This is a genomic window from Pseudokineococcus sp. 5B2Z-1, assembly GCF_037482305.1.
Lineage (GTDB): Bacteria > Actinomycetota > Actinomycetes > Actinomycetales > Quadrisphaeraceae > Pseudokineococcus.
Window position 1 is genome coordinate 260003 of sequence record NZ_JBBHZG010000001.1, and the last position, 56796, is coordinate 316798.

A 56796-nucleotide genomic window follows, 5' to 3' on the forward strand; every position below is an offset into this window, starting at 1 on the left:
CCCGGGCCCGCGTCGTCCGCAGGCCCGCGCCGTCGGGTGGGGTGCCGCCGGGGGCTCTCGGGCCTAGAGGGCGTCGACCCCGCGCTCGCCCGTGCGGACGCGGACCACGTCCTCGACCGGGACGACCCAGACCTTGCCGTCGCCGATGCGGCCGGTGGAGGCCGCGCTGACGACGGCGCCCACGACGTCGGCCCCGTCGACGTCGTCGACGACGACCTCGACGCGCACCTTCGGCACGAGGTCCACGGTGTACTCGGCCCCGCGGTAGACCTCGGTGTGGCCGCGCTGTCGGCCGTAGCCGCTGGCCTCGCTGACGGTCAGCCCCTGGACGCCGAAGGCCTCGAGGGCCGACTTCACGTCGTCCAGCTTGTGGGGCTTGATGACCGCGGTGATGAGCTTCACGCGGAGACCTCCTCGTCGGTGGTGCGGCGGTGGCTGACGGCCGAGCGGGGGCCGGCCCCGGAGCCGAAGGTGCCGAAGTCGTAGCCCGACTCGGCGTGCTCGGCCTGGTCGATGCCGCCCTCCTCGGCGGCCTCGTCGACGCGGAAGCCCATGGTGGCCTTCAGCGCCGACGCGATGACGTAGGTCACCACGAAGGAGAAGGCGAGCACGGCGAACGCGCCGACGACCTGGCGCCAGAGCTGGTCGACGCCGCCGCCGAAGAGGAGGCCGTCGACGCCGGCCGGCGAGGTGGCCGTGCCGAAGACGCCGATGAGGACCGTGCCGACGACGCCGCCGACGAGGTGGACGCCGACGACGTCGAGCGAGTCGTCGTAGCCGAGCTTGTACTTGAGGCCGACCGCGAGGGCGCACAGCGCGCCGGCGATCGCGCCGATGAGCATGCCGCCGACCGGCGAGACGGCGTTGCAGGCGGGGGTGATGGCCACGAGGCCCGCGACGATGCCGGAGGCCGCGCCCAGCGACGTCGGGTGCCCGTCGCGCAGGCGCTCCACGAGGAGCCACGCGAGCGCGGCGGCGCCGGTGGCGCAGAGCGTGTTGACGAAGGCGACGGCCGCGGTGTTGCCGGCCGACAGCGCCGAGCCGGCGTTGAAGCCGAACCAGCCGAACCACAGCAGCCCGGCGCCGAGCATGACGAGCGGGAGGTTGTGCGGGCGCATGGGCTCGCGGCCGAAGCCGCGGCGCTTGCCGATGACGAGCACGAGGGCGAGGGCCGCCGCGCCGGCGTTGATGTGGACGGCCGTGCCGCCCGCGAAGTCCAGCGCCGCCAGCTGGTTGGCGATCCAGCCGCCCGTGACGCCCTCGCCGTCGAAGGCGAAGACCCAGTGGGCGACGGGGAAGTACACGATCGTCACCCAGATCGCCACGAAGACCATCCACGTGGAGAACTTCGTGCGGTCGGCGACGGCGCCGGAGATGAGGGCCACGGTGATGATGGCGAAGACCATCTGGAAGGCCACGAAGGCCATCACCGGGTAGGCGGCCTCCGGGTCCTCGGTCATCATCCCGGCCAGTCCGAAGAACTCCGCCGGGTTCCCGAGCAGGCCCAGGCCCACGTCGTTCCCGAAGGCGATGGAGTAGCCGTAGAGCACCCAGAGGACGCTCACGAGCGCCATGGCGCCGAAGCTCATCATCATCATGTTGAGGACGCTCTTCATGCGGACCATGCCGCCGTAGAAGAGCGCGAGGCCCGGGGTCATCAGCAGCACCAGCGCGGCGCTGGTGAGGATCCAGGCGGTGTCGCCGGTGTTCACTCGTCCTCCTGAGGTCGGGTGCCGGACCCGCGGGGCGCGGGGCCGGGGGGGGCGGCGCCGGGCGGGCGCTGCGGGGACGAACATCCCGGTGGGCCGTTACGGGCCCCGCCGCGCCGTGTTACGGGCGCGTGTCGTCGCAGCGGCTCAGGTAAGACGTGCGTGAACGGCGTGCGGCCGCCCACCGCCCGGTGGCGGTCGGTGAGGGCCCGTCGCCCTCCGCACCCGAACCGGTTCCGGCGACGACGCCGGTGCCGCGGTCCTGCCGTCGGCCTGGGCACGCACCCACGTCGTCGAGCACTCGGGCGACCTCCACGGGCGCGTCGACGCCGACCTGCCCCCCGGCTCGAGGTGGCCGGCGGGGACGTCCTGGTCGCCCCGTGGGCTGCCCCCGTGAGTGCGGACTTCGCGGGACGACGCGCCGTACCGCCACCGCGGGCGCGGACTTCGCGGGACGGCGCGCCGGACTCGAGCCCGAGAAGTCCGCGCTCACGGCCGCGCCGCGCCATGACCCCCTGCAGCGAGCCTCGACAGCCACCTCGTCGGAGCGCGGTGGACCTCGTGGGCTCGGCGGACGGCTGGTCGACCTCGTGGGACGACACGCCGAGCCCCGGCCCACGTCGTCCACCACCGAGGCCGCTCCCGCCCGGCCGCCTCCTCGCGGTGGACGGCCGACGGGTGGCCTCCGTCCGACGGCGAGCGCCGGCGTCAGCCCCGCTCGCGCAGCAGCTCGCGCACCGAGGAGCGCCGGTCGGTCCGCAGCAGCGACCGCTCGTAGAGCCGGGCGCCGACGCGCACGAGGACGACGGCGGCGAGGAGCACGAGGCCCGCCGAGACGAGGGGCTCCCACCAGGCCGCCTCGCCCGCGACGAGGCGCGTCGGCATGGCCACCGTCGAGGCCACGGGCACGTAGGACGCGAGCACGAGCACCCACCCGCTGCCGAAGATGCCGGCGTAGAAGGCGGCCAGCAGCGCCACGAGCAGCGGCGTCGTCGTCCCCTGCAGGTCCTCGGTGCGGGTGGCGACCGACCCGGCCACGGCCCACACGCAGGCCAGGGCGACGAAGCCGAGCACGAAGAAGACGACGAACCACAGGACGGGCGCGCCCACGGCGCCGAGCAGCTCGCCCTCCCCGGTGGCCGCGAGGCCGACCAGGACGACGCCGGCGAGGACGGCGACCTGCGCCAGCGCCAGGGCGCCGTTGGCGACGACCTTGCCCAGCAGGAGCGAGCGCAGCGGCACCACGGCCGCGAGGATCTCGACGACGCGGCTCTGCTTCTCCTCCACGACGCTCTGGGCGATGGCCATGCCGAACTGGATGGCGACGAGGTAGAAGAGGAAGCCGAAGACGAGCGGCGCGAGCGTCGTCGCGACGGGGTCCGCCTCGGAGGGGTCGAGGAGCCGCTCCTCGACCGCCGCGCCGGACAGGAGCTCCTCCGGCGTCGTCCCCGCCGCGGCGGCGCTGCGCTCGAGGGCGTCGCCCTCGGCGGCGACCGGCACGAGCGTGGACAGCGACCCGGCCACCTCCTGGTCGCCGACGAGCTCGAGGCCGTCGCCGCCCGGCGCCGCCAGGAGCGCCGCGTCGGCGTCCCCCGCCGCGACGAGGGCCTCCGCCGCGCCCGCGTCGGGCGCCTCGACGACCTCGAGCTCGTCGTCCGGGCCGAGGAGCGCCCCCGTGGCGGCGGCGACGGCGGCGACCCGCTCGTCCCCCGCGACGACGGCGAGCTGCGTCGTGGACGTGCGGCCGCCGAGGACGGCCCCGAGGACGACGCCCGCCACGGCCAGGACGAGCAGCACGAGGAAGGAGCCGACGAAGACCTTGTCCCGCAGCTTGACGGCGACCTCGCGCTCGGCGACGACGCGCCACGCGGCGCGGCCGCCGGTGGCCCCCCTCCGAGGGCCGGGGGCGGGGACGGACGTGGTGGTGGGCGCGCTCATCGGACGACCTCCCGGAAGACCTCGGACAGGGACGGCTCGTCGGGGGCGAAGGCGCGGACGGGGCCGCGGCGCAGCGCCTCGGCGAGGACGCGCTGGTCGGCGCCCGGCTCGGTGGCGGTGAAGAGGGCGCGCGGGCCGTCGACGTCGAGCACGTCGACCCCGACGACGTCGCGCAGCCACCCGAGGTCGCCGACGTCGCCGCCCGGAGCGGGGCCCACCTCGAGGCGGGTGCGCGCGCCACCGCGGGCGCGCAGCTCGGGGACCGTGCCCGCCGCCACGCGCCGGCCCTGCGCGAGGACGACGACGTCGTCGCAGAGCCGCTCCACGAGGTCGAGCTGGTGGGAGGAGAAGAGGACGGGCACCCCGCGCGCGACCTCCTCGCGCAGCAGGGCCGCCATGGCGTCGACCGCGAGCGGGTCGAGGCCGCTGAAGGGCTCGTCGAGGACGAGGGCGGACGGGCCGTGGACCAGGGCCGCGGCGACCTGCACGCGCTGCTGGTTGCCCAGCGAGAGGCTGTCGAGGCGGTCGTCGGCGCGCCCGGCGAGGTCGAGGCGCTCCAGCAGCGAGCCGACCGACGCCCGGGCCTCCTGCGTCCCCAGGCCGTGGAGACGGCCGAGGTGCACGAGCTGCTCGGCCACGCGCTGCTTGGGGTAGAGGCCGCGCTCCTCGGGCATGTAGCCCATGTCGCGCCGGTCGGCCGCCGTGACCGGGCGCCCGTCCCAGCGGACCTCCCCGGCCGAGGGCGCCAGCACGCCCAGCAGGATCCGCATCGTCGTCGTCTTGCCCGCGCCGTTGGCCCCCACGAAGCCCGTCATGCGCCCGGGGAGGACGTCGAGGTCCACCCCGTCGAGCACGACCGCGTCGCCGAACCGCCGCACCAGGCCCCGTGCCGAGAGCACCGCCGCGCCTCCTCCTCGTCGTCGTCCACGGGCCGCTCCCGGCCCGCGCCGCGACGCTAGGGCGCTCGGGCGCAGCGGCGCGTCCGCCGCGGGGACGACGCGGCCCTCCCCCGCGCGGCGGACGGCGCGCCCCGGGCCTCCGCCGGGCGTCCTGCCCGTGCGGCGGCCTGCCCCTGCTGCATCCTGCCTCTGCTGCGTCCTGCTCCCGCCCGCGCGTGCCGGGACCCGCGCCCCCGCGCCGGCGACCCGCCTGCTCAGCCGCCGTCGCCGGGGCGCACGAGGCCGCTCTCGTAGGCCAGCACGACGGCGCGGACCCGGTCGCGCACCCCCAGCTTGAGGAGCACCCGCGAGACGTGGGTCTTGACCGTCGCCTCCCCGAGGACGAGCTCGGCGGCGATCTCGCCGTTGGACAGGCCGCGCGCGAGGAGGACGAGCACGCCGCGCTCGCGCTCGGTGAGGCCCGCCACGAGCTCGGGCCGGAAAGACGCCCCCGAGGGCGCCGCGAAGCGCTCGACGACGCGCCGGGTCACCGCGGGCGCCAGGAGCGCGTCGCCCCGCGCGACCGCGCGGACGGCGGCGACGAGCTCGTCCGGGTCGGCGTTCTTCAGCAGGAAGCCGGAGGCGCCCGCCCGCAGGGCCGCGAAGAGGTGGTCGTCGGTGTCGAAGGTCGTGAGGACGACGACGCGCCCCGTGCCGGCCGCGACCACCCGCTCCGTCGCGGCGACGCCGTCGAGGCCGGGCATCCGCACGTCCATGAGGACGACGTCGGGGCGCAGCTCGGCGGCCGCGGCGACGCCCGCGGCGCCGTCGGCGGCCTCGCCCACCACCTCGAGGTCCGGCTCGACCTCGAGGATCATGCGGAAGCCGCTGCGGACGAGCGCCTGGTCGTCCACGAGCAGGACGCGCACCGGCGGGCTCACCGCGGCGGCCGCGGAGGGGCGGCCAGCGGGTAGCGGGCGCGCACGCGGTAGCCGCCGCCGGGGCGGGCGCCCACCTCGACCCAGCCGCCGGCGAGCGCGGCGCGCTCGCGCATGCCGACGTGCCCGAGTCCCGTGCCCGTCGGGCGCTGCGCCGCCGAGCGGGCGGGACCGTCGTCGACGACCTCCACCTCGACGTGGCCCCTCTCGACGTGGCCCTCCTCGACATGACCCTTCGCGACGTCACCGGGCGGGCGGCCGTGGCCACCGTCGCGCCCGTGGTCCGGCACGCCGTCCGGCACCCACCGGACGACGACGCGCGCCGCCCCGGCCGCGGAGTGGCGGGCGACGTTGGCCAGGGCCTCCTGCACGAGCCGGTGGAGGCTCGTGCCCGTCGTGCCCGGCAGCGGGGCGGGCTCCCCGACGACGACGAGGCTGACGTCGAGCCCGCAGGCGCGGACCTCCTCGACGAGCCGCGGCAGGTCCGCCGGCGACGGCTGCGGCAGCTCGCGCGGGGCCGCGCCCGGCGGCACGGCCGCGGGCCCGGTGCCGGCGTCGCTGTCGGGGTCCGCACCGGGGTCGCGCAGCACGCCCAGGAGGTCGCGCATCTCGGTGACGGCGGAGCGGCTGCCCTCCTCGACCTCGCGCAGCGCCGCGGCGGCGCGGGCGACGCCCGTCCCGTCGTCGGCGCCCCGCTCGAGGACCCGGCGGGCCGCCGCGGCGCGCACGCCGGTGGTGCTCACGTGGTGGGCGACGACGTCGTGGAGCTCGCGGGCGATGCGCAGGCGCTCGGCGACGACGGCGGCCCGGGCGGCACGCTCCTGCTCGCGGCGCAGCTGCGCGGCCGTGCGGTGCAGGGCGGCGCGGTCGCGCGCGCCCCGCCACAGCGCCCGCCCGCCGAGGAGGGCACCCGCGAAGTACACGACGTTGATGAGCGCCGTGAGGCCCAGAAGGGCGGCCGACGTGGGCCCGACGCCGACCGGCAGCAGCACGACGCGCAGCAGGTACCAGCCCGCCATCGCCGTGAGGACGACGACCCAGACGACCGCGAGCCTCCGGCGGTCGCGCGCCCACGCCGTCCCGGACAGGAGCACGAGGAAGAGGACGAGGTTGAGCGTGAAGGTCGCCGCCGAGGCGAGGTGCCGCTCGCCGAGGGCGACGAAGGCCCCGGTCGAGACGACCATCGCCGTCAGCGGCAGCAGGCGCCGGACGGCCAGCGGCGCGGCGACGAGGACGGTCCACGCGACGTCCTCGACCCGGGCGGGCGCCGCCTGCGGCAGGGCGTCGGAGACGGCCCGCGTCAGCTCCAGCCCGAGGACGCACGTCGTCGTCGCGACCGCGCCCCAGCCCACGTCGGCCAGGAGCGCGCGCCGCCCGGGCCGGGGCCGCACCCAGCCCTCGTCGACCGCCGTCCCCGGACCACCCGCCGTCCCCTGACCACCTGCCGTCCCCGTGCCCTCGGCGAGCGGCGGGGCCACCGCGTCGGCTCGGTCGGCCACGGCCCGGACGCTCCTCGGCGCCGTCAGGCGAGGAGGGCGTCGACGAAGGCCCGCGGCTCGAACGGCGCGAGGTCGTCCGCGCCCTCGCCGAGCCCGACGAGCTTGACCGGGACGCCCAGCTGGCGCTGGACGGAGACGACGATCCCGCCCTTGGCGGTGCCGTCGAGCTTGGTGAGGACGATGCCGGTGACGTCGACGGCCTCGGAGAAGACCTTGGCCTGCTGCAGCCCGTTCTGGCCGGTCGTCGCGTCGAGGACGAGGAGCACCTCGTCGATGGTCCCGGCGCCGTCGAGGGCCTTCTCGGCCACGCGCTTGACCTTGCCCAGCTCGTCCATGAGCCCGACCTTGTTCTGCAGCCGGCCGGCGGTGTCGAGCAGGACGACGTCGACCTCGCCCTCGCGGCCGGCGCGCACGGCGTCGAAGGCGACCGAGGCGGGGTCGGCGCCGTCGGTGAAGGAGCGGACCGTCGGCACGCCGACGCGCTCGCCCCAGGTCTGCAGCTGGTCGGCGGCGGCGGCGCGGAAGGTGTCGGCGGCGCCGAGGACGACGTCCTTGTCCTCGGCCACGAGGACGCGCGCCAGCTTGCCGACGGTCGTCGTCTTGCCCGTGCCGTTGACGCCGACGACGAGGACGACGGCGGGGCGGCCGTCGTGCGGCGTCGTCGCGAGGGAGCGGTCGACGTCCGGGCCGACGAGCTCGAGGAGCTCCTCCGCGAGGAGGGAGCGCAGCGCGTCGGCGTCCCGGGTGCCGAGCACCCGGACCCGCTCGCGGAGCCGCTCGACGAGCTCCTCGGTCGGGCCGGCCCCCAGGTCGGCCAGCAGGAGGGTCTCCTCGACCTCCTCCCACGTCGCCTCGTCCACGCGCTCGCGCGAGAGGAGGGCGAGCAGGCCCTGGCCGAGGGCGGTGTTCGAGCGGGCGAGGCGCTCGCGGAGGCGGACGAGGCGCCCGGCCGCCGGCTCGGGGCGCTCGAGCTGGGGGCCCGCCTCCGCCTCGACCGGCGCCTCGGAGGCGTCGACCTCGTCGAGCGCGGGCAGCTCCTCGACCGTGCGCGTCGGCGTGTCCCGGGGCTGCTGGTCGTCGTCGCCGACGCCGGGGGCGTAGTCGAGGCCGGGGCGCGGGCGCGAGGGCGGCAGCTCCTCGACGTCACGACCGCGCGCGCGGCGCACCAGCGCGGCGGCCGCGCCGCCGAGGACGAGCACCGCCGCGACGGCGATGCCGATGATGAGCTCGAGGTACTCCACGGCTCCGATCCTCGCAGACGCCGGGCGAGCCGACCCCGCCCTCAGCCCGCCCCGACGAGCCCCGACCGGCCCGACGCTGCCGACGGCGGGGTCCGGTACGGCGCGCTACCCGGCCAGGCGGTCGCGCAGCTCGTCCGGCAGGCGGTCGCGCCGCGGGTCGGCGGCCTCGGTGCCCGCCGTCGTCCGGTCGCGGTCCTCGGCCGGCCGCACGGCGGGCTCCGCGCCGCCCTCGGGTGCGGCGGGAGCGGGCCGGGACCAGGGCCGGTCCGGTCGGCGGCGCTCGACCCGGGCGCCTCCCCCGCGGGCGGCGTCCCCGCGCACGGCCTCCTCGGCCGGGGCCTCCTCGACCACGGCCTCCGCGGCCGGCACCTCCTCGGCCGGCACTTCCGCGGCCGGCACCTCCGCGGCCGACATCTCCTCGGCCGGGACCTCCTCGGCGGCGGGCCCGCCCTCGGCCGGGCGACGGGCGTCCGCAGGGCTCTCGGGCGAGCGGGCCGCGGCCTGCGCCGCGAGGCGGCCCGAGAGGGCGCCGGCCCCCCGCGCCACGGCGTCGAGGGCACCGGCGGCCGCGGACCGGGCGCGCGCCGCGACCCGGGGGCGGCGCTCGGGGCGCTCGTCCACCTCGGCCGCGCCGACCGGTGCGTCGTCGGCCGGGGTCGCCCCGCTCCCGGCGGACGCGGGAGGCCGGGGCTCGAGCAGGGAGCGCCCCGCTGCCGCGGCGCGGGCGCCGCCGGCCTCGAGGCCGCGCATGAGGGGCGCGAGGGCGCGGCCGAGCCGGTCGCCCCGCGCGCGGCGGCCCTCGAGCTGGGTCCAGCAGGCGACCGCGACGACCACGAGGGCGAGCAGGACGGCGAAGAGCGTGTAGGCGACCACCACGGTCGCGCCCCCCAGAGTCATGAGCACAGCGTCACCCACGAACGACGCAGGGTCACGGCGCCACGCGCGACCGAGCCCGGATCGCAACGTCCGCGCCGTCCGCCGGACGCGGAGGGCGGAGGGGACGGCGACCGCCCTCAGGCGGGGGCGACCTCGCGGAGCCGCTGGCTGACGACCGTCGTCACGCCGTCGCCGCGCATGGTGACGCCGTAGAGGGCGTCGGCGACCTCCATGGTGCGCTTCTGGTGCGTGATGACGACGAGCTGGCTGGAGGCGCGCAGCTCCTCCATGACGTCGATGAGACGGCCGAGGTTCGTGTCGTCGAGCGCCGCCTCGACCTCGTCGAGGACGTAGAAGGGGCTCGGCCGAGCCGTGAAGATCGCCACGAGGAACGCGACGGCGGCCAGCGAGCGCTCACCGCCGGACAGCAGCGACAGGCGCTTGACCCGCTTGCCCGCGGGTCGCGCCTCGACCTCGATGCCGGTGGTGAGCATGTCGCCGGGGTCGGTGAGCACGAGGCGCCCCTCGCCGCCGGGGAAGAGGCGGGCGAAGACGCGCTCGAAGGCGGCCGCGACGTCCTCGTAGGCCTCGGCGAAGACCCGCTGCACGCGGGCGTCGACGTCGGCGACGATCCCGAGCAGGTCCTGGCGCGAGCGCGTGAGGTCGTCGAGCTGCTCGACGAGGAAGGCGTGCCGCTCCTCGAGCGCGGCGAACTCCTCGAGCGCCAGCGGGTTGACCTTCCCCAGCTGCGCGAGGGCGCGCTCGGCCCGGCGCAGGCGCTGCTCCTGCTCGGCGCGCACGTACGGCGTCGTGGGCGGCTCGTCAGCGTCGGAGTCCCCACCCGCGTCGTCGCCGTCGTCGCGGGCGACCGGCCGCGGCGCGGCGCCCTCGCCCCCGTCCGCCTCGTCGGCCCTCGGCGGGTCGACGGCGGCCGTCGCCTCGGAGAGCACCGGCACCGGGCGGTGGGGGCCGTGCTCCTCGACGAGGACGTCCGGGTCGGTCCCGAGCTCGGAGGTGCTGCGCTCCTCGAGCTGCTCGAGCCGCAGCCGCTGCTGGGCGCGCGCCACCTCGTCGCGGTGCACGGCGTCGGTCAGCTCGGCCAGCTCGGCGGCCAGCGCCTCCTGGCGGCGCCGGGCGCCGGCGGCCGCCTCGGCCCGCTCCCGACGCCCCTCCTGGGCCCGCTCGCGCTCGTCCTCGGCGCGGGCGAGCGCGCTCGCGCACCGCTCGAGGGCGGTGCGGGCGGCTGCGGCGACGGCGGACGCGGTGGCGGCGTCGCGGCGCCGCGCGGCGGCGCGCTCGGCCGCGCGGGCCCGCGCCTCCTCCTCGCGCCGGCGGGCGCGCTCGGCGCCCTCCACGCGGCTCGCCACGGCGCGGGCGCGCTCCTCCCCCGTGCGCAGCGCCAGGCGCGCCTCGGTCTCGGCGGCCCGGGCCGCCCGGGCCGCCGCGGCGAGCTCCTCGCGCCGGGCCCGCTGCGCGTCGGCGTCCTCCCCCGCCGCGGGGGCGGGCTGCTCGGCGGCGCGCGCGTGGCGCTCCTCGAGGTCGGCCAGGGCGCGCTCGTCCTCCGCGACGCCCTCCTGCGCGGCGCCGAGCGTCCGCTCGAGACGCTCGGCCTCGGCGCCGGCGGAGCGGGCCGCGGCACCGAGGGCCCCCAGCCGCTCGGCGACGGCCGACAGCCGGGCGTCCGACTCGTGGAGCCGCTCCAGCGCGGCCTCGACCGCCTCGGAGGCCTCCGCCCGGGCCGCGGTCGCCGCCGCCACGGCGAAGCGCGCGCGCTCGCCGCGAGCCGTCGCGTCCGCCTCCGCGGCGCGGGCCTCATCGGCCGCGGCCTGCACCCCGAGGAGGCTCGCCTCGGCGGAGCTGCCCCCGCGGGCGCGGTCGCGGTCGAGCACGTCGCCGTCGCGGGTGACGACGAGGAGGTCGACGCCGGCGCCCCCGGCCCGCTCGAGCAGCGCCCGGGCCTGCGCGAGGCCGGGCACGACGACGGCCCGCTCCAGCAGCCGCGCGACCGCCGCGGCCGCCTCCGGTCGCGCCCGCACTACCTGCAGGGCGGGCACGGCCTCGTCCTCGGGCCGGGCCACCTCCGTCAGCAGGGCGGCGGTCCCGCCCGGGTCCGCCGCCGGGCCCGCCCCTGCGGGACCCGCCGCCACGAGCAGCGAGGCGGTGCCCGCGTCGTCCTCGTGGAGGAGCCGCAGGGCGTCGACGGCGACGCCCAGGCTCTCGACCGCGACGCCGTCGGCGGCGCCGCGGAGCGCCGCCGCGACGGCGTCCTCCCACCCGGGCTCGACGGCGAGCAGGCCCGTCACGGGCCCGAGGACGCCGGGCAGCCGGTCACCGGCGTCCAGCAGCGCGCCGGAGCCGTCGCGACGGGCGAGGCCGAGCTCGAGCGCCTCGGCGCGGGCGGCGGCGCTGCCGCGGTCCCGCTCGGCGGCGCGCTCCTCCTCCCGGGCGCGCTCGAGGTCGGCGCCGGCCGTCTCGAGGGCGTCCGCGGCGCGCTCGTGCTCCTCGTCGAGGCCCTCCTCCCCCTCCTCGACGTCGGCCACCTGCGTCTCGAGCAGGGCGTGCTCGCGCTCGGCGTCCCCGCCGCGGGCGCGGGCGCCGGCCAGCGCCTCGCGCAGGCGGCCGACCTCGGCGCGTCCCGCCTCGAGCCGGCTGCGGCGAGCGCTCACCTGCCCCGACAGGCGGGCCAGCCCCTCGCGGCGGTCGGCGGCGGCGCGCTCCAGCGCCGCGACGCGTCGCTCGGCGTCGGCGAGCTCGTCCTCCACGGCGGCCCGCGCCCGCTCGGCCCGGCCCAGCGCGTCGCGCGAGGCGCCGACCTCCTCCTCCAGGGCGGCCGCCTGGGCGCGCAGCCGCTCGGCCTGGGCCCCGAGCTCCGCGGGGTCGGGCCCGGACGGCGGGGCCTCCTCGGCGCCCAGCAGACGCCGGCGCTCCTCGGCCAGCTCGGCCGTGCCGCGCAGGCGCTCGCGCACGCGGCCCAGCCGGTGGGGCGCCTCCTCCGCCGCGGCGAGGGCGGGCGCCGCGGCGGCCGCGGCGGCCTCGACGTCCGCGAGCTCGCGGCGCACGTCCGCCAGCTGCTCCTCCACCTCCGCCCGGCGCGCGCGGGCCGCGGAGTCGTCGGCCGCGTCCTGCTCCAGCAGCGCGCGCATCTGCGCGATGTCGTCGGCGAGGAGCCGGGCGCGGGCGTCGCGCGCCTCCAGCTGCACGAGCTGCGCCCGCCGGGCCGCCTTCGCCTGGCGCCCGAGCGGCCCGAGCTGGCGGCGCACCTCGCCGGTGAGGTCCTGCAGCCGGGCCAGGTTGGCCTGCATCGCGTCGAGCTTGCGCACGGCCCGCTCGCGCCGGCGGCGGTGCTTGAGGACCCCGGCGGCCTCCTCGACGAACCCCCGGCGGTCCTCCGGCGTGGCGTGGAGCACCGCGTCGAGCTGCCCCTGCCCGACGATGACGTGCATCTCGCGGCCGATGCCGCTGTCCGAGAGCAGCTCCTGCACGTCGAGCAGGCGCGCGGGCGCCCCGTTCACGGCGTACTCGGAGCCGCCGCTGCGGAACATGGTCCGCGAGATGGTGACCTCGGTGTAGTCGATCGGCAGGGCGCCGTCGGTGTTGTCGATCGTCAGCGAGACCTCGGCGCGGCCCAGCGGCGGCCGGCCCGGCGCGCCGTCACGGCCCGCGGTGCCCGCGAAGATGACGTCCTGCATGGACCCGCCGCGCAGGCTCTTGGCGCCCTGCTCGCCCATGACCCAGGCGAGGGCGTCGACGACGTTGGACTTGCCCGACCCGTTGGGGCCGACGACGCACGTGATGCCCGGCTCGAGGCGCAGGGTCGTCGTCGAGGCGAAGGACTTGAAGCCCTTCATCACGAGGGTCTTGAGGTGCACGGGCGCCCCTCCCCGGTGGTCCGTCGCGCTGCTGCGGCCGCCCTGGCGGGCCGCGCAGGACTGTAGCCGTGGTGGGCGGCCGGTCCGGCGGGTGACGGGCGCAGGAGGCGCGACGCGCGGCGGGGCGCCGCGGGTGACGGAGGCGGGCGACCGGCGGACGGGTGACCCGCGGACGGTCGTGCGACGCCGGAGCGCGCACGATGGGCCCGTGCAGGAGGACGGGTGAGCCGCGACGCGCTGGGCGGGCCGGGCGCCGGCCCCCACCCCTGGGCCGACGCCGGCCCGGGCGCCGGCCCAGGCGCTGGCCCGGGCGTCGGCGGAGACGCCGGGCAGCGGCCGCCCGGTCCCGGGGCGCCCGAGGACCTCGACGCGCCCGCCGCAGCCGGCGGCGCCGGGAGGGGCGGGGCCGACGGGCGCACGAGCGGGGTGCGACGGCGCAGGGCCGGCGCCGCGGCGGTCGTCGTGGCGCTGGTGGCGGGCGGCTTCGCCCTCGGGCGGGCCACCGCCCCCGCTCCTGTCGCGGGGCCCAGCGCGGCGACGGCGTCCCTCGCGACGGCGCCGCCCCCGACCGGGGAGGACGCGCTGGTCGCCGGCGCCCGACCGGCCGGCGAGGCCGGGGGGACGCCCGCCGCCTACGCCGAGCTGTTCCCCGACGCCGGCGACCGCCGCTCGTCGACGGTCGTCGTCAGCTGGGCCGGCGTCCCCGCGCTGCGGCAGGACGAGCGGGTCGCCGTGGCCGTGGTCGTCGACGAGCGCACCCGCGTCGTCGGCGCCCGTCTCGGCGACGACGCCCCCGGCAGCGCGGGCGTGGGCCTGGACCGCGGGGACCTGGCCCGCCACGTCCTCGAGGCCGCCGGGGAGCGCACCACCACGGGCTCCCCGGTCGTCCACGTGAGCCGCAGCAGCGGCACGGTCGCCGTCGAGCTCGTGGACGAGGGCTACGACCTCACCGTGGCGACCACCCCGCGCGTGCACCTCGCCGTCGTCCGCGGCACGGTCGTCCAGCAGCTCCTCGCCGTCCCGCTCGCCGGGCCCCGACCGCGGGGCTGACGACCAGGGGGCTGACCGGTGCAGGGCTGACGAACCGCACGGATGACCGGTGCGGGCTGGCGGGGCCGGGCCGACGGCGGGGCCGGGGACCTCAGAGCTCGACGAAGCCGCCCGGCAGGTCGCGCGGGCCCAGCCACTGCGCGGCCACGCCCCGCACCGCGCCGGGCCGCCGGCGCGCGGCCTCCGCGTCGTCGGGGGCCCGCAGCAGCCCCAGCAGCTCCTCGCACGCCGCGCGCGGGCCCTGCGCCGTCACCTCGACGCGCCCGTCGGGCAGGTTGCGGGCGGCGCCGTCCAGGCCGAGCTCGAGCGCCCGGGCGCGGGTCCACCAGCGGAAGCCGACGCCCTGGACGTCGCCGCGCACGTGCGCGAGGAGCCGCGCCGGGTCGGCGCCCCGCTCCCCCGACCCCCCGCCCGGACCACGGCCCGGGCTCACCACCGGGCCCTCCGGGGCACCGGCTGGCAGCGCGGGCAGCGGTAGGAGCTGCGGTTCATGAAGGCCTCCCTCGTGACGGGCGCGCCGCACCGCGGGCACGGCTCGCCCTCCTGGCCGTAGGCCGCCAGCGAGCGGTCGAAGTAGCCGCTGGCGCCGTTGACGTTGACGTAGAGCCGGTCGAAGCTCGTGCCCCCCTGGGCGAGCGCCTCCTCCATGACGGCGGCCACGTCGACGACGAGACGGCGCACCACGGGGCGGGTCAGGCCGTCCGTGGGGCGGGCGTAGTGCAGGCGCGAGCGCCACAGGGCCTCGTCGGCGTAGATGTTGCCCACGCCCGAGACGAGGGTCTGGTCGAGCAGGGCCCGCTTCACGCCGGTGCGGCGGGCGCGCACGCGCTCGACGAGCCGTTCGAGGTCCAGGTGGGGGTCGAGGGGGTCGCGCGCCACGTGGGCGACCTCGGGCGGCAGCAGCGGGTCCGAGGGACCGCCGGCCGCGGCCCCGGCCGGCAGCCCGTCGGGCGTCGGCACGAGCGGGGCGACGAGCAGCCCCCCGAACATGCGCTGGTCGACGAAGCGCAGCTGCGCGCCGTCGTCGAGGTCGAGCCGCACGCGCAGGTGCCGCTCGTCCGGGGCCTCGGGACGCTGCACGAGCATCTGCCCGCTCATGCCGAGGTGGGCCGACAGCGCGTCACCGGTGTCGAGCTGCAGCCACAGGTACTTGCCGCGGCGGACGGCGGCGTCCACGCGGGCCCCCGCCAGGCGACCGGCGAAGTCGAGCGGGCCGGCGAGGTGGCGTCGCACGGGCCGGGGGTGCAGCACCGCCACGTCGGTGACCGTGCGGCCGACGACGTGCGCGTCGAGGCCGCGCCGGACCACCTCGACCTCGGGCAGCTCGGGCACGCGTCAGGCGCCGCGGGAGGGGGCGCCCTCGGCGGGGGCGCCGTCGGTCAGGACGCCGGCGGCGCGGGCGAGCTCGTCCTCGCCGGTGCCGCCCAGGGCCCGCCACGCGGCCTCGGCGGCGCGCTGCTCCGCCTCCTTCTTGCTGCGGCCCTCGCCCTGGCCCTGCGGAACCCCGGCCACGAGGACGAGGGCGGTGAAGGTGCGGGCGTGGTCCGGGCCCTCGCCGGTGACCTCGTAGACGGGCGGGCCGTCCTCGCGCGCCGCCGCCAGCTCCTGCAGGCTCGTCTTCCAGTCGAGGCCGGCGCCGAGGGCGGCCGACGACGCCAGCAGCGGGTCGACGAGGCGGTGCACCAGGGCGCGGGCCTCGTCGAGCCCGGCGGACAGGTAGGCCGCGCCGATGACCGCTTCGACCGTGTCGGCGAGGATCGACGTCTTGTCGCGCCCGCCCGTCGAGCGCTCCCCGCGCCCGAGGAGCACGTGCTCCCCGAGGTCGAGGCCGCGGCCCACGCCCGCGAGCGCGCGCGAGCTGACGACCGAGGCGCGCAGCTTCGCGAGCTGCCCCTCGGGCAGGTCGGGGTGGCGCCGGTACAGGGCGTCGGTGACGACGAGCCCCAGCACGGCGTCGCCGAGGAACTCCAGGCGCTCGTTCGTGGGCTCCGCGTCGTGCTCGTAGGACCACGACCGGTGCACGAGGGCGCGCAGCAGCAGGCCCGGCTCGACCTCGAGGCCGAGCCGGGCCTGGAGCTCCGCGGCGCGCGGGACCAGCTCGAGCAGGCGCGCCCCGGCGGGGGCGCCGCCCTGCCCGGCGGCGGTGGTGCTCAGAGGTCCTTGACCTTGCGGCCCTTGTACTCGAGGTACAGGGGCGTGCCCTGGGAGTCGGTGACGACGCGCGCGTGGTGGCTGCGCGCGTACGTCGTGCGCCCGTTCTCGACGGTCGCGACGAGCGGCGTGGCCTCGGCCTTCCACTGCGAACGGCGGTGGCGGGTGTTGCTGCGGGACATCTTCCGCTTCGGGACGGCCATGGTCAGTCCTCCTCGGTGCGCTGGCCCCGGTCGGAGGCCATGCTCTGGAGCGCCGCCCACCGCGGGTCGACGCTGTCGTGCTGGTGGCCCGGCTCCGCGTCCGCGAGGCGGACCCCGCAGTCGGCGCACAGGCCCGGGCAGTCCGGCGAGCACACCGGCTGGAACGGCAGCGCGAGCACCACCGCGTCCCGGAGCACGGGCTCGACGTCGACGAGGTCGCCGTCCAGCTCGTGCAGGTCGTCCTGGGTGCCGTCGGGGTCGTCCTCCGGCGCCCGGCCCGGGTAGGTGTACAGCTCCTGGAGGTCCACGACGAGCTCGCGCTCGACCGGGTCCAGGCACCGCACGCACTCACCGGTGGAGGTCGCCCGCGCCGTCCCCGACACGAGCACGCCCTCCATCACCGCCTCGAGCCGCAGGTCGAGCTCGACGGGGCTGCCCTCGGCCACGCCCACCACCGCGGTGCCGAGGTCGGCCGGTGCCTCCACGGTCCGGCGCACCGCCCGCATCGAACCGGGACGACGACCGAGCTCCCGCGTGTCGAGCACGAGCGGCGAGCGGTGGTCCAGCGTGGTCACGGCGTTCCTCCTCCACCGGCGCGCGCGGGGCGGCGCCGGGTGGTGGTGCGGGGTGCCCCCGCCCGGCGGACCGGTGCGGCGGCGGTGCGGTCGGGCGTGAGGGGCCCTGGTCGTCCTCGGCCTGCCGCGGTGGGCGGCGGACCGACCGGCAAGGCTACCGCAGGGGCCGACCCGCGCCGTCCGCGCTCGCGCCGCCGCGGCGATGGCGGGACCGGCGCTGCTGGCGGCGGCGCACGGACCGCCCCGCGAGGAGCACCACCGCGGTCAGCGCGACCCAGCCGACGAGCCCCGCCGCGAGCGCGGCGAGCGGCGGGCCGGGCGCGTCACCGGCGTCGGCACCCTCGACGGGCGGGCGGGCGCCCTCGGGGCGGGCCGCGGCGACCTGCGCCGTGGTCGCCACGGCCGCGACCGGACGCCCGTCCCCGACGACGAGGACCGAGCACACGGACGCGTGGTCGCCCCGCAGCGCCAGGAGGTAGGTGTCGCCCTCCACCAGCTCGACGTCGCCGGACCCCTCGGCACCGCGCCGGGTCTCGCCCGTCGTGATGCGCACCCGCGGTGCCCGGTCCTCGCCCGACCAGACCTCCTCGACGGCGAGGACCACGCGGTGGCCGTCGACGTCCGCGGCGCGCGCCAGGACGACGCCGCCGTCCTGCGCGAGCAGCGAGGAGGGCGTCGCCGGCCCGGCGCACGAGGCGGCCGCGGGGCCGGGGAGCAGCAGCGGAGCCGCCAGGGCGACGGACACCGCGGCCGTGCGGGCGCCGGCCGACGTCACGTCCCCGCCAGCGCCTCGTGCACCGCCGCGGCGACGGCGGGCGGCACGAGGTCGTCGACGTCGCCGCCCAGGCGGGCGATCTCCCGGACGAGCGAGGACGCCACGTGCTGCCAGCGGGGGTCGCCCGGCAGGAGCAGCGTCTCGAGGCCGGAGAGGTGGCGGTTCATCAGCGCCTGCGGCACCTCGGCGTCGACGTCGGCCCCGCCGCGCACGCCCTTGACGACGCACGCCGCTCCCACCCGGCGGCAGGCGTCGACGAGCAATCCTCCCGGTACGAGCTCGACCCGCACGCGCCCCGCGGCCGCGCCCAGCGCCCCCGGCAGCACCTCCTCCAGCAGGGCCGCCCGCCGCTCGGGCGCCAGCAGCCCGCGCTTGGAGGGGTTGGGGACGACGAGCACGACCACCTCGTCGAAGAGGGCGGCGGCCCGGGCGACGACGTCGAGGTGCCCGTGCGTCACGGGGTCGAAGGAGCCGGGGCAGGCCGCGGTGGTCACGGGCGCGAGTCTGCCCGTCGGGGACGCCGGCACGCTGCGCCCGGTCGCCCGGGGGCGTTGCCCGCCCCGCGGGGAGGGAGGACGGTGGCCCCGTGCCGACCCCTGCGCCCGACGGGCCCCTCCCCTCCGCACCCCTGCCCCCGGACCCCTCCTACCTCGCGGCCGTGCAGGCGCAGGTGGACGCCGCCGCGCGCGCCGCGGAGCCGATCTCCTCGTCGGCGCAGGGCGCCCCGGAGGACCTCGTCCGCGCCGTGGTCGACGCCGTCGAGGCGCTCGGCCCCCGGCTCGTGGCGCTGAGCCACGACCTCGCGGAGCACCCCGAGACGGCCTTCGAGGAGCACCGGAGCGCCGGCGTGCTGGCCGACCTGGCCTCCGAGCACGGCCTCGACGTCGAGCGGGGCGCCCACGGCCTGCCGACGGCGCTGCGGGCTGACGTCACGGGCGGCACGGGAGACGGCGGGGCGCCCGTCGTCGCCGTCATGAGCGAGTACGACGCCCTGCCCGGCATCGGCCACGCCTGCGGGCACAACGTCATCGCCGCCGCGGGCCTCGGGGCCGTCCTCGGCCTCGCCGCGCTGGGCGACCGGCTGCCGGGCGGCGTCCGGTGGCTCGGCACGCCCGCCGAGGAGGGCGGCGGCGGCAAGGAGACGATGGCGCAGCACGGCGCCCTCGACGGCGTCGACGCGGCCGTCATGGTCCACCCCTTCGGCTACGACGTCGCCGACCACCTCTTCCTCGGGCGCCGCCAGCTGCGGGCGACCTTCACGGGCGTCACCGCCCACGCGTCCGCCCAGCCGTTCATGGGCCGCAACGCCCTCGACGCCGTCGCGCTCGCCTACCAGGGCGTCGGGCTCCACCGCCAGCAGATGCCGCCGTCGGACCGGCTGCACTGCGTCGTCACCGAGGGCGGGGACCGCCCCAACGTCGTCCCGGGACGGGCGCAGGTGCTCTTCTACCTGCGCTCCGAGCGCCCGGAGACCCTGCGGGTCCTCTCCGAGCGGCTCGACGCGATCTGCCGCGGGGCCGCGCTCATGACCGGCTGCGGCGTCGACCTCGCCTGGGACGAGAACCCCGCCACCCTGCCGGTGCGGGCCAACGCCGCGCTGGCCGGCCGCTGGGGCGCCCGCATGGCCGAGCGGGGGCGTCCCGTCCTGCCGTCCGGCGTCGTCCCGGCGCTGCTCGCGGCGTCGACGGACTTCGGCAACGTCAGCTACCGCGTGCCGTCGCTCCACCCGATGGTCGCCGTCTCCGACCCGGGCACGTCCCTGCACACCCGCGAGTTCGCCGCCGCCGCGGCCGGGCCCGACGGCGACCGCGCCGTGGTCGACGGCGCCGTCGGCCTCGCGCTCGTCGTCCTCGACCACCTCGCCGACCCCGACCTGCGGGCCGCCGTCCACGCCGACTTCGCGGCCGCCGGCGGAGCCGTCGACGTCGCCCGCTACTTCGACGGCCCGCCGCCGGCGCCGGGGGGCGCCGCGTGAGCGCCACGGGCGCGGCCTCCGGCACGCGCGCCGACCGGGTCCTCGGGTGGGTCGAGCGCACCGGCAACCGGCTGCCCGAGCCCTTCGTCCTCTTCCTGGGGCTCTTCGTCCTCGTCGCGCTGGTCTCGACCCTCGGCGCCGTGCTCGGCGTCAGCGTCACCGTCCCGGGCTCGGACGACGCCGTGCCCGTCCGCGGGCTCTTCACGGCCGAGGGACTGACGTGGCTGACGACGAACCTGGGCGCCAACTTCATCGGCTTCCCGCCGCTGCTCACCGTCCTCACCATCCTGCTGGCGATCGGGGTCGCCGAGCGCTCCGGCCTGCTGTCGGCCGTCATCCGCCTGCTCTTCCACTCCGCCCCCCGGTGGGCGCTCCCCTACGTCGTCGGGGTGGTCGGCGTGACGGCCTCGGTGATGTCCGACACGGCCTTCGTCGTCGTGCCCCCGCTGGCCGCCATGGTCTTCCGCGCGGCGGGGCGCCACCCGGTCGCCGGCCTCCTGGGCGGCTTCGCGGCGGTCGGCGCGGGCTACTCGACCTCCTTCGTCGTGACGAGCCTCGACGCCCTCTTCGCCGGCATCACGACCGCCGTCGCGCAGGTGCTCCCCGACCCGGGCACACCCGTGACACCCGTCTCCAACTACTTCTTCAACCTCGTCTCCGCGGCCGTGCTCACCGTCATCACCGGGCTCGTCATCACGCGCGTCCTCGAGCCGCGCCTGGAGCGCACGGGCGTGCCGCGCGAGCAGGTCGTGCACGAGGACGACGCCGCACCGGCCGAGGACGGCGGGACGGGCGGCGGCGGGGCCGACGGGACGGCCGACGTGTCGCCCCGCGAGCGACGGGCCGTGGGAGCCGCCGCGCTCGCCGGCGTCCTCGTGGCCGTCGTCATGCTCGTCGCGGTGCTCCTGCCCGGGTCGCCGTGGCGCGGCGAGGGCGGCGGCTACCTGCCGGAGTCCCCGCTGCTCGACAGCATCGTCTTCATCGTCTTCGTGCTCTTCCTCGTGCCCGGGCTCGTCTACGGGCGGGTGTCGGGCTCGTTGACGAGCAGCGCCGACGTCCCCCGCTTCATGCAGGGGGCCATCCGCGACCTCGCGCCGTTCATCGCGCTGGCCTTCGTGCTCGGCAACTTCGTCGCGCTCTTCACCTGGTCGGGCGTGGGCACCTGGCTCGCGGTCGAGGGGGCGGCCGGGCTCGAGGCCATCGGCCTCACCGGCTTCCCGGCCGTGCTCGCCTTCGTGCTGCTGGCCTCCCTGCTCAACCTCGTCATCATCTCGGGGTCGTCCCTGTGGACGCTCATGGCGGCCGTCTTCGTGCCGCTCTTCGCCCTGCTCGGCTTCGAGCCCGCCTTCACGCAGGGCGCGTTCCGCGTCGGCGACTCCGCGACGCAGATCCTCACCCCGCTCAACCCCTACATGGTCGTGCTGCTGACGATGCTGCGCCGCTACGAGCCCGGGGCCGGCCTCGGCAGCGTCATCTCGCGGATGCTGCCCTTCACGCTGGCCTTCTGGCCGGCGTGGGTGGCCGTGCTGACCCTCTTCTACGTCACCGGCACGCCCATGGGGCCCGGTGCGGGCGTGCGCCTCGGGTAGTCCCCCCTCGCCCGCCCGAGCGGTGCGCCGACGTCGCGGTGCACCGCGACGTGGGCGCACGGCTCGACCCGCACCGGCCCTCTAGCCTCGGTCGGCGTGACCGCCGCAGCTCGCACGACCGTGATCTTCGACCTCGGCAACGTGCTCGTGCGGTGGGAGCCCGCACGGGTCTGGGAGCAGCTCGATCCCGCGGCCGTGGAGGCGTTCCACGCCCGCGTCGACTTCGGCGCCTGGAACCTCGCCATGGACGCCGGTCGCTCGACGGCGGACTCGGTGGCCGACGTCGCCGCGAGCGCCCCGGGCCACGAGCCGGTGGCGCAGGCCTACGTCGACCGCTTCCTCGACACCCTCGCGGGCCCGGTGCCCGGCACGCGGGACGTCGTCGAGGAGCTGGGCGCCGCGGGCGTCCGGCTCCTGGCGCTGACGAACTGGTCCGCCGAGCTCTTCGAGCGCGCGCGCCCGCGGCTCGAGGAGGTCGTCGGGCTGTCGGTCTTCGAGGCCGTCGTCGTCTCGGGCGTCGAGCGGCTCGTCAAGCCCGACCCGGCGCTCTTCACCCGGGTGGTCGAGCGCTTCGGCCTGGACGCGCAGCTCACCGCCTTCGTCGACGACAGCCCGCGCAACGTCGAGGGCGCCGCCGCCGTCGGCCTGCGCGCCGTCCGCTTCACGACGGCCGAGGCGCTGCGGCGCGACCTCGCCGCCCTGGGCCTGCCGCTCGCCTGAGCGGCGCGGAGCGCGGACGACGACGGGCTGACGACGGGGCGGCCCCGAGGGGCCGCCCCGTCGTCCGGCTCAGGAGGAGATCCCCTGCTGGTGGTGCGCCGTGACGGGGCGCGGGTGGTCGGCGCGCTCGACGGCGACGCGCCGCGGCTTCGCCCGCTCGGCCACCGGCATGGTCACCGACAGCACCCCGTCGGCGAACGTGGCCGTGATGGCGTCGGCGGCGACGTCCTCACCCAGCTGCAGGCGCCGGCGGAAGGTCCCCGACGGGCGCTCGGCGCCGATCCACTGGACCCCCTCCTCGCCGCGCGCCGTGCGCTCGGCGGTGATGGTGAGGGTCCCGCCCTCGACGCTCACGTCGACGGAGCCCGGGTCGACGCCCGGCAGGTCGGCGTGCAGCACGTAGTGGTCACCCGAGCGGTACAGGTCCACGGGCATGAACCGGGGCGCCCGGGACGTCCCGGGGCTGGTCCCCAGCAGCTCCGACGCGCGCTCGAGCTCGCGGAACGGGTCGAAGGTCAGCACGGCGATCACCTCCTCGCCACGACCGGGGCCACCGCGACCCCGGTGCACCGTGCAGGACATGTACTAGCACTCTCCGACGGAGAGTGCTAGTCGTCGGCGGGACCACCGCCCGGTGTCTCGGCGAACCACACGACCGTCTCGCCGTAGCGCCGGGAGGCGTAGCGCTGCAGGCCCTCCGGCCAGGTCGGCTCCGGCGAGCGCGACGAGCGCTCGACGACGACGACCGCCTCGGGAGCGAGCCAGCCACGCCCCGTGAGGGCCGCGAGCACGGACGCGAGGGCCTCCTCGGCGACGTCGTACGGCGGGTCGACGAGCACCAGGTCGGCCCCGGCCTCGAGCGGGGGGCCCGGCTCCCCCGCCAGCACGCGCTCGACCGGCGCCTCTCGCACCTCGACGCCCGCCAGTCCCGTGACGGCCGCGTTGCGCCGGCAGGCGCGCGCGGCCTCGCGGCCGGCGTCGACGAGGACGACGGCGTCCGCGCCCCGGCTCGCAGCCTCCAGGCCGAGGGCGCCCGAGCCGGCGTAGAGGTCGAGGACGCGGGCCCCCTCCAGGAGCCCCTCGTGCTCCAGCCGGCTGAAGAGGGCTTCCCGCACGCGCTCCGACGTGGGGCGCGTCGCGGAGCCGCGGGGGACGACGAGGGTGCGGCCGCCGGCCGAGCCGGCGACGACGCGGGTCACGCCCGCCCTCCCGCGGCGGAGGCGGCGTCCGAGCGCGACGCCCCGGGCCTCTCGGGCGCCCGGGGGCGCGAGCCGGCCGCGGCCGCAGCCCCCAGCGCCGTGCCCAGCAGCAGCGCCACGAGGGCGAGCGACAGCTCGGCGGTCGGCAGCAGGCGCCCGCCCCCCGCGAGCGCCAGGGTGCCGACGGCCAGCGGCAGGAGCGCGACGACGGCGAGGTCGGGCCCCCGCGTCAGGCTCGTGATGACCCCGAGCGGCAGCGGGCCGGCCTGGGTCGACATGACGGCCGAGCCGGGGTCCAGCTCGGGGCGGGCGGCGCCCCGCAGGGCGGCGCCCGCCAGGGCCGGGCCGGAGGCGACGACCAGAACGAGAGGGAGGACGCCGGGCGCCAGGAGCGCCAGGGCGCCCGCGGCCACGGCGGAGGCCGCGGTGGTGAGCAGGGCGAGCGCGAGCAGGTGCGCGGCGGCCGCCCGCCCGGGGGCGACGGGGAGGACGGCGTCGAGGCCGGGCGCGAGCACCCGCACGCGCACCGGCTCCGCCAGCGCGGTGGCGGCGCCGTACCCGCACGCCAGCACGGCGAGGAGCACCACGACGCGCGAGTCGCCGGAGGAGGCCGCGAGCCCCGCGGGCACGACCGCGAGGACCGCGGCGGTGAGCACGCGGCGCGGGCTGCGGAGCACGGCCAGGAGGTCGGCGACGACGAGGGCGCCCAGCGGTCCGCGGACCAGCCCGGCGCGGGTCCAGCGGCTCGAGCGCCGTCGCGCGGTCCGCCGCGCCGCGCCGGGCGGGTCGGCGAGCGCCCGACCGACGGCGCGGGTGTCGAGCAGCGCGCCGGAGCCGGCGACGTGGGCGGACAGGGCGCCCGCCGAGGCCAGCGACGCCCCGGGGGCGGCGCCGGCGCGGCGGACGAGGACGGCGACGAGCGCGACGCCGGCCGCGAGGAGCAGCGCCGGCCCCCACCGGGCGGGCGCACCGCCGAGGGAGGCCACCGCCCCCTCGAGAGCGGCACCGGCGCCGGCGCCCCGCTCGAGCAGCGCGGCGGCGAGGACGAGCACGGGGGCGAGCAGCACCAGCGCGTCGGCCGCCCGCACGGCGGCGGCGCCGCCCCGTCGTCCCTGGCCCAGCCCGGCCGCGCCGAGCAGCACCAGGGCCACGCCGGCCGCGGCGAGCCCGGCCGCCGCGAAGGGCCCGGCGCCGCTCGAGGCGGGCAGCAGGAGCAGGACGGCGAGCGCGCCGCCGGCGCCCGCCGCGACGGCGGCCAGGGCGGCCCGGCGGAGCAGCCCGGGGCGCAGCAGCGGCCCGCGCGCCACCGGCAGCGGCAGCCACCACGCGGCCTGCGGGGGCGGCAGCGAGAGGGGCCCGAGCCGGCCCAGCAGACCGGCCGTCGCGCCGACGACGAGCAGCAGCGCCGCGGTGACGAGCACGGCCGGCGGGACGTCGGCCCCCGGGAGCGGCTCACCCAGCGCGCTGACGCCGCCGAGCGCGCCTAGGCGCCCGCGCGAGCCCGACAGCACGAGCAGGGCCAGGGCGACGGCGAAGACGCCCGTGTAGACGTCGCCGAGGAGGTCGCCCAGCGTGGCCCCGCTCGCCCGCCGCGCGGCGCGGCGCACCGTGGCGCGCAGCTGCGCGGCGCTGCTGCCGGGGCCGTCCGCCACCGGCCGCAGCACATGCTCGGGCAGCTCGCCCGGGCCGCCGTGCCCGCTCCCGTCCGGGCCGTCGCCCGGACCGTCGCCCGGGCCGTCGTGCTGCACGGGCGCCCGCGCGTGCCCCTGACCGGGATCACGGCCGTGGGAGGCGCTCACCGGCCGAGCTCCCGCGCCGCCTCGGCCGCGGACACCCGGCGCGCGCCGTCGGCGGCGAGCAGGAGCACCCGGTCGGCGACCGCCTCGAGGAGCAGCGGGTCGTGCGTGGCGAGGAGCACGCCGACGCCGGCCTCCTTCTCCTCGAGCAGCCGGTCGACGACGTCCTCGCGCCCGGCGAGGTCCAGGCGCTGCTCGGGCTCGTCGAGGACGAGGAGGCGCCGCGGGCGCACGAGCGCCGCGGCCAGCAGCATCCGCCGCCGCTGGCCGGAGGACAGGGCCGAGGGCAGGTGCTCGGCCACCGGCTCCAGGCCCAGGTCGGCGACGGCCTGGTCGACGACGTCGTCGGCGTCGCGCACGCCGTGCCCGCGGGCCACGAGGTCGAGGTGCTCGCGCACGGTGAGGCCCGGGAAGTGGGCGTCGACGTCGAGCACGCTGGCGACGTCGCGCCGGAAGGCGACGGAGCGCTCGTCGACGGGACGACCCAGCACCTCGAGCGTGCCGCCGACCGGCACCAGCTGCCCCAGGACCGCCTTGAGCACCGTCGTCTTGCCGGCCCCGTTGAGGCCGACGAGGGCCAGGGCGCGCCCCGGGTCGAGGCGGAAGGTCGTCGGCGGGGACACGGGCTCGCCCGTGTAGCCGACGAGCAGCCCGTCGGCCCGCACGAGCGCCTCCCGGTCGCGGCGGCTCACCCGCGCTCCAGGAAGGACTCGTGCTGCGGGCGCAGCAGCTCGGTGACCGCGCCGGCGAGCGCCGGGTGGCGCCGGAGCTCGGGGTCGACGGCGAGCACCTGCGCGGCGTCCGCCCGCGCCTCCTCGATGACGTCGACGTCGCGGACCACCCGCAGCAGGCGCAGCGAGGAGCGCACCCCGGACTGGCGCGCGCCGAGCACGTCGCCCTCGCCGCGGGTCTCGAGGTCGAGCTCGGCCAGGGCGAAGCCGTCCGTCGTGGCCGCGACCGACTTCAGCCGCGCCACCCCGGGCGCGTGCTCGGGCAGCGGCGACAGCAGGAAGCAGGTCCCCGCGTGGCCGCCGCGCCCCACGCGCCCGCGCAGCTGGTGCAGCTGGGAGATGCCGAAGCGGTCGGCGTCCATGACGACCATGCACGTCGCGTTGGGGACGTCGACGCCGACCTCGACGACGGTCGTGGCGACGAGGACGTCGAGGTCACCGGCCGCGAAGGAGCGCATGACGGCGTCCTTCTCCTCGGGGGGCATGCGCCCGTGCAGGACGCCGCGGCGCACGCCCGCGAGCGAGGGCTCCTCGGCGAGCAGGGCCTCCACCGCCGCGGTCGAGACGAGGACGCGGTCCTCCTCGCGCCCGCCCCCGCCCGGCGGCTCCTGCGCCGGGCCGTCCGCGCCGGGCGGCCCCTCCCCCGGGCCGGGCCCGGCGCCCTCGTCGTCGCCGATCGTCGGGCAGACGACGTAGGCCTGCCGCCCTGCGTCGACCTCCTCGCGCACGCGCTGCCACATCCGCGCGACCCAGGCCGCGTTGCCCGCGTTGACGGCGTGCGAGGCGATGGGCGAGCGGCCGGCGGGCAGCCCGCGGAGCACGGAGGTCTCGAGGTCGCCGAACGACGTCATCGCCACGGTCCGCGGGATCGGCGTCGCCGTCATGACGAGCAGGTGCGGGGTGGCCGAGGCCTTGGCGCGCAACGCGTCCCGCTGCTCGACGCCGAAGCGGTGCTGCTCGTCGACGACGACGAGCCCGAGGTCGGCGAACTGCACTGCCTCCTGCAGGAGGGCGTGGGTGCCGACGACGATGCCGGCCTCCCCGCTCGCGGCCTGCAGCAGCGCCTCCCGCCGCGCCCGGGCGCCGAGGCTGCCCGTGAGCAGCGCCACCCGCGTCGCGACGTCGGCCCCGCCGAGCGTGCCGGCCTCGGCGAGGTCGCCCAGCATCGCCGTGAGCGAGCGGTGGTGCTGCGCGGCGAGCACCTCCGTGGGCGCGAGCAGCGCGGCCTGCCCCCCGGCGTCGACGACGGCGAGCATGGCGCGCAGGGCGACGACGGTCTTGCCGGAGCCCACCTCGCCCTGCAGGAGCCGGTGCATGGGCGCTGTGCGCGCCAGGTCGGCCGCGACCTCCTCGCCCACCTGCCGCTGGCCGTCGGTGAGGGCGAAGGGCAGCCGCGCGTCGAAGGCGGCGAGCAGCCCGTCGGGGCGGGGCCGCCGCGGCACGGCGGTCTGGGTGCCCACGCGCAGCCGGCGGCGCGCCAGCTCGGCCTGCAGGACGAAGGCCTCCTCGTAGCGCAGCCGCTCGAGCGCGCGCTCCTCGTGGCCCGGGTGCTGCGGCTGGTGCGCGGCGCGCAGCGCGTCGAGCAGGCCGGGGAACCCGTGCCGGGCCAGCACCATGTCGGGCAGCGGCTCGGGGACGTCCTCCTCGGCCAGGACGTCGAGGACGAGCCCGACGGCCTTGGCGATCGTCCAGCTCTGGACGCCCTGCGTCGCGGGGTAGATGGGCAGGACGCCGCTGAGGAAGGCGTCCATCGCGGCGCCCTCGGCGGCCAGGTCCTCGGCGCCGCCGTCGTCCGCGCCCGTCTCCGGGCCGCCTCGGGGGCCGCTCATGTGGTGCTCGGGGTGCACCAGCTGTAGCGAGCCCCGGTAGAGGTTCACCTTGCCCGAGAACAGGCCGGTGCGGCCGACGACCATCTCGCGCAGGAGGTGGGCGAGCGCGCCGCCGTGCCGGGGGAAGAAGGTGAGGGGGACGCGCACCGCGCCGTCCTCGACGACGACGTCGACCACGTAGCCCGGGCGGCGCTGCATCTTCCGGTGGCGCACCGACGACACCCGGGCCAGCACGGTGGCGTGCTCGCCGACCACGAGGCCGCTGAGGTCGGTGAGCTGGCCGCGGCGGCGGTAGTCGCGCGGGTAGTGGCGCAGCAGGTCGCCCACCGTCACGAGGCCGAGGTGCGCCTCGAGCGCCTTCGCCGTGGGGAGGCCGACGGCGCGGCCGAGGGGCTCGGCCATGCGCCCCGTCGTGACGGGCACGGGGCCGGAGTGCTCGACACCCCGCGGCGCGGGCAGCCCCGGGGCGCCGGCCGCGGGCCGCTCGGACGACGGTCCCCCTGCCATGCCCGCACAGTAGGCCCGGCCGCCGACGGCACCGGTCAGGCACGGCTCGTCGTCCACAGCCCCTCCGCCGGAAGCGGCTCGCCCGGCCCTCCGCCGGCCGACGACCGCCGGTGGCCCGCTTTGGGCCGCGGCGCCACCTCGGCTACTGTGTCCCGCGACCGCGGCGAGCGCTGCCCTGCCCAGGGCCGGCGGAGCCGCAGCACCCTGACGAACCGGCGCTCCCGCGCCGGGCGGCCCCCCGCGCACGAGCGGCGGCGGACCGCGACGAGCCGAGCACCGTAGGAGAGACCGTGGCTGCCACCTGCGACATCTGCGCCAAGGGGCCGGGCTTCGGCCACTCCATCTCGCACTCGCACCGGCGCACCAAGCGCCGCTGGGTGCCGAACATCCAGCGCGTGCGCGTCGTCGAGGGCGGCACGCCCAAGCGCCGCAACGTCTGCACCTCCTGCATCAAGGCGGGCAAGATCACGCGCTGACGCACCGCACGTCCCGAGAGGCCGGTACCCCGCACGGGGTGGCCGGCCTCTCGCGTCCCACGAGGGGACCGCGCCGACCGGGCACGCCGCGCCGTCCTCCGGGGGCCCGGGAGCGCGGCGGCGCGTCCCCTGTCGCCGCCCGTCAGACGCCGCCCGTCAGCCGAAGTGGTCCCAGCCGCCCGCGCCGCCGTAGCGCTCGCCGTCGACGAGGACGGCCGGGGCGGTGCCCGCGCGCACGACCCCGACGGGCGCGAACTGCTCGGGCAGCACCGCCTCCGGGGGGAACGTCGCCAGCAGGCCGTGGTCCTCACCGCCCTCGAGGACGAGCCGCCAGGCCTCGACGCCGAGGAGGTCGGCGACGGGGAGGACGGCGTCGCGGTGCGGCGCGAGCAGCTCGCTCGACAGGTCGAGGACGACGACACCCGCGCGGGCCAGGCGGCCGGCGTCGCGGACGAGGCCGTCGGAGACGTCGAGCATCGCGCTGGCGCCCGCCTCCGCCGCCGCGGGCCCGGCGGCGCACGGCGGCCGGGGGCGCCGGTGGGCGCGCACGAGGTCGGCGACGCGCTCGTCCGCGGCCGACTCGACGGGGCCGCCCGCCCACGCCGCCGCCCCCGGCCGGCCCCGCCGCTCGAGCACCGCCAGGCCCGCCGCCGAGCGCCCCTGGACGCCCGCGAGCGCGACGACGTCGCCCGGGCGGGCGCCGTCCCGGCGCACCGGCGCGAGCCCCCGCAGGTCGCCGAGCGCCGTCACGCTGACGACGACCTCCTCGCCGCCGGTGAGGTCCCCGCCGACGACGCCGCAGCCGTCCGCGCCCTCGAGGGAGGCGCAGGCGGCCGCGAGGCCCCGTGCGAGGCCGGTGGTCCACCCGTCGGCCCACGGCTCGGGGGGCGTGCGCGGCACGACGAGCGCGACGACGAGCGCCGTCGGCACGGCGCCCATGGCGGCGACGTCGGCGAGGTTCTGGGCGGCCGCGCGCCAGCCGACGTCCTCGGGCGAGGCCGTGCGCGGGCGGAAGTGGCGCTCGGCGACGAGCGCGTCGGTCGTCACGACGACGCGCCCGTCCTCGGCCCGCACGACGGCGGCGTCGTCGCCCGGCCCCAGGTCCGTCCACGCCCCCTCGGGCAGCTCGGGCACGAGGGCGGCGAGGAGCGCGTCCTCGCCGTCCCCCGCGGCCGCGCCACCGGCGAGCCCCCCTCGGCTGTGGCGTCCTGGCACGCGTCCTCCGGTCCTCGGGGCAGCGCCCGGACGACGCCGCCGGCGCGGCCCGGGCCCGACCGACCGGCCCCGGGCGGGTGCGCGCGGGCGTCGGCGCGGGGCCTCGCCCGGACGGGCTGGGGCGGCGCAGCCCGGCCACGGTAGCGTCGCCCGCGCCCGTCCCGGCGGCGCCGCGGACCGCGGCCCGCCGGAGCGCTCGACCAGGCGACGGACGTGGCGGCGGTGCGCCGCGCCGGCCCCACGAGGGCCCGGCGCCGCGCCGTCGCCGAGGCGGCCGGCCCGCGGCACCCCGGGCACCCGGGCCGCCACGGCCGACCCGTCCCGTCCCAGCCCCGCTCGACCAGCCCAGCCCAGCCCAGCCCAGAACGGCGCCGCCCCAGGGCGCGCACCGAGGAGGAGACGCCCCGTGGAGCAGGCGTACGTGCTCGTCCAGACCCAGGTCGGCCGCTCGTCGGAGGTCGCGGCCGCCCTCGCCGCCATCGGCGGCGTCGTGCTCGCCGAGGACGTGACGGGTCCCTACGACGTCATCGCCCGCGTCGAGGCGCCGACCACCGGCCAGCTCGGCCGGCTCGTCTCCTCGCAGGTGCAGGCCGTGCCCGGCATCACGCGGACGGTGACCTGCACCGTCGTCGCGTGACGGCGACCGCGCCGCGCCGTCGCGCTCTCCTGGCGGCCACGGCCCTCCTGCTGCTCGCCGGCTGCGGGGGCTCGCCCGTCGCGGCCCCGGCCGCGCCCGAGGCGACCGACCCGGGCTGCGCGTCCGTGCTCGTGCTCGTGCGCGAGGTCGACGAGCTGGCCGGACTCCCGCGCGTCGCGTCGACGGGGCAGTCGACGGCCGCCTGGGCCTCGCCCGACCGGTCCGAGCAGGTCGTCCTGCGCTGCGGCGTCGACCTCCCCGGCCCCACCACGGACGCGTGCCTGTCGGTCGACGGCGTCGACTGGGTGGCGTCCGACGCCGAGGCGTCACCGCCCTGGACGACCTACGGGCGGGCGCCCGCCACGCAGGTCGCCGTCACCGGTGACCTCACGGCCGCCGACGTCCTGCCCGGGCTGGGCGGCGCCGTCGAGGCCCTGGAGGCGCAGCGCAGCTGCTCCTGACGGGCGCCGCGTCGGGTCCCGGTGTCAGCGCAGGCCGGCGCGACGCTCGAGGGCCAGCTCGAGAAGCCGGTCGACGAGCGCCGGGTAGGGCAGGCCCGAGGCCTCCCAGAGCCGGGGGAACATCGACGACGGCGTGAAGCCCGGCATCGTGTTGACCTCGTTGACGACGACCCGGCCGTCGTCGGCGACGAAGACGTCGACACGGGCCAGCCCCTCGCAGCCGAGGGCGTCGAAGGCGCGCAGCGCCGTGGCGCGCACGGCCTCGGCGACCTCCTCCGGCACGTCGGCGGGGCAGGTGAGCTCCACGGCGCCGCCGTCGAGGTACTTGGCCTCGAAGTCGTAGAAGTCGCGGCCGTCGACGACCGCCACCTCGCCGACGACCGACGCCTCCGGCGCCGCCCCGCCGAGGCCGTCCAGCACGCCGCACTCCAGCTCGCGGCCGGCCACGGCCGCCTCCACGAGGACCCTCGGGTCGTGCTCGCGGGCGGCCTCCACGGCCGCGGCGAGCGCCGCGCGGGCGCCCTCCCGCCAGCGGCCGGGGGCCTCGCCCAGCACGACGCGGGTGACGCCCATCGACGAGCCCGCGCGGCAGGGCTTGACGAAGACGACGGCGGCCCCGGCGCCCTCCGCGACGGCGAGGGCGGCGTCGAGGCGCTCCTCGCGGTCGGCGCGCCAGGCGCGGTCGGTGACGAGCGCCCACGGGCCGACGGCGACGCCCGCCGACGCGAGGACGGTCTTGGCGTAGTGCTTGTCCATCGCCACGGCGGAGGCCAGGACGCCCGAGCCGACGTAGCGGGTGTCGGACATCTCGAGCATCCCCTGCAGCGTCCCGTCCTCGCCGAAGGGGCCGTGCAGGAGCGGCAGGACGACGTCCACCTCGCCGAGCGCCCGTGGGACGTCGCCGGCGTCGAGCGCGACGAGGCCGCGCTCGACGGGAGAGCGGGGCGCCAGCACGGCGGGCCCCTCCCCCGGCTCGACGACAGGCAGGACGTCGCCGGCGAGCTCCCAGCGCGCGGGGTCGTCGGCGGCGAGCACCCACCGGCCGTCGAGCGCGATGCCGACGGGGACGACGTCCCAGCGGTCGCGGTCGAGCGCGCGCAGGACGCCCGCGGCGGTGACGCAGCTGATGCCGTGCTCGCTCGAGCGCCCGCCGAAGACGACGGCGACGCGGCGGCGCCGGGGGGCTCCCTCCTGCGTGCGGTCCTCGGGGTCCCGTCCTGCCGGCTGCGCCTCCACCGCCGGGACGCTACCGGCGGCCGGAGCGCCCCCCGCGGCGCCACGCGGCGGACGGACCGCAGCCCTCAGCCCGCGGCCCCGCTCTCCGCCCCGCCGGCCCGGCACGAGCGCGGGCACCCGTCCGGGTGCTGCGGCGCGGAACCGCCCTCCGGCGACCGACGGAGGGGCACCATGGGCGTCGACGGGCGTCGCCCGTCGGAAGGCGTCCGGCGCACCCGCCGGGCCGGCACCGGGAGGCCGCGTGGTCGCACCGCAGCTGCGGGCGGAGGTGGAGCGCCGTCTCCTGCTCACCTGGCGCGCCGACCCCGACGTCGTCGGCCGCCTGCTGCCGGAGCCCTTCCGCCCCCAGCTGGTGGACGGCGCCGCCGTCGTGGGCGTCTGCTGCCTGCGCCTCGGGGCCGTCCGCCCCCGGGGCCTGCCCGCCGCCGTCGGCGTGCGCGCCGAGAACGCCGCGCACCGGGTCGCCGTCGTCTGGGACGACCCCGCCGCCGGCGAGAGGACGGGGGTGTGGGTCCCTCAGCGGCACACCGCGAGCCGCCTCGTCGCGCTCGCCGGGGGGCGCCTGTTCCCGGGGCGCCAGGCCCGCGCCCGCTTCCGGGTGGAGGAGACCGACGACCGGGTGCACGTGGCGGTCGAGGGCGCGGACGGCACGTCGCTGGCGGCCGACGTCGACGTCGTCCCCGAGCTGCTCGGCAGTGCCCTGTTCGCGGACCTCGACGCCGCCTCGCGCTTCTTCGAGGCCGGCTCGACGGGATGGTCCGCGGGCGGACCGCCGGCGTCCGGCGCCGACCACGACGGGATGCGCCTGGAGACGGACGCCTGGCGCGTCGAAGCCTGCCGGGCCCGCGAGGTGCGCTCCAGCCTCTACGACGACCCGCGCGCCTTCCCGCCGGGCACGGCGCGCTTCGACTCGGCGCTGCTCATGCGCCGGGTGCCCGTGACCTGGACGCCGCTCGCCCCGCTGCCCGCTCGGCCGGTCGTCGCGCCGGCCTGAGGGCGTCCCGGCCGCGCGGCCTCCCGCGGCCCCACGCGGGGAGCCCGCCACGAGACGCCGGTCCGCCGCTCGGGCGCGGGCCCCTACGCTCGCCGCCATGGCGGACGGCACCCCCCACCCGACCGGCTCCGGGGCGAGCGGTCGCCCCTGGTCCCCCGCGACGACCGTTGTCGCCGCGGGACGGCCGCCGCGGACGCCGGACGCCCCGGTGAACCCGCCGCTCGTGCTGTCGTCCACCTTCGTGGGCGCCGGCGAGCCGGGGCCGGGCGCGCGGACCTACGCCCGCTCGTCCAACGCCAGCTGGGAGCCGCTGGAGGAGGTGCTCGCGACCCTCGAGGGCACCGACGAGGACGGCGGGGCGCTGGCCTTCGCCTCGGGCATGGCCGCCGTGTCGGCGGTGCTCGCGCTCGTGCCCCTCGGGGGGCGCGTCGTCGCGCCCCGCTCGGCGTACAACACCTCCGTCGAGCTGCTCGAGCAGCTCGACGCCGACGGGCGGGCGCGCGTCACCTTCGTCGACGTCGCCGACACGGCCGCGGTCGAGGGCGCCCTCGCGGGCGGCGCCGAGCTGCTGTGGCTGGAGTCGCCCACGAACCCGCTCCTGGAGGTGGCCGACCTGCCCGCGTGCGCCGCCGCGGGCCGGGGCGCCGGGGCCGTGGTCGCCGTGGACGGCACCTTCGCCACCCCCCTGGTGCAGCAGCCCCTCGCGCTCGGGGCGGACGTCGTCGTCCACTCGGTCACCAAGCTGCTGTCCGGGCACTCCGACGTCCTGCTCGGGGCCGTGGCGACGTCGGACGCCGCTCTCCTGCAGCGGCTGTCGACCCACCGCCGGGTGCACGGCGCCATCCCCGGGCCCTTCGAGGCGTGGCTGGCGCTGCGGGGCCTGCGGACCCTGGCGCTGCGCGTCGAGCGCACGGGCGCGACCGCCGCCGAGCTCGCGCGGCGCCTCGAGGGCCACCCCGCCGTCGGGCGCGTGCGGCACCCGTCCCTGCCGTCCGACCCCGGCCACGAGCGCGCCCGGGCGCAGATGCGCGGCGCCGGGAGCGTGCTGTCGCTGGAGCTGGTCGGCGACGACGACGGCGCCCTCGCCGCCGCCCTCGTGGAGCGGCTGGGCCTGTGGACGCCGGCGACGAGCCTCGGCGGCGTCGAGTCGCTCGTCGAGCGGCGCCGGCGCCACGCCAACGAGCCGCCGACGACGCCCCGCGGGCTGCTCCGCCTCTCCTGCGGCCTGGAGGACGTCGAGGACCTCTGGGCCGATCTCGAGCAGGCGCTCGACGCCAGGGCCTGAGCCCGGACCGCTCGGCACCGGACCCGCTCGGCCACAGGCCCGCTCAGCACCAGACCCGCTCGCGTCAGACCCGCTCGCGTCAGACCCGCTCGCGTCAGACCCGCTCGGGAGCGTCCGCCGGGGCGGGTGCGGTCGGCACGACCCGCGCGCCGAGGTGCTCGGCGAGGACGGTCGCGAAGCCGGCGGCCTGGTCCTCGCCGAGGACGACGCCCGCGAGGTCGCCCGGGCCGGTGATGCGCTCGACGTGGGCCCCGCTCACGTCGAGCCCGGACAGGCGCGAGCCGGTGAGCACGAGCCGCTCGACGCGGCAGCCGACCAGCCGCACCCGCGCCGCTCGCGCGTCCGTGAGGTCGAGCTCCCCGACGACGCAGTCCTCGAGCAGGACGTCGGCGAGGTCGGCGCCCCGGGCGTCCAGGTGGTGCAGCCGGCACCCGCTGAGGCGGGTGCGGACGAGGTCGGCGTCCCCGAGCCGCAGCACGCCGGCGCGGGAGCCCTCGACGACGACGTCGCGCCAGGACGAGCCGGTGAGGTCGAGGTCCGTCGCGGCCAGCTCCTCGAGGCGGGTCGAGACGAGGCGGGCGCCGCGCAGGGCGGCGCCGTCGAGGCGGCAGGCGACGAGGGCGCACTCGAGCAGCCGTAGGTCGGGCAGCTGCGCCCCGGTGAGGTCCAGGCCGCTGAGCAGCATCCCGTCGAGGTCCTCGCCCGCCGCCGGCGGCGCCGTGCGCGGCGCCAGGTCGGGCAGCTCCACCTCGACCCGCTCCTCGCGCCGGCGCCCCGCCGCGCCCCGTGACGTCACGTCAGCCGGCCTCGTGCTTGAGGTCGCGGGCCAGGAGCAGCCGCGCCGCCTCCCGCGCGTGGACCCGCCCCTCGACGACGTCGACGACCTGCTCGACGATGGGCATCTCGACGCCGGCGGACCGGGCGAGGGCCAGGACCGACGGGGCCGAGCGGACGCCCTCGGCCGTCTGGCGCACCACCCGCGCCGCCGCGCCGACGTCGAGGCCGCGACCCAGCTGGACGCCCGTCTGGTGGTTGCGCGACAGGGGCGACGCGCAGGTGGCGACGAGGTCGCCCATCCCGGCGAGCCCGGCCAGCGTGGCCGCCTCGGCGCCCAGGGCGACGGCGAGGCGGGAGGTCTGCGCGAGGCCGCGGGTGATGATCGACGCCTTGGCGTTGTCGCCGTACCCGAGGCCCTCGGCCATGCCGACGGCCAGGCCGACGACGTTCTTGACGACGCCGCCGAGCTCGACGCCGAGGACGTCGTGGTGGGTGTAGGGCCGGAAGACCGGTGTGGCGCAGGCGGCCGCGACCTCGGCGGCGACGTCGGCGTCGTGGGCGGCCACCACCGTGGCGGTGGGCTGCCGCTCGGCGATCTCCCGGGCGAGGTTCGGACCCGAGACCACGGCCACGCGCTCGCGCGCGGCGCCGGACGCCTCGGCCACGACCTCGCTCATCCGCAGCCGCGAGCCGCTCTCGAGGCCCTTCGCCAGGCTGACGAGCGGGGCCCCGGCGGGGACGGCGTCGGCCACGCCGCCGAGGACGCCGCGCAGCGACTGCGACGGCAGCGCGAGCACCACGACGTCGGCGCCCTCGAGGGCGCGGCGCGGGTCCGTCGTCGCCGTGACGGCGTCCGGCAGCGCGACGCCCGGCAGGTAGGCCGGGTTGCCGCGCCCGCCCGCGACGGCGGCGACCACCTCGGGCCGGCGGCCCCACATGGCCACCTCGGCGCCGGCGTCGGCGAGCACGAGCGCGAAGGCCGTGCCCCAGCTGCCCGTGCCGAGGACGGCGACCCGGCGGCTCACGCGCGGCCGGCCCCGAGAGCCGTCCCGACGCCCGCGGGGGCCGGGGCGCCGGTCGTGCGGCGGGTCGTCCGTCGACGTCGCGTCGGGCGGCGAGGGGTCTCCGGCATCGATGTCCTCTCGGGTCGGTCGTGCGGCGGTCGTCGGGCCGGGCCCAGGGTGGCAGCATCGCGCGGGTGCCCGCGCCCGACGCCCCCCGGTCCGGCGGGGTGGACCGCTGGGACGTCGTGCTGCCCGTCAAGGGCGGCCCCGCCGCCAAGAGCCGCCTCGGCGGTGACGCCGCCCTGCGCGGGCGCCTCGCGCTCGCCATGGCCCTGGACTGCCTGGACGTCGTGCTGGCGGCTCCCGGCGTCGCCCGCGCCCTCGTGGTGACCGACGACCCCGCCGTGGCGGGCGCCGTCGCCGCCGCCGGCGCCCGCGTCGTCGCCCCCGGTCCGGCCAGCGCGCGGGCCTCGGCCCTGGACGACGCCGTGCGGGCCGGGGCGCGCGCGGCCGAGCGGTGCCGGCCTGTCCCCCCCGACGGCGCGGGAGGCGCGGGGACGGGCGTCGCCGTGCTGCTGCCCGACGTCCCCGCCCTGCGCGCGCAGGAGATGGGTGCCGCCCTCGCGGGGGCCTCCGAGGCCCTGGCGGCCGGGGCGAGCGCCGCGCTCGTGCCCGACGCCGCGGGGCGGGGCACCGCCCTGCTCGCCGCCCGGACCGCCGACGACCTGCCCGTGGCGTACGGCGAGGGGTCGGCCGGGCGGCACGCGGGGGCGGGCGCGGCGGTCCTCGACCTCGCCCTGCCGGGCCTGCGCCGGGACGTCGACACCCGGGCCGACCTGCGCGAGGCGGTGGCGCTGGGCGTGGGGCCGCGCACGGCCGACGCGCTGGCGCGGGGGCGCCTGCACCTCGCGGTGTAGGCGGCCCCGCCGGCCCGCCCCTCCGCGCGCGCCGGGGCGGCGCGCCGGCGGGAGCGGCCCGCTCAGGCGCCGGCGCCGGCGGGCACGCGCACCCGGGACGCCGCCGTCGAGGACCACTCGACGTCCGCCCCGATGGCCTCGAGCTTCTCCGCGAAGCGCTCGTAGCCCCGGTCGATGAGCTCGATGCCCGAGACCCGCGAGACGCCCGTGGCGGCCAGGGCGGCGACGAGGTAGCTGAACCCGCCGCGCAGGTCGGGGACGACGATGTCGGCGCCGTGCAGCGGCGTGGGGCCGGAGACGGCCGCCGAGTGGCGGAACTGCGCCCCGCCGAAGCGGCAGGGCGTGGAGCCCAGGCACTCCCGGTAGACCTGGATGCGGGCGCCCATGCCGCCGAGGGCCTCGGTGAAGCCGAACCGGTTCTCGTAGACCGTCTCGTGGACGATGGACAGGCCGTCGGCCTGCGTGAGCGCCACCACGAGCGGCTGCTGCCAGTCGGTCATGAAGCCCGGGTGCACGTCCGTCTCCAGCGCCAGCGAGCGCAGCGGCCCGTCGGGGCTGAGGAAGCGGATGCCCTCGTCGGTGACGTCGAACTCGCCGCCGACCTTCCGGAAGACGTTGAGGAAGGTCATCATCTCGGGCTGCGTGGCGCCCTCGACGAAGACCTGCCCGCGGGTGGCGAGCGCCGCGCAGGCCCACGACGCCGTCTCGATGCGGTCGGTGAGGGCGCGGTGGTCGTACCCGCGGAGCCGGGCGACGCCCTCCACCCGGATCGTCCGGTCGGTGTCGACCCCGATGATCGCGCCCATCTTCTGCAGGACGGCCACGAGGTCGAGGATCTCGGGCTCCGTCGCCGCGCCGTGCAGCTCGGTGAAGCCCTCGGCCCGCACCGCCGTGAGCAGGACCTGCTCCGTCGCACCGACGCTCGGGTACGGCAGGTCGATGCGCGTGCCCCGCAGCCCGTTCGGCGCGGTGATGCGGATGCCGCCCTCGCGCTTGTCCACCACGGCGCCGAACTGCCGCAGGACGTCGAGGTGGTAGTTGATGGGGCGGTCGCCGATGCGGCAGCCGCCGAGGTCGGGGATGAAGGCCTCCCCGAGACGGTGCACGAGCGGCCCGCAGAAGAGGATCGGGATGCGGCTCGCGCCGGCGTGGGCGTCGATGTCGGCCACGTGCGCGGACTCGACGTCGGTCGGGTCGAGCACGAGGACGCCGTCGTCCGGCTGGGAGACGTCGACGCCGTGGAGGCCGAGCAGCCCCGTGACGACGCCGACGTCACGGATCTCCGGGACGTTGCGCAGGACGCTCGGGCTCTCGCCCAGCAGCGCCGCCACCATCGCCTTGGAGACGAAGTTCTTCGCCCCGCGGACGGCGACGGCGCCGTCCACCGGTCGTCCGCCGCGCACGTGCAGCACGTCGCCCATGGGCACCCAGACCTCCCGCCGGCGGCACCCGCGCGGCGCCGTCCCGGCCGCCCATGATGCCCCCGGCGGCCCCGTGCCCCGCACCACCGGCTCCGGCGCGGCGCGCCCCCGGCCCCGACGGCACCCCCGGCCGAGCGGCTCCGGGCACCGGGCCCGGGCCCGGTCGGAGGCCCGGGCGGGGGTCCGCGGCGTCCGCGGACCCCGCCCGTCAGGACTTCTTCTTGGCCTTCTTGCCGTCCTTCTTCTTCGCCTTCTTGCCGTCCTTGCCGTCCTTGGCGTCCTTCTTGCCGTCCTTGCCCTTGCCGCCCGGGGCCTTCTCCGGCGCGGGCTCGGGCGCGTCGGCGACCTCCGCGGCCGACGGCTGGTCGTCCGCGGCGGCCGCCGTCGCCGGGGCGGCGCTCGACGTGCGCGAGGACGGTGCGCGCCGGCTGCGCGCGGGCGCGCCGTCGGCGAGCTCGACGCCGCCGCGGCGCGTCGTCACGGCGCGCAGCGCCCCACCGGCGGACGGGTCGGTCTGGACGGCCTCGGGCATGGAGCCCGGGTCGGAGACGTAGGCGCGGAACGCCGTGCCGGGCTTGAAGCGGGGCACCGAGGTGCCGGCGATGGGCACCGTCTCCCCCGTCCGCGGGTTCCGACCCGTCCGCGGGGCCCGGTCGGCCCGCTCGAACGTGCCGAACCCGCTGATGGCCACGCGCTCCCCGCGCGCCACGGCGCGCACGACCGCGTCGAGGACGGCCTCCATGGCGTCGCTGGCGGCGCGGCGGCTCCCGAGCCGCTCCTCGAGGACGTCGACGAGCTCACCCTTGTTCACGAGACCTCCTGCGGCGCCCGCGAGCCCGACGGTCGGGCGCGCTCGCCTGGGGCCGCACCGTAGGGGCAGCCGGGGGCGCGCACCAGGCCCCGGACCGGCGCAGGTCACCCGCGCCCCGGACGCACGACGCGCCCGGGGCGGAGGCGGCCGCCCCCGGGGTCAGCCGAGCCGGGCGCCGAACACCTCCTGGGACATCACCGGACGCAGCGCCCGCTGCACCTCCACGGTGGCGAAGGCCCGGTGGAGCACGTCGTCGCCGAGGACGTTGCCGAGGGCGCCGAGGCACATCGCCTGGTCCAGGGAGAGGTGACGGCGCGCCAGGGTCCCCGAGCGCACCGCGACGGCGTCGAGGAAGCCCCCGTCGCCGTACGCGCCGAGGTCCTCCTCGAGCCCGACGAGGTTCGCCTGGGCGCGCTCGGGCTCGTACGCCAGGGCGAGGAAGGACGCGTGCGGGGTCACCACGCCGTCGCCGAAGACGGGCGAGGGCGAGCTCGCCTCCCGGCAGCCGGGGAACCCGGGGTCGACGTCGGTGCGCTCCCGGTCGGAGAAGTACCCGTCGGGGTTCAGCCCGACGGCGTCGACGCCGTACTCGCGGTAGCCGCCGAAGGGGTCGCTGGCCGGCGAGAAGCCCCAGTAGCCGTACCCGGCGTCCACCAGCCCGTGCCGCACCTGGGCCCGCACGTGGGCGGGGTGGTTGACGCCCCAGGACCGCCGCGCCCACCGCGCCTCCGGCACGAAGAGGTCGGGCATGAGCTCCTCGAACATCGAGCCGCCCCAACCGGGCACGACCAGGGAGCCGTGGTGGGCGTAGGCGCCCTCGAAGACCTCGACGCCCTCGTAGGTGCGCGTGCGCCCGACCGGCCGCGCCTGCTGCCAGGACCAGTCGCAGCCGTCGGGGAAGGTGCGCCACGTCGAGTAGTACCAGCTCGCCGGCACCTGCCCGCGGACGAGGCCGAGGTAGCCCGCGACCCGAGCCTCCGACACGTGGGTGTCGTAGTGGTGGTCGGTGAGCCAGACGTCGTCGCCCACCCCCAGGTGGTCGCCGAGCCGCGCCGCGGTGCCCTCGGGCGGCGGGGAGTCGTAGAAGCCCCCGTGCAGCAGGCCGCCCGGGCCGGTCGCCCGCGGGTCGTAGAAGGCGTCCCAGCGCATCCGCTCCCACAGGGGCTCGGCGAGGGCGCCGACCTCGGGCACCGCCGTCCGCACGACCTGCAGCGCCGCGCCCAGCCACCCGTTGTCGACGCTGGACACGAAGGGGACGACGGGGTCGCCCGAGTCGGGCCAGGTCGTGACCACCGACCCGTCGCTCTCGTCGTACCAGTTGTAGTACATGCCGCTCGGGACGTGGTGGTCGACCTGGAGGAGGGTCTCGAGCGTGCGACGGACCCGGGACGCGCACTCCCGCCGGCCCACCAGGCCGAGCTCGCGCGCCACCACGGTGCACCAGAGGTAGCCCCCGACGTTCGTGGGGGACGTGTAGCGGCTGCGGCCGGACGACGACAGCGACGCCGGGAGGTTGTCCGCGGGGAAGCCGGTGCCGGGGTCCGTCATGGCGAGGACCGACGTCCAGGTGTCCCGCGCCCACCGCTGCAGGCGCGCGGGGTCCACCGGGGCGGCCGCGCGGGACGGCCCGGCCGGCCGGCCGGTGGCCGCGCGCGCCGCAGCCGCGGGAGCGAGCGCCGCCGCCGCAGCGGTCGCTCCTCCCGTCGTCAGCAGGCGCCGTCGGGAGAGCTCCGTGCGGGTCCGGTCTGCCATGGCGTCCTCCGGGAGGGAGCCGCGGCGGGGCGCCGTCGTCCTCCGCCGCGGTGCGGGGCGCAGCGCACGATGTATGCGCATACACGCTGGACGTGCGCACTCTCCCCGCTCCCGCGCCGTGGCGCAAGGGGCCACGACCGGCGACGAGGCCCGAGCGCGAGGGGACGGGGCCCGAGCTCGAGGGGTGGGAGGCCGGTGGGCGCCCCCACCCCCGAGGAGCTACGCGAGCGTGCGCGGCTTCCAGGACGGCCGCTCGCGCTCGAAGGCGTCGATCGCGTCGACGTCGCGCAGCGTCAGGCCGACGTCGTCGAGCCCCTCGAGCAGCCGCCAACGGGTGTAGTCGTCGATCTGCAGCGGCGCCACGAGCTCGGCGCACAGGACGACCCGCTCCTGCAGGTCCACGGTCACCTCGGTGCCGGGGCGGGCCTCGAGCTGCTTCCAGATGAGCTCGACGTCCTCCTGCGCCAGCTGGCCGGCCACGAGGCCCTGCTTGCCGGCGTTGCCGCGGAAGATGTCGGCGAAGCGCGAGGAGAGGACGGCGCGGAAGCCGTAGTCCTTGAGCGCCCACACGGCGTGCTCGCGCGAGGAGCCGGTGCCGAAGTCCGGGCCCGCCACGAGCACGCTGCCCGAGGAGTACGCCGGCTGGTTGAGGACGAAGGACGGGTCCTGGCGCCAGCCGGAGAACAGCCCGTCCTCGAAGCCGGTGCGCGAGACCCGCTTGAGGTACACGGCGGGGATGATCTGGTCGGTGTCGACGTCGCTGCGGCGCAGCGGCACGCCGACGCCGGTGTGGCGGGTCACGGGGTCCACGGGGGCGCTCCTCGTCGGTGCTGGCGGGTGGGGGCCGGGGTCGTGCGGGCGGCGGTGCGCGCTCAGGCCGGCACGAGGGGCTGCGGCGCCTCGAGGTCGGCCGGCGAGGAGAGGGTGCCGCGCACGGCCGTGGCCGCAGCCACGAGCGGCGAGACGAGGTGCGTGCGCCCGCCGCGGCCCTGGCGGCCCTCGAAGTTGCGGTTCGACGTCGACGCCGCCCGCTCCCCCGGCGCCAGCTGGTCGGGGTTCATGCCGAGGCACATCGAGCACCCCGCGAAGCGCCACTCGGCGCCGAAGTCGGTGAAGACGCGGTCGAGGCCCTCGGCCTCCGCCTGCAGGCGCACGCGCGCCGAGCCGGGGACGACGAGCACGCGCACGCCGTCGGCCTTCGTCCGCCCGCGGACCACCTCGGCGGCGGCGCGCAGGTCCTCGATGCGCCCGTTGGTGCACGAGCCGATGAAGACGGCGTCCACCGCCACCTCGCGCAGCGGGGTGCCGGGCGCGAGGTCCATGTACTCCAGGGCCCGCCGTGCCGCGGCGGCCTGGCCCTGGTCGGCCATCGCCTCGGGGTCGGGGACGGCGGCCGACAGCGGCAGCCCCTGGCCGGGGTTCGTCCCCCAGGTGACGAAGGGCTGCAGCTCGGCGGCGTCGATGACGACCTCGGCGTCGAAGACGGCGTCGTCGTCGGTGCGCAGCGAGCGCCAGTGCTCGACGGCGGCGTCCCAGTCGGCGCCCGTCGGGGCGTGGTCGCGGCCCTGCACGTAGGCGAAGGTCGTCTCGTCGGGCGCCACCATGCCGGCGCGGGCGCCCGCCTCGATCGACATGTTGCAGATGGTCATGCGCGCCTCCATCGAGAGCGCGCGGATGGCCGAGCCGCGGTACTCGAGGACGTAGCCCTGGCCGCCGCCCGTCCCGATGCGCGCGATGACGGCGAGGATGACGTCCTTGGCGGTGGAGCCCTCGGGCAGCTCGCCCTCGACGGTGATCGCCATGGTGCGCGGGCGCTGCAGCGGCAGGGTCTGGGTGGCGAGGACGTGCTCGACCTCGCTCGTGCCGATGCCCATGGCGAGCGCGCCGAAGGCGCCGTGCGTCGAGGTGTGGGAGTCCCCGCACACGACCGTCATGCCCGGCTGGGTGAGCCCCAGCTGCGGCCCCACGACGTGGACGATGCCCTGCTCGGCGTCCCCCAGCGGGTGCAGGCGGACGCCGAACTCCGCGCAGTTGCGGCGCAGCGTCTCGATCTGCGTGCGGCTCGTGGGGTCGGCGATCGGCTTGTCGATGTCGAGGGTGGGGGTGTTGTGGTCCTCGGTCGCGATGGTGAGGTCCCGGCGGCGCACGCCGCGACCCTCCAGGCGGAGGCCCTCGAAGGCCTGCGGCGAGGTGACCTCGTGGAGGAGGTGGAGGTCGACGTAGAGGAGGTCGGGCTCGCCGTCGCCACCGCGGCGCACCACGTGCTCGTCCCACACCTTCTCGGCCAGGGTCCGGCCCATCTCGTCCTCCTCCGGGCGCCGTCCGGCGCCGCCGCTGCGGCCTCTGCGGACGCACCCCCGCCGCCCCGGTCGGGGGCGGCGCGGGCGTCCCGCCGCTCCGGGCGGGTGACTTGCCATCTCATAGTGAGAGACGGCAATATCGTCCTATGGACAAGTCTAGCGGAGTCGGCGTCCTCGACAAGGCCGCCGCCGTCCTCGCCGCGCTCGAGGCCGGCCCCGCCAGCCTCGCGCAGCTCGTGGCCGCCACGGGCCTGGCGAGGCCCACGGCGCACCGCCTCGCGGTCGCGCTCGAGCACCACCGCCTCGTCGGCCGCGACATGCAGGGCCGCTTCGTGCTCGGCCCGCGGCTCCCCGAGCTCGCCTCGGCCGCCGGCGAGGACCGCCTCATCGCCGCCGCGGGCCCGGCCCTGACGGCGCTGCGCGACCACACCGGCGAGAGCGCCTCCCTCTTCCGCCGCCAGGGCGACGCGCGCGTCTGCGTGGCCGCCGCCGAGCTGCCGATGGGGCTGCGCGACTCCGTGCCGGTCGGCGCCACCCTGTCGATGCTCGCCGGCTCGGCCGCCCAGGTGCTCCTCGCGTGGGAGGAGCCCGACCGGCTGCACCGCGGCCTCCAGGGCGCCCGCTTCACCGCGACCGTCCTGTCCGGCGTCCGCCGCCGCGGCTGGGCGCAGAGCATCGGCGAGCGGGAGGCCGGCGTCGCCTCGGTCTCGGCGCCGGTGCGCGGGCCGGCGGGCCGCGTCGTCGCCGCGGTGTCCATCTCCGGCCCCCTGCAGCGCCTCACGCGCCAGCCGGGGCGCCTGCACGCGGCCGCCGTCGTGACGACCGCGCAGCGCCTGTCGGAGGCCCTCAAGCGCGCGGAGTCCTGACCCGCGCGCACCCCGCCACCCCGTCCCGTTCCGCCCCCTCCCCCGGGGGCGATGTGTGGCCATGTCGCCCCGGCACGGGCTCCCGGTCGGCGACGTGTGGCCATGTCGCCCCGCCCGCGCCTCCGGACGGCGACGTGTGGCCATGTCGCCCCCGCGCAGGCCCCCCGACGGCGACGCGTGGCCATGTCGCCCTCACCCGGTCGCCGGCGGGGCGACATGGCCACACGTCGCCCCGAGCGGAGGAGGGGACGCGAGCTCGGACGTCGCCCCGGACGGAGACGGAGCGAGCCCGGACGTCGGGACACCCCGGAGAAGCAGAACGGCCCGGCCTCCCTGCTGGGAGACCGGGCCGTGCCTGTAGCCCCGACCGGATTCGAACCGGCGCTACCGCCTTGAGAGGGCGGCGTGCTAGGCCGCTACACAACGGGGCCTTGCGTGTCCGCTCTGGTGCGGACGATCGTGCGGGTGAAGCGCTGGGGTACCAGGACTCGAACCTAGACTAACTGAACCAGAATCAGTCGTGCTGCCAATTACACCATACCCCACCGGGGTATGACGCTGGCCGCCTGGCCGAGCGCCGTACCGGGAGTAGACAGTAGCGGCTGCCCCGCCCGGCGCCAAAATCGGCCGCCGCTCGCGGGAGGCGACCGCTCGTCCTCCCCGTGGCGGGGAGGACGAGCGGGGCCGCTCAGCCCAGCTGCCGACGCAGCGCCGCGATCCGCAGCATCGAGCTCTCGCGCCCGAGCAGCTCCATGGACTCGAACAGTGGGGGCGAGACGCGCCGGCCCGTCACGGCCGTCCGCAGGGGGCCGAAGGCGAACTTCGGCTTCACCCCGAGCCCGTCGACGACGGCGGAGCGCAGCGCCGCCTCGACGGCGGCGGCGTCCCACTCGGGCAGGTCGACGAGGGCCGCGGCGGACGCGTCGAGGACGTCGGCCGCCTCCGGGCGCAGCGCCCCCAGCGCGTCCTCCTCGACGACGAGGTCCTCGTCGGCGACGAGGAGGAAGCCGAGCATCCCCGGCCCCTCGGACAGCACAGCCATGCGCGTCTGCACGAGCGGGACGGCGCCCTCGAGCAGCCGGCGCTGGGTCGGCGTCGGGTCGCCGTCGAGGAGGCCGGCGGAGCGCAGGTGCGGCAGCAGCCGGTCGAGGAGCACCTCGGGGGCCAGCATGCGCAGGTGGTCCCCGTTGATGGCCTCGGCCTTCTTCTGGTCCCACCGGGCGGGGTTCGCGCCGATGTCGCGCACGTCGAAGGCGGCGACGAGCTCCTCGCGCGTGAAGACGTCGCGGTCGGGCGCGATCGACCACCCCAGCAGCGCGAGGTAGTTGACCATCCCCTCCGGCAGCAGCCCGCGCTCGCGGTGGAGGAAGAGGTCGGACTCGGGGTCGCGCTTGCTCAGCTTGCGGTTGCCCTCCCCCAGCACGAGCGGGAGGTGGCCGAACTGCGGGACCCTCTGCGAGAGACCCATCTCCACGAGCGCGCGGTGCAGCACCACCTGCCGCGGCGTCGAGGACAGGAGGTCCTCGCCCCGCAGCACGTGCGTGATGCCCATGACGGCGTCGTCCACCGGGTTGACCAGCGTGTAGAGCGGCTGCCCGTTGGCGCGCACGACGACGAAGTCGGGCACCGAGCCGGCCGGGAAGACGACGCGGCCGCGCACGAGGTCGTCGACCACGAGGTCCTCGTCGGGCATCCGCACGCGCAGCACGGGCTCGCGGCCCTCGTCGCGGAAGGCCTGCACCTGGGCCGCCGAGAGGTCGCGGTCGAAGCCGTCGTAGCCGAGCTTGGGGTCGCGGCCCGCCGCGCGGTGGCGCTCCTCCACCTCCTCGGGCGTCGACCACGACTCGTAGGCGTAGCCCTCCTCGAGCAGCCGGCGCGCGACGTCGGCGTAGAGGTCGCGCCGCTCGCTCTGGCGGTAGGGCGCGTGCGGGCCCCCGACGCCTGGCCCCTCGTCGTAGTCGATGCCCAGCCAGGCGAGGCCCTCGACGATGGCGTCCATCGACTCCTGGGAGTCGCGGGCGGCGTCGGTGTCCTCGATGCGGAAGACGAGCTTCCCGCCGGTGTGCCGCGCGTAGGCCCAGTTGAAGAGGGCCGCGCGCATGACGCCGACGTGCGGCGTCCCCGTCGGCGAGGGGCAGAAGCGCACGCGCACGTCCGCGCCGGTGGCCTCGGCCAGGCCGGTCGCCGTCGCGGCGCGCGGCGAGGCGCCCGAGCCGGTCGTCGCGCTCTCCCCCGCGGAGGGGCCGGACGGCGTGCCCGGTGCGGTGGCGCTCATCGGGCCACCACCGGGTTGCTCAGGGTGCCGATGCCCTCGATCTCGACGTCGACGCGCTGGCCGGCGGAGACCAGACCGACGCCGGCGGGGGTGCCGGTGAGGATGACGTCGCCCGGCAGCAGCGTGAAGGCCGCCGAGACGGCCGCCACGAGCGACGGCACGTCGAAGACCATGTCGGAGGTGCGGCCGTCCTGGACGAGGTCGCCGCCGATGCGGGTGCGCAGCGACAGGTCGGCGGGGTCGAGGTCGGTGGTGATCCACGGGCCGAGCGGGCAGGAGGAGTCGAAGCCCTTGGCGCGGGCCCACTGGCCGTCGTCGCGCTGGGCGTCGCGCGCCGTCACGTCGTTGGCGCAGGTGTAGCCGTAGACGACCTCGCCCACGCGCTCGCGCGGGACGTCCTTGCAGATGCGGCCGATGACGACGGCGAGCTCGCCCTCGTAGGAGACCTCCTGGGAGAACGACGGCAGCACGACCGGGTCGTCGGGGCCGACGACGGCGGTGTTCGGCACGAGGAACATCAGCGGCTTCGAGGGCACCTCGTTGCCCATCTCGCGCGCGTGGTCGTGGTAGTTGCGGCCGATGCCGACGACCTTGCTGCGGGGGATGACGGGGGCCAGCAGCCGGACCTCGTCGAGGCCCACGACGGCGCCGGTCGGCGTGAGCTTCGTGTACAGGGGGTCTCCGCCGATGACGTGCAGGCGCTCCTCCCCCGGCTCGCCCTCCACGAACCCGTAGCTGATGTCGTCGTCCCGGGTGAACCTCGCGATGCGCACGGCTCCGAGGCTATCGGCGCGCGCGGGCGTGGCGCCCGTGCCGCCCTCCCGCCCCGGAGGCCCGACGACGTCGGTCGCCCCGGTGCGCCGCACCTACCGTGGTCGCGTGCTCGCGACCGCCCCGACCCTCCTCGCCGAGGACGAGTGGCTCCCCGCCGCGGAGGAGCACCGGCGCGCGGTCGAGGCGCTCACCGCCGGCCACCGCGAGCGGGCCCTGGCCGGCGAGCCGCACCCCGTCGAGGACTTCCTCTTCACCTACTACCGCTTCCGGCCCGGCCAGCTGGCCCGCTGGCACCCCGGCGCCGGGGTCGTCCTGCTCGGGGACGCCGCCCGGGAGCGGCTCGGCTGGCGCGGCTACGCGCCGTGGTCAGGGCCCGACGGCGACGTCGACGGGCCAGGGGGCGTCGTCGTCGACGCGGCGGGCGTCGCGGCGTCGCAGGGGCGGCGGCTGGGGCACGTGCGCGACGTCGTCGCCGCGACCCGTGGCCGCGCCCCCGAGCTGGGCTGCTTCGGGCTGCACGAGTGGGCGATGGTGCACGGCTCGGCGACGGACCCCTCGGTGCTGCGCCACGAGCGCCAGCCGCTGCGCCTCGGCGCCGAGGGCACCGACGCCGTCGTCGAGGAGGGCGCGCGGCGCGGGTGGCTGCGGTGCACGCACGTCGACGCCTTCCGCTTCTACCCGGGCAGCGCCGTCGCGCTGAGCCCGCTGCGCCCGACGCGCGACACCCAGGCGGCGCTCGAGCAGCCGGGCTGCCTGCACGCGGGGATGGACCTCTACCGCGCGGCCTTCCTCCTCGTGCCGCTCGCGCCGTCGTCGCTGGTCCTCGAGGCCTTCCGCCTGGCACGGGACGTCCGAGAGCTCGACATGCGCGCGTCGCCGTACGACCTCAGCCGCTACGGCCGCGAGCCCGTCCGTGTGGAGACGGCCGAGGGCCGGGCGCAGTACGCGACGGAGCAGCGCGCGCTCGCCGCCCGGGGCCAGGCGCTGCGCGACCGGCTCCTGCCGCTGCTCGACGCCGTCGTCGCCCCCGCCCGCTGACGCCGCCCTTCCCCCGCACTTCGTCGACACATCGCCGTCCGAAAGCGCTGTTCCCAAGCACTTCGTCGACACATCGCCGTCCGAGCGCGCCCTCCCAGGTCACTTCGTCGACACATCGCCTCTGCGGAACTTCTGCCGGGGCACTGTGACGACGAAGTGCGGGGAGGGGCGCCCGTGGCAGGGAGGGGCGGACGGGCGACGGGGCGTGAGGGACGAACCTCAGACGAGGCGGTGCATCCAGCCGTGGGCGTCCTCGGCCCGGCCCTGCTGGACGTCGGTGAGGCGCTGCCGGATCGCCGCCGTGACCGCGCCGGTGCCGCCGTCGCCGGGGACGGAGCGCCGGCCCGGCTCGACGAGCGCGCCGACGGGCGTGACGACCGCCGCGGTGCCGCAGGCGAAGACCTCGGTGATGCGCCCCGTCTCGCAGCCCTCGCGCCACTCAGCGACGTCCACGCGGCGCTCGACCACCTCGTGGCCCAGGTCGGCGGCGATCTGCAGCACGGAGGAGCGCGTGACGCCCTCGAGGATCGTGCCGGTGAGCTCGGGGGTGATGACGGTGCCATCGTCGTGGACGAAGAAGAGGTTCATGCCGCCGAGCTCCTCGACCCAGCGGTGCTCGACCGCGTCGAGGAAGGCGACCTGGTCGCACCCGTGCTCGGCGGCCTCGGCCTGCGCCTGCAGGCTCGCCGCGTAGTTGCCGCCGCACTTGGCCGCGCCGGTGCCGCCGGGGGCGGCGCGGCTGTACTCCTGCGAGAGCCAGATGGAGACGGGCGTGATCTCGCCGCCGCCGAAGTAGGAGCCGGCCGGAGAAGCGATGCAGAGGTAGGTGACCTCCGCGGCCGGGCGCACGCCGAGGAAGGACTCGGACGCGAACATGAACGGCCGCAGGTAGAGGCTGTTCTCCCCGCCGCCGGGCACCCAGTCGACGTCGGCCGCGACGAGCTGCTCGACCGAGCGCAGGAACGCGGCCTCGGGCAGCACGGGCAACGCCAGCCGGCGGGCCGAGGCCGCGAAGCGGCGGGCGTTGGCGTCGGGGCGGAAGGCCCACACCGAGCCGTCGGCGTGCCGGTAGGCCTTCATGCCCTCGAAGACCTCCTGCGCGTAGTGCAGGACGGCGGCGGCCGGCGAGAGCGTGATCGGGCCGTGGGCGACGACGGCGTCCTGCCCCCACCCGGCCGGCGTCCACACCGCGCGGGCCATGTGGTCGGTGAAGTGCCGGCCGAAGCCCGGGCTCTCGAGGATCTCCGCGCGCTCGGCCTCCGGCAGGCGCGGGACGCCGTCGGCGACGGCGAACTCGAGCCGCACGCCCTGGTCGACGGACGTCGGGACGCCCGCCGTCGAGGACGCCCGGGCGTCCGGCGCCGGGGCCGGCGCGCCGGCGCGGCTCGTGCTCGTGTCGCTCGCCATGGCGGTCACGGTAGCGCCGGGCCGCAAGGCCCCGGTGCCCCTCGCGGGGGCGCCGGGCACCGCCTCAGGCCAGGGCGGCGGCGATGGCGTCGCCCGTCTCCGACGTCGTCCGCGGCCCCGCGCCGGCCCGCGCGGCGAGGTCGTCCCCGACGGCCCGGACGACGCGCTCCGCGGCGTCGGGGTGCCCGAGGTGCTCGAGCAGCATCGCGACGGACAGCACCGCGGCGGTCGGGTCGGCGCGGCCCGTGCCGGCGATGTCCGGGGCCGAGCCGTGGACGGGCTCGAACATGCTCGGCGAGCGGCGGGTCGGGTCGACGTTGCCTGAGGCCGCGAGCCCGATGCCGCCGGTGACGGCCGCGGCGAGGTCGGTGACGATGTCGCCGAAGAGGTTGTCGGTGACGACGACGTCGAAGCGCGCCGGGTCGGTGACGAGGTAGATCATCGCCGCGTCGACGTGGGCGTAGTCGACGGCGACGTCCGGGTGCTCGGCGCCCACGGCCTCGACGGTGCGGCGCCACAGGTGCCCGGCGTGCGCCAGGACGTTGTGCTTGTGCAGCAGCGTCACCTTCCGGCGCGGGCGCGCCTGCGCGCGGGCGAAGGCGTCGCGCACGACCCGCTCGACGCCGAAGGCCGTGTTGACGCTCACCTCGGTGGCGACCTCCTGCGGCGTCCCCACGCGCAGCGCGCCGCCGTTGCCGGTGTAGGGCCCCTCGGTGCCCTCGCGGACGACGACGAGGTCGATGTCGCCCGGCTCGGCGAGCGGTGAGGTGACGCCGGGCAGGAGGCGGCTGGGGCGGAGGTTGACGTACTGGTCGAGCTCGAAGCGCAGCCGCAGGAGCAGCCCCCGCTCCAGGACGCCGCTCGGGACGCCCGGGTCGCCGACCGCGCCGAGCAGGATCGCGTCGTGGCCCCGGATCTCCTCGAGGGCGCTGTCCGGCAGCGTCTCCCCCGTGGCGTGCCAGCGCCGGGCGCCGAGGTCGTACTCCGTGCGCTCGACCGCCAGACCGAGGTCGGCGGCGACGACGTCGAGGACCTTGAGGCCCTCGGCGACCACCTCCGGGCCGATGCCGTCCCCCGGGAGCACTGCCAGCCTGACCGTCTGCGCCATGCCCGTGAGGCTAGTGAGCCGTCCGCGGGCCGGGACCGGCGTCCGGCCACCGGGACCGGCGCCCGGGCGGCGGCGCAGACCGCGCGAGCGGCATCCTGGGCGCATGCCCGTCGTGAAGATCAACGCCATCACCGTGCCCGAGGGCGCCGGCCCCGAGCTCGAGCGCCGCTTCGCCGCCCGGCTGGGCGCCGTCGACGGCACGCCCGGCTTCCTCGGCTTCGAGCTGCTGCGCCCGACCGCCGGCGAGGACCGCTACTTCGTGGTGACGCGCTGGGAGGACGACGCGTCCTTCCGCGCCTGGAGCGAAGGCGGCGACGCGGCGCGCGCCCACAGCGGCGAGCGGTCGAGGCCCGTCGCCACGGGCGCGAGCCTCCTGGAGTTCGAGGTCGTCGACCTCGCGGGGCTCGGCAGCCCCTCCTGACGCCCGGTCGCGGCTCAGAAGGTGATGACGACCCGCCCGCGCTGCCCGCCGGCCTCGAGGCGCCGGTGGGCGTCCGCGGCGCGCTCGGGGGGCACCGTCCCGGCGACGCGCAGCACCAGGGTCCCGTCGACCACCCGCTCCACCAGCTCGCGCAGCGAGGCCGTGTCCTCGAGGTGCTCGACCACCATGACCGGCGCGTAGCGGACGCCCCTCGCGTCGGGCCGACCGCCGCCGTCGTAGCCGCGGACGGTGGCGACGACGCCCCCGTCCCGCACGGCGGCGGCGTGCTGGTCGTCGGTCACCGCGGCGTCCACCAGGCCGTCGGCCCCGCCGGGCACGAGGGCTCGGACGGCGTCGGCGAAGCCGTCACCGCGGGGCACGACGTCGTCGGCGCCGAAGGACCGGACGAGGCCCTCCTCGCCCTCCCTCGCGTCGGCGACGACGCGGTGCCCGGCGTGGTGCGCGAGGGCGACCACGTAGGCGCCGAGGGTCCCCGCGGCGCCGGTGACGGCGACCGTCCCGTGCTCCGGCAGGCCCAGCGAGCGCAGGGCGTGCACGGCGGTGAGCCCGTTCATCGGCAGCGTCGACGCGGCCAGGAGGTCGACGTCGTCGGGCACGCGCACCACCGACGCGGCCGGGACGACCAGGCGCTCGACGTAGGCGCCGCCCTCCGGGCGCCGCGGGTTGACGACCGCGGCGACGCGGTCACCGACGGCGAGGTCCACGCCCTCGCCGACCGCCTCCACCACGCCCGCGGCGTCCATGCCGGGCACCCACGGGGGCGGCACGTCCTGCGGCGCCATCTGCGGGACGGCGCGCAGCCCGGTGTCGGTGGGGTTCACCGCGGCGCCGGTGACGGCGACGCGCACCTCCCCGCGCCCGGGCTCGCGCTCCGGGAGCTCGACGACGGCGAGGACCTCAGGTCCTCCGGTCTCCTGCAGTCCGACGGCGCGCACGCCCGCCACGAGCACCCCGCGCGCGCCCGGCATTCCCCGGTCGCGCGCGGCGCGCCCGCCCCGGCACCCTCACCAGCGGTGGGCCACGTCGACGACGACGCGCGAGCCGTCGCCCGGGCCGTCCAGGAGGAAGGCCCGGAAGGGCAGCCGCGCGCGGACGCCGAGCCCCAGGTCGGTGGTCCCCTCGAAGCTGCCGGCGAGCGCGACCTGCCGGAAGGTGCGGTAGCCGTCGACGTCGACGAGCTCGCGGGCGTCGACCGGGTCGTAGGTCGCGCTGCCGTCGTCGCGGTCGTACGCGGGCACCTGGGCCACCACCTGCAGCGCGGCGCCGCCGCGCAGGGGGACGCGCTCGCCGCTGCCCGGGGCGCGCACGACGTCGACGTACGAGACGACGTACCCGCCGGCGTCGCCGTCGACGTCCACGACGAGCCGGTCGAAGCACGCGTGCCGGCCGGCGCGCACGTCCCGCACGCTCCCCGCGCCGAGGTCGCCGGCGCGCTCGGGCAGCGAGCCCCAGCGGATGCCGCAGTAGGGGGCGGCCGCGGCCGGGGCGGCCGCGGTCACCACCCCCGTGAGGACGAGGCCGACGGCGGCGAGCGCCGCCGCGACCCTCCGGGCAGACCTCATGGCGGACCTCCTCCGTCGACCACCGGCGTGGTGGCGGGGGGCGCGCCGTCGAGCCCCCCAGCGCGTGACGGTAGGTCCGCTCCCGGTCGCCCGGTAGGGCCGGACGCCCCTGGCGCCACCGCGTGACGCCGCGGCGGGGAGCAGGGCTCAGGAGGTCTGCTCGACGAGCAGCCGGCGCACCTCGGCGGCCGCCCGCCCCAGGGGCACGTCCTTGCGGTGCGCCACGCCCACGGTGCGGTGCAGCGCGGGCCCGCGCAGCGGGGTGGCCCGCAGCGCGCCGTCGGCGCCGTCGGCGCCGTCGACGACCGTCCGCGGCAGCACCGCGGCGCCCACGCCGGCGCGCACGAGCGCGACGACGACGTCCAGCTCCCCGCCGTCGGCGACGACGCGCGGCTCGACCCCGGCCGTCGCGCAGGCGGCGAGCGTCGTCGCCCGCAGGTCGTAGCCCTCCCCGGGCAGCACGAGGTCGACGTCGGCGAGGTCGCCCGCAGCGGCGCTGGGGCCCGCGACCGGCGCCGGGCCGTCCGCGGCGCTGGCGAGCACGAGGGCGTCGCGCAGCAGCGGCGTCGTCGCCAGGGCCCCGCCGTGGGCGGCCACGGGCAGGACGACGACGGCGAGGTCGAGCGCCCCCACGGCGAGCTGCTCGACGAGGTCGCGCGAGCCCGCCTCCGCGAGGTGCAGCACGACGCCCGGGTGGGCGTCGTGGAAGCGCCGCAGGACCGGCGGCAGCAGGGCGGTGCCGGCGCTCGGCGTCGCCCCGACGCGCAGCACGCCCGTCTCGAGGCCCCGCACCCGCTGCATCTCCGCGCTCGCGGCGGCCGCGTCGGCGAGGATCCGCCGCGCGTAGGGCAGCAGGCGCTCCCCCGCCTCGGTCGGGCGGACGTCGCCGCGCCGCCGGTGCAGCAGCGGCCCGCCGACCTCGCGCTCCAGCGAGCGCACCTGCGCGGACAGCGACGGCTGCGCCAGGTGCAGCCGCTGCGCGGCGCGCGTGAAGTGCGCCTCGTCGACGACGGCGACGAAGCAGGCGAGCTGCTGCAGCTGCACGGGTCGACGGTAGCGCCGCCGGCGGCGTCGATAGGCAGAGCCTCTCGGCGGGGCGTCGTCGATCGCCCGCGCACCACCTACCCTGGCGAGGACGACGTCCCGGGCCCGGGGCGTGACGCGGTCCCGACCGAGAGGTGGCCCCCGTGGTCCAGACGCACATCTTCGACGTGGTGATCGTCGGTGCCGGCGGCGCCGGCATGCGCGCCGCCATCGAGGCCGGCCAGCGCTCGCGCACCGCCGTGCTCACCAAGCTCTACCCGACCCGCTCCCACACCGGCGCCGCCCAGGGCGGCATGTGCGCCGCCCTCGCGAACGTCGAGGAGGACAACTGGGAGTGGCACACCTTCGACACGGTCAAGGGCGGCGACTACCTCGTCGACCAGGACGCCGCCGAGGTGATGTGCCGCGAGGCCATCGACGCGGTCCTCGACCTCGAGAAGATGGGCCTGCCCTTCAACCGCACGCCCGAGGGCACCATCGACCAGCGGCGCTTCGGCGGCCACACCCGCAACCACGGGGAGTCCGCCGTGCGCCGCTCGTGCTTCGCGGCCGACCGCACCGGCCACATGATCCTGCAGACGCTCTACCAGCAGTGCGTCAAGCACGAGGTCGAGTTCTACAACGAGTTCTACGTGCTCGACATGGTCATGGGCACCAACCCGCTCGGCGAGAAGGCCGTCGCCGGCGTCGTCGCCTACGAGCTCGCCACGGGCGAGATCCACGTCTTCCGCGCCAAGGCCGTCGTCCTCGCGACCGGCGGTGTCGGCAAGGTCTACAAGACGACGTCCAACGCGCACACGCTCACGGGCGACGGCATGGGCATCGCCTACCGGGCCGGCCTGCCGCTGGAGGACATGGAGTTCTTCCAGTTCCACCCGACGGGCCTCGCGGGCCTCGGCATCCTCCTGTCGGAGGCGGCGCGCGGCGAGGGCGGCATCCTGCGCAACAAGGACGGCGAGCGCTTCATGGAGCGCTACGCCCCCACCATCAAGGACCTCGCGCCGCGCGACATCGTCGCCCGCTCGATGGCCAACGAGGTGCGCGAGGGCCGCGGCGCCGGGCCCGACGGCGACTACGTCCTCCTCGACCTGACCCACCTCGAGCCGGCGCACATCGACGCCAAGCTGCCCGACATCACCGAGTTCGCGCGCACCTACCTCGGCGTCGAGCCCTACACCGAGCCGGTGCCCGTGTACCCGACGGCGCACTACGCCATGGGCGGCGTGCCGACCAACGTCGACGCCGAGGTGCTGTCGGACAACGACACCGTCGTCCGGGGCCTCTACGCCGCCGGCGAGGTCGCCTGCGTGTCGGTCCACGGCTCCAACCGCCTGGGCACGAACTCGCTGCTCGACATCAACGTCTTCGGCAAGCGCGCCGGCCTCGCGGCGGCGCACTTCGCGAACGACGAGACGACGACGCTCGTCGAGATGCCCGAGGGCGCCGAGTCCGGCGTCGTCGCGACGCTCGAGGGCATCCGCGGCCGCGAGACGGGCGAGCGCGTGGCGCCCCTGCGCCAGGCCATGCAGGAGACGATGGACGCCAACGCCCAGGTCTTCCGCACCGAGGCCAGCCTCAAGCAGTGCCTCACCGACCTCGCCGGCCTGCGCGAGCGCTACGAGCGGGTCGTGGTGCAGGACAAGGGCAAGCGCTTCAACACCGACCTGCTCGAGGCCGTCGAGCTCGGCTTCCTCCTCGAGCTGTCCGAGGTCATCGTCGTCGGGGCCCTGGCCCGCCAGGAGTCGCGCGGCGGCCACTTCCGCGAGGACTACACCGCGCGCGACGACGTGAACTTCATGCGCCACACCATGGCCTACAAGGCGGTCGACGACGAGGGCCGCGAGGCCGTGCGCCTCGACTACAAGCCGGTCGTGCAGACGCGCTACCAGCCGATGGAGCGCAAGTACTGAGCGGCGACCCGCGCTGACGACGACGCCCGCCCCGGCTGCTGCCGGGGCGGGCGTCGTCGTCGGGCCCCTCGCTCAGGGCTCCTGGCTCAGGGGTCCTCGCTCAGGGCTTCAGCTGCACCTTGACGCAGCCGTCCTCCTTCTCGGCGAACATCCGGTACGCCTCGGGCGCGCTCTCGAGCGGGAGCCGGTGCGTGGCGAAGTCGTCCACGCCCAGCGGGTCCTCGTCGGTGAGCAGCGGCATGATCTCGGGGACCCACCGCTTGACGTTGCACTGCCCCATCCGCAGCTGGACCTGCTTGTCGAAGAGGGCGACCATCGGCAGCGGGTCGGCCGCACCGCTGTAGACGCCGGACACGGAGATGGTGCCGCCGCGGCGGACGACGTCGACGGCGGTGTGCAGCGCCTTCAGCCGGTCCACACCGGCCGTCTTCAGCAGAGGGCCGGCGAGGGCGTCCGGCAGCACCCCGGCGACCTTCTGCACCGCCGTGGTCGCGGGCGACCCGTGGGCCTCGAGGCCCACGGCGTCGAGCACGGAGTCCGGCCCCCGCCCGTCCGTCATGTCGCGCAGGACGTCGCCGAGGTCGTCCTCGTGGTCGGTGAGGTCCACCACCTCCACCCCCCGCGACCGTGCCCGGGCCAGGCGCTCCGGGACGGTGTCCACGCCGATCACGCGGTAGCCCTGGTGCAGGCCGATCCGGGCGGCGAAGTCGCCGATGGGGCCCAGCCCCAGGACGACGAGCGTCCCGCCGTCGGGGACGTCGGCGTAGGCGACGCCCTGCCAGGCGGTGGGGAGGATGTCGGAGAGGTAGGCGAAGCGGTCGTCGGGAGGCCCGTCGGGCAGCTTGACGTGCGTGGACTGGGCCTGCGGCACGCGCAGGTACTCCGCCTGGCCGCCCGGCACCTCGCCGTACAGCTGCGAGAAGCCGAACAGCGCGGCCCCCGTGCCCTGGTCGCGGACCTGCGTCGTCTCGCACTGCGTGTAGAGCTGCCGGTCGCACATCCAGCAGTGCCCGCAGCTGATCTGGAAGGGGATCGA

General features: G+C 77.8%; 52 protein-coding genes and 2 tRNA genes (1 of these 54 running past the window's edge). 14 read left to right on the forward strand and 40 right to left on the reverse strand.

Going from position 1 to position 56796, the window contains the following annotated elements; genetic code table 11:
• Window positions 1–63: 63 nt before the first annotated feature.
• The 9 genes from WDV85_RS01085 to smc form a co-directional block, all read right to left on the reverse strand.
• On the reverse strand, window positions 64–402 hold the full coding sequence (locus tag WDV85_RS01085) for a P-II family nitrogen regulator (protein WP_171203497.1): 339 nt from the start codon (window positions 400–402) through the stop codon (window positions 64–66).
• On the reverse strand, window positions 399–1712 hold the full coding sequence (locus WDV85_RS01090) for an ammonium transporter (RefSeq protein ID WP_339568864.1): 1314 nt from the start codon (window positions 1710–1712) through the stop codon (window positions 399–401). Before WDV85_RS01090 ends, WDV85_RS01085 begins: the two co-directional genes overlap by 4 nt.
• Window positions 1713–2417: 705 nt before the next feature.
• Window positions 2418–3647, reverse strand: a complete 1230-nt coding sequence (locus WDV85_RS01095; RefSeq protein ID WP_339568865.1) for an ABC transporter permease — start codon at window positions 3645–3647, stop codon at window positions 2418–2420.
• On the reverse strand, window positions 3644–4546 hold the full coding sequence (locus tag WDV85_RS01100) for an ABC transporter ATP-binding protein (protein ID WP_339568866.1): 903 nt from the start codon (window positions 4544–4546) through the stop codon (window positions 3644–3646). The genes WDV85_RS01095 and WDV85_RS01100 overlap by 4 nt, the downstream gene beginning before the upstream one ends.
• A gap of 254 nt (window positions 4547–4800) precedes the next feature.
• The gene (locus tag WDV85_RS01105) at window positions 4801–5466 is read right to left on the reverse strand and encodes a response regulator transcription factor (protein WP_339568867.1); all 666 of its coding nucleotides are present in this window, start codon (window positions 5464–5466) and stop codon (window positions 4801–4803) included.
• Window positions 5463–6962, reverse strand: a complete 1500-nt coding sequence (locus WDV85_RS01110) for a sensor histidine kinase (protein ID WP_339568868.1) — start codon at window positions 6960–6962, stop codon at window positions 5463–5465. The genes WDV85_RS01105 and WDV85_RS01110 overlap by 4 nt, the downstream gene beginning before the upstream one ends.
• Before the next feature lie 23 nt (window positions 6963–6985).
• Window positions 6986–8203: a signal recognition particle-docking protein FtsY gene (gene ftsY, locus WDV85_RS01115; protein ID WP_339568869.1), complete on the reverse strand. Its 1218-nt coding sequence runs from the start codon at window positions 8201–8203 to the stop codon at window positions 6986–6988.
• Window positions 8204–8308: 105 nt separating this feature from the next.
• The gene (locus tag WDV85_RS01120) at window positions 8309–9100 is read right to left on the reverse strand and encodes a hypothetical protein (protein ID WP_339568870.1); all 792 of its coding nucleotides are present in this window, start codon (window positions 9098–9100) and stop codon (window positions 8309–8311) included.
• Between the two features lie 116 nt (window positions 9101–9216).
• Complete coding sequence (gene smc / locus WDV85_RS01125; RefSeq protein WP_339568871.1) at window positions 9217–12948, reverse strand: chromosome segregation protein SMC; 3732 nt, start codon at window positions 12946–12948, stop codon at window positions 9217–9219.
• A 222-nt stretch (window positions 12949–13170) separates the two neighbouring features.
• On the opposite strand from smc, the gene WDV85_RS01130 reads away from it, so the two are divergent.
• Entirely contained in the window at window positions 13171–13998 is an 828-nt protein-coding gene (locus tag WDV85_RS01130; RefSeq protein ID WP_339568872.1) for a hypothetical protein, read from the forward strand.
• A 91-nt stretch (window positions 13999–14089) separates the two neighbouring features.
• Here WDV85_RS01130 and WDV85_RS01135 read toward each other — a convergent pair whose 3' ends face one another.
• From WDV85_RS01135 to coaD, 7 genes are all read right to left on the reverse strand, one after another.
• A complete protein-coding gene (locus WDV85_RS01135) occupies window positions 14090–14431 on the reverse strand; it encodes an acylphosphatase (RefSeq protein WP_339568873.1) in 342 nt (113 codons plus the stop codon).
• Window positions 14428–15330, reverse strand: coding sequence for a bifunctional DNA-formamidopyrimidine glycosylase/DNA-(apurinic or apyrimidinic site) lyase (gene mutM, locus WDV85_RS01140; RefSeq protein WP_339568874.1), 903 nt, complete (start codon window positions 15328–15330; stop codon window positions 14428–14430). Before mutM ends, WDV85_RS01135 begins: the two co-directional genes overlap by 4 nt.
• A gap of 3 nt (window positions 15331–15333) precedes the next feature.
• Window positions 15334–16104, reverse strand: a complete 771-nt coding sequence (rnc, locus tag WDV85_RS01145) for a ribonuclease III (protein ID WP_339569433.1) — start codon at window positions 16102–16104, stop codon at window positions 15334–15336.
• A 44-nt stretch (window positions 16105–16148) separates the two neighbouring features.
• Window positions 16149–16352, reverse strand: a complete 204-nt coding sequence (rpmF, locus tag WDV85_RS01150) for a 50S ribosomal protein L32 (protein ID WP_171202927.1) — start codon at window positions 16350–16352, stop codon at window positions 16149–16151.
• Between the two features lie 2 nt (window positions 16353–16354).
• Window positions 16355–16927 carry a YceD family protein gene (locus tag WDV85_RS01155; RefSeq protein WP_212770768.1) on the reverse strand — a complete coding sequence of 191 codons (573 nt, stop codon included), beginning with the start codon at window positions 16925–16927 and terminating at the stop codon, window positions 16355–16357.
• A 154-nt stretch (window positions 16928–17081) separates the two neighbouring features.
• Entirely contained in the window at window positions 17082–17702 is a 621-nt protein-coding gene (locus tag WDV85_RS01160; protein ID WP_339568875.1) for a hypothetical protein, read from the reverse strand.
• Window positions 17699–18196: a pantetheine-phosphate adenylyltransferase gene (gene coaD, locus WDV85_RS01165; protein ID WP_339568876.1), complete on the reverse strand. Its 498-nt coding sequence runs from the start codon at window positions 18194–18196 to the stop codon at window positions 17699–17701. The genes WDV85_RS01160 and coaD overlap by 4 nt, the downstream gene beginning before the upstream one ends.
• A 92-nt stretch (window positions 18197–18288) precedes the next feature.
• Here coaD and WDV85_RS01170 point away from each other — a divergent pair, with 92 nt between their 5' ends.
• The 3 genes from WDV85_RS01170 to WDV85_RS01180 all read left to right on the forward strand — a co-directional run bounded on the left by WDV85_RS01170 (window position 18289) and on the right by WDV85_RS01180 (window position 21986).
• Window positions 18289–19677 (forward strand): M20 family metallopeptidase, encoded by a 1389-nt coding sequence (locus tag WDV85_RS01170; protein WP_339568877.1) that lies wholly within the window; start codon window positions 18289–18291, stop codon window positions 19675–19677.
• On the forward strand, window positions 19674–21266 hold the full coding sequence (locus WDV85_RS01175) for an AbgT family transporter (protein WP_339568878.1): 1593 nt from the start codon (window positions 19674–19676) through the stop codon (window positions 21264–21266). The genes WDV85_RS01170 and WDV85_RS01175 overlap by 4 nt, the downstream gene beginning before the upstream one ends.
• A gap of 96 nt (window positions 21267–21362) precedes the next feature.
• The gene (locus WDV85_RS01180) at window positions 21363–21986 is read left to right on the forward strand and encodes an HAD family hydrolase (RefSeq protein ID WP_339568879.1); all 624 of its coding nucleotides are present in this window, start codon (window positions 21363–21365) and stop codon (window positions 21984–21986) included.
• Window positions 21987–22055: 69 nt separating this feature from the next.
• Here WDV85_RS01180 and WDV85_RS01185 read toward each other — a convergent pair whose 3' ends face one another.
• The 5 genes from WDV85_RS01185 to recG form a co-directional block, all read right to left on the reverse strand.
• Complete coding sequence (locus WDV85_RS01185; protein WP_339568880.1) at window positions 22056–22508, reverse strand: Hsp20/alpha crystallin family protein; 453 nt, start codon at window positions 22506–22508, stop codon at window positions 22056–22058.
• An 86-nt stretch (window positions 22509–22594) separates the two neighbouring features.
• The gene (gene rsmD, locus WDV85_RS01190) at window positions 22595–23185 is read right to left on the reverse strand and encodes a 16S rRNA (guanine(966)-N(2))-methyltransferase RsmD (RefSeq protein ID WP_339568881.1); all 591 of its coding nucleotides are present in this window, start codon (window positions 23183–23185) and stop codon (window positions 22595–22597) included.
• On the reverse strand, window positions 23182–24984 hold the full coding sequence (locus WDV85_RS01195; RefSeq protein ID WP_339568882.1) for a DUF6297 family protein: 1803 nt from the start codon (window positions 24982–24984) through the stop codon (window positions 23182–23184). The genes rsmD and WDV85_RS01195 overlap by 4 nt, the downstream gene beginning before the upstream one ends.
• Window positions 24981–25673: an ABC transporter ATP-binding protein gene (locus WDV85_RS01200; protein ID WP_171203837.1), complete on the reverse strand. Its 693-nt coding sequence runs from the start codon at window positions 25671–25673 to the stop codon at window positions 24981–24983. Before WDV85_RS01200 ends, WDV85_RS01195 begins: the two co-directional genes overlap by 4 nt.
• On the reverse strand, window positions 25670–28048 hold the full coding sequence (gene recG, locus WDV85_RS01205; protein WP_339568883.1) for an ATP-dependent DNA helicase RecG: 2379 nt from the start codon (window positions 28046–28048) through the stop codon (window positions 25670–25672). The genes WDV85_RS01200 and recG overlap by 4 nt, the downstream gene beginning before the upstream one ends.
• A gap of 290 nt (window positions 28049–28338) precedes the next feature.
• On the opposite strand from recG, the gene rpmB reads away from it, so the two are divergent.
• Window positions 28339–28524 carry a 50S ribosomal protein L28 gene (gene rpmB / locus WDV85_RS01210; protein ID WP_171203836.1) on the forward strand — a complete coding sequence of 62 codons (186 nt, stop codon included), beginning with the start codon at window positions 28339–28341 and terminating at the stop codon, window positions 28522–28524.
• A gap of 156 nt (window positions 28525–28680) precedes the next feature.
• Here the strand turns inward: rpmB and WDV85_RS01215 are convergent, their stop codons facing one another.
• Complete coding sequence (locus tag WDV85_RS01215; RefSeq protein WP_339568884.1) at window positions 28681–29739, reverse strand: thiamine-phosphate kinase; 1059 nt, start codon at window positions 29737–29739, stop codon at window positions 28681–28683.
• 406 nt (window positions 29740–30145) lie between these two features.
• Here WDV85_RS01215 and WDV85_RS01220 point away from each other — a divergent pair, with 406 nt between their 5' ends.
• Window positions 30146–30376 carry an Lrp/AsnC family transcriptional regulator gene (locus WDV85_RS01220; RefSeq protein WP_171202175.1) on the forward strand — a complete coding sequence of 77 codons (231 nt, stop codon included), beginning with the start codon at window positions 30146–30148 and terminating at the stop codon, window positions 30374–30376.
• Entirely contained in the window at window positions 30373–30837 is a 465-nt protein-coding gene (locus WDV85_RS01225; protein ID WP_339568885.1) for a DUF3515 family protein, read from the forward strand. The genes WDV85_RS01220 and WDV85_RS01225 overlap by 4 nt, the downstream gene beginning before the upstream one ends.
• Before the next feature lie 24 nt (window positions 30838–30861).
• Here WDV85_RS01225 and WDV85_RS01230 read toward each other — a convergent pair whose 3' ends face one another.
• On the reverse strand, window positions 30862–32073 hold the full coding sequence (locus tag WDV85_RS01230; protein WP_339568886.1) for a D-alanine--D-alanine ligase family protein: 1212 nt from the start codon (window positions 32071–32073) through the stop codon (window positions 30862–30864).
• Between the two features lie 241 nt (window positions 32074–32314).
• On the opposite strand from WDV85_RS01230, the gene WDV85_RS01235 reads away from it, so the two are divergent.
• On the forward strand, window positions 32315–33067 hold the full coding sequence (locus WDV85_RS01235; protein WP_339568887.1) for a DUF2071 domain-containing protein: 753 nt from the start codon (window positions 32315–32317) through the stop codon (window positions 33065–33067).
• A gap of 97 nt (window positions 33068–33164) precedes the next feature.
• Complete coding sequence (locus WDV85_RS01240) at window positions 33165–34352, forward strand: trans-sulfuration enzyme family protein (RefSeq protein ID WP_339568888.1); 1188 nt, start codon at window positions 33165–33167, stop codon at window positions 34350–34352.
• 94 nt (window positions 34353–34446) lie between these two features.
• Here the strand turns inward: WDV85_RS01240 and WDV85_RS01245 are convergent, their stop codons facing one another.
• Both WDV85_RS01245 and WDV85_RS01250 read right to left on the reverse strand, forming a co-directional pair.
• A complete protein-coding gene (locus WDV85_RS01245; RefSeq protein WP_339568889.1) occupies window positions 34447–35148 on the reverse strand; it encodes a pentapeptide repeat-containing protein in 702 nt (233 codons plus the stop codon).
• Between the two features lies 1 nt (window position 35149).
• The gene (locus WDV85_RS01250) at window positions 35150–36154 is read right to left on the reverse strand and encodes an NAD(P)H-dependent glycerol-3-phosphate dehydrogenase (RefSeq protein ID WP_298804738.1); all 1005 of its coding nucleotides are present in this window, start codon (window positions 36152–36154) and stop codon (window positions 35150–35152) included.
• Between the two features lie 173 nt (window positions 36155–36327).
• Here WDV85_RS01250 and cofC point away from each other — a divergent pair, with 173 nt between their 5' ends.
• Window positions 36328–37050 carry a 2-phospho-L-lactate guanylyltransferase gene (gene cofC, locus WDV85_RS01255; RefSeq protein WP_339568890.1) on the forward strand — a complete coding sequence of 241 codons (723 nt, stop codon included), beginning with the start codon at window positions 36328–36330 and terminating at the stop codon, window positions 37048–37050.
• 62 nt (window positions 37051–37112) lie between these two features.
• On the opposite strand, the gene murA is transcribed toward cofC, so the two are convergent.
• From murA to leuC, 5 genes are all read right to left on the reverse strand, one after another.
• On the reverse strand, window positions 37113–38471 hold the full coding sequence (gene murA, locus WDV85_RS01260) for a UDP-N-acetylglucosamine 1-carboxyvinyltransferase (protein ID WP_339568891.1): 1359 nt from the start codon (window positions 38469–38471) through the stop codon (window positions 37113–37115).
• A gap of 208 nt (window positions 38472–38679) precedes the next feature.
• Window positions 38680–39282, reverse strand: coding sequence for an HU family DNA-binding protein (locus WDV85_RS01265; RefSeq protein WP_339568892.1), 603 nt, complete (start codon window positions 39280–39282; stop codon window positions 38680–38682).
• 159 nt (window positions 39283–39441) lie between these two features.
• Window positions 39442–41034 (reverse strand): glucoamylase family protein, encoded by a 1593-nt coding sequence (locus WDV85_RS01270; RefSeq protein WP_339568893.1) that lies wholly within the window; start codon window positions 41032–41034, stop codon window positions 39442–39444.
• A 219-nt stretch (window positions 41035–41253) separates the two neighbouring features.
• Window positions 41254–41844, reverse strand: coding sequence for a 3-isopropylmalate dehydratase small subunit (leuD, locus tag WDV85_RS01275; RefSeq protein ID WP_171202608.1), 591 nt, complete (start codon window positions 41842–41844; stop codon window positions 41254–41256).
• Between the two features lie 62 nt (window positions 41845–41906).
• On the reverse strand, window positions 41907–43334 hold the full coding sequence (leuC, locus tag WDV85_RS01280; protein ID WP_339568894.1) for a 3-isopropylmalate dehydratase large subunit: 1428 nt from the start codon (window positions 43332–43334) through the stop codon (window positions 41907–41909).
• A 146-nt stretch (window positions 43335–43480) separates the two neighbouring features.
• Between leuC and WDV85_RS01285 the strand changes: the two genes are divergently transcribed.
• Window positions 43481–44200 (forward strand): IclR family transcriptional regulator, encoded by a 720-nt coding sequence (locus WDV85_RS01285; RefSeq protein WP_339568895.1) that lies wholly within the window; start codon window positions 43481–43483, stop codon window positions 44198–44200.
• 358 nt (window positions 44201–44558) lie between these two features.
• On the opposite strand, the gene WDV85_RS01290 is transcribed toward WDV85_RS01285, so the two are convergent.
• The 4 genes from WDV85_RS01290 to WDV85_RS01305 all read right to left on the reverse strand — a co-directional run bounded on the left by WDV85_RS01290 (window position 44559) and on the right by WDV85_RS01305 (window position 47248).
• Window positions 44559–44631, reverse strand: a tRNA-Glu gene (locus WDV85_RS01290).
• 42 nt (window positions 44632–44673) lie between these two features.
• A tRNA-Gln gene (locus WDV85_RS01295) sits at window positions 44674–44745 on the reverse strand.
• A 143-nt stretch (window positions 44746–44888) separates the two neighbouring features.
• Entirely contained in the window at window positions 44889–46475 is a 1587-nt protein-coding gene (gltX, locus tag WDV85_RS01300) for a glutamate--tRNA ligase (RefSeq protein ID WP_339568896.1), read from the reverse strand.
• Complete coding sequence (locus WDV85_RS01305) at window positions 46472–47248, reverse strand: fumarylacetoacetate hydrolase family protein (protein WP_339568897.1); 777 nt, start codon at window positions 47246–47248, stop codon at window positions 46472–46474. Before WDV85_RS01305 ends, gltX begins: the two co-directional genes overlap by 4 nt.
• Before the next feature lie 106 nt (window positions 47249–47354).
• Here WDV85_RS01305 and WDV85_RS01310 point away from each other — a divergent pair, with 106 nt between their 5' ends.
• Complete coding sequence (locus WDV85_RS01310) at window positions 47355–48287, forward strand: 3-methyladenine DNA glycosylase (RefSeq protein ID WP_339568898.1); 933 nt, start codon at window positions 47355–47357, stop codon at window positions 48285–48287.
• 219 nt (window positions 48288–48506) lie between these two features.
• On the opposite strand, the gene WDV85_RS01315 is transcribed toward WDV85_RS01310, so the two are convergent.
• On the reverse strand, window positions 48507–49694 hold the full coding sequence (locus WDV85_RS01315) for a branched-chain amino acid aminotransferase (protein WP_339568899.1): 1188 nt from the start codon (window positions 49692–49694) through the stop codon (window positions 48507–48509).
• Window positions 49695–49758: 64 nt separating this feature from the next.
• A complete protein-coding gene (locus WDV85_RS01320; RefSeq protein WP_339568900.1) occupies window positions 49759–50802 on the reverse strand; it encodes a 3-isopropylmalate dehydrogenase in 1044 nt (347 codons plus the stop codon).
• Window positions 50803–50905: 103 nt separating this feature from the next.
• Between WDV85_RS01320 and WDV85_RS01325 the strand changes: the two genes are divergently transcribed.
• Window positions 50906–51223: an antibiotic biosynthesis monooxygenase family protein gene (locus WDV85_RS01325; RefSeq protein ID WP_339568901.1), complete on the forward strand. Its 318-nt coding sequence runs from the start codon at window positions 50906–50908 to the stop codon at window positions 51221–51223.
• Between the two features lie 14 nt (window positions 51224–51237).
• Here WDV85_RS01325 and WDV85_RS01330 read toward each other — a convergent pair whose 3' ends face one another.
• The 3 genes from WDV85_RS01330 to WDV85_RS01340 form a co-directional block, all read right to left on the reverse strand.
• Window positions 51238–52179, reverse strand: a complete 942-nt coding sequence (locus WDV85_RS01330) for an NADP-dependent oxidoreductase (RefSeq protein ID WP_339568902.1) — start codon at window positions 52177–52179, stop codon at window positions 51238–51240.
• Window positions 52180–52248: 69 nt separating this feature from the next.
• Entirely contained in the window at window positions 52249–52806 is a 558-nt protein-coding gene (locus WDV85_RS01335) for an AMIN-like domain-containing (lipo)protein (protein WP_339568903.1), read from the reverse strand.
• 147 nt (window positions 52807–52953) lie between these two features.
• Window positions 52954–53850 (reverse strand): LysR family transcriptional regulator, encoded by an 897-nt coding sequence (locus tag WDV85_RS01340; RefSeq protein WP_339568904.1) that lies wholly within the window; start codon window positions 53848–53850, stop codon window positions 52954–52956.
• Window positions 53851–53993: 143 nt separating this feature from the next.
• Between WDV85_RS01340 and sdhA the strand changes: the two genes are divergently transcribed.
• A complete protein-coding gene (sdhA, locus tag WDV85_RS01345) occupies window positions 53994–55760 on the forward strand; it encodes a succinate dehydrogenase flavoprotein subunit (protein ID WP_339568905.1) in 1767 nt (588 codons plus the stop codon).
• A 100-nt stretch (window positions 55761–55860) separates the two neighbouring features.
• Here sdhA and WDV85_RS01350 read toward each other — a convergent pair whose 3' ends face one another.
• Window positions 55861–56796, reverse strand: partial view of a zinc-dependent alcohol dehydrogenase gene (locus WDV85_RS01350; protein WP_339568906.1) — the 3' portion only. The gene runs 246 nt beyond the window's last position; the window shows 936 of its 1182 coding nt (coding positions 247–1182); its start codon lies off the right edge, out of view; it ends in the stop codon at window positions 55861–55863.

Coding starts and splice junctions, on each gene's coding strand:
- WDV85_RS01095 (WP_339568865.1), bottom strand. CDS start 3,647: ATGAGCGCGCCCACCACCACGTCCGTCCCCGCCCCCGGCCCTCGGAGG.
- WDV85_RS01120 (WP_339568870.1), bottom strand. CDS start 9,100: ATGACTCTGGGGGGCGCGACCGTGGTGGTCGCCTACACGCTCTTCGCC.
- rpmF (WP_171202927.1), bottom strand. CDS start 16,352: ATGGCCGTCCCGAAGCGGAAGATGTCCCGCAGCAACACCCGCCACCGC.
- recG (WP_339568883.1), bottom strand. CDS start 28,048: ATGGCAGGGGGACCGTCGTCCGAGCGGCCCGCGGCCGGCGCCCCGGGG.
- WDV85_RS01240 (WP_339568888.1), top strand. CDS start 33,165: ATGGCGGACGGCACCCCCCACCCGACCGGCTCCGGGGCGAGCGGTCGC.
- murA (WP_339568891.1), bottom strand. CDS start 38,471: ATGGGCGACGTGCTGCACGTGCGCGGCGGACGACCGGTGGACGGCGCC.
- WDV85_RS01270 (WP_339568893.1), bottom strand. CDS start 41,034: ATGGCAGACCGGACCCGCACGGAGCTCTCCCGACGGCGCCTGCTGACG.
- leuC (WP_339568894.1), bottom strand. CDS start 43,334: ATGGGCCGGACCCTGGCCGAGAAGGTGTGGGACGAGCACGTGGTGCGC.
- WDV85_RS01285 (WP_339568895.1), top strand. CDS start 43,481: ATGGACAAGTCTAGCGGAGTCGGCGTCCTCGACAAGGCCGCCGCCGTC.
- gltX (WP_339568896.1), bottom strand. CDS start 46,475: ATGAGCGCCACCGCACCGGGCACGCCGTCCGGCCCCTCCGCGGGGGAG.
- WDV85_RS01315 (WP_339568899.1), bottom strand. CDS start 49,694: ATGGCGAGCGACACGAGCACGAGCCGCGCCGGCGCGCCGGCCCCGGCG.
- WDV85_RS01320 (WP_339568900.1), bottom strand. CDS start 50,802: ATGGCGCAGACGGTCAGGCTGGCAGTGCTCCCGGGGGACGGCATCGGC.
- WDV85_RS01325 (WP_339568901.1), top strand. CDS start 50,906: ATGCCCGTCGTGAAGATCAACGCCATCACCGTGCCCGAGGGCGCCGGC.
- WDV85_RS01335 (WP_339568903.1), bottom strand. CDS start 52,806: ATGAGGTCTGCCCGGAGGGTCGCGGCGGCGCTCGCCGCCGTCGGCCTC.